This window comes from Lysobacter sp. ESA13C (assembly GCF_019970005.1).
GTDB lineage: Bacteria > Pseudomonadota > Gammaproteobacteria > Xanthomonadales > Xanthomonadaceae > Lysobacter > Lysobacter antibioticus_B.
On sequence record NZ_JAHXYK010000003.1, the window covers coordinates 172729 to 228867 of the forward strand.

Sequence of the window (56139 nt, forward strand, 5' to 3'; positions counted from 1 at the left end):
TGATGCGCTACGCCAGCAACGACGTGCTGCTGCCGGCCAGCGAGGACCGCTACGACCCGTCCCTGCCCGAGATGATGTCGACCACGCAGTTGCTCGGCGATCCGCGCCGCGAGGCCGCGGCCCAGCTGCATTACCGGATCGCACCGCCGTTGCTGGCCCTGGCTTTCGCCCTGCTGGCGGTGCCGCTGGCGCGCAGCACTCCGCGCCAGGCCCGTTACGGCAGCGTGTTGATGGGCTTTTTGGCCTACCTGATCGGCAACAACTTCATGATGATGGGCAAGGGCTGGATCGAGGACGGCAAGATCCCGACCTTCCTCGGCCTGTGGTGGCTGACTTTGCCGCTGTTGGCGGTCGCCGGCTGGCTGTATTTCCGCGACGGCCGCGTCGCGCGCAGGCGGGTGGCCCGATGAAGCCGTTCCCGAAGATCCACGACGTTTACGTCGGCAAGACCGTGCTCGGCACGGTGCTGCTGACCTGGGCGGTGCTGCTCGGCCTGGATTTCATGCTCAGCCTGGTCGGCGAGTTCGGCGACGTCGGCAAGGGCCGCTACGGCCTGATGCAGGCCCTGGCCTATATGGCCATGACCGTGCCGCGCCGCGCTTACGCCCTGTTCCCGTACGCGGCGGTGATCGGCGCCCTGATGGCGCTGGGCCAGTTGGCCTCGACCTCGGAGCTGACCGTGCTGCGCGCGGTTGGCCTGTCGCGGCGGCGCCTGAGCCTGGCCGTGGCCGGCGCGCTCGCGCTGCTGACCCTGCTGATGGTGGTCAACGGCGAGACCCTGGCGCCGGAAGGCCAGCGTCGCGCCGATGCGCTCAAGACCGCGGCCAAGTCCAACAATCAGGTGGTGGCTCAATATTCCGGGGTCTGGGCGCGCGAGGGCGATGTCATCCTCAGCGCCAGCCAGGGCCAGGAGCGCAGCGAGGGCCAGGACCGCTGGCTGGAATTGCGCGACGTCAGCCTGTACCAGTTCGGCCAGGACGGGCGCCTGGTGTCGCTGGCGCTGGCCAAGATCGCCGAACACCGCCCGGGCGGCTGGCTGTTGCGCGACGTCACCCGCACCACCTTCCTGGCCAAGTCGGCCGAGCAGGTCCATGTCGCCGAAGAGCGTTGGGAGTCCAAACTCGACAGCGCCGCGTTGATGAGCGGCAGCAACCGCCCGCGTTACCTCAGCGCCAAGGCCTTGCACAAGGCGATCGAAGACCGCGAGCGCAACCGCCTCGATGCGGCCGAATTCGAGGCCTATTACTGGGGTCGCTGGTTCTACCCGCTCAACGTGCTGACCTTGTGCCTGGCGGCGATTCCGTTCGCCTTCGGCAGCCTGCGCAGCGGCGGTATGGGCAAACGCTTGTTCATCGGCATCGTCTTCGCGCTGTTGTTCTGGCAGTTGCAGACCCAGTTCGTCGAACTGGCCAAGGTGTTCCGCTTCGACTTCCGCCTGGCCTATGCCGCGCCGACCGTGGTGATGCTGGCCGTCTCGGCCTATCTGTTCAAACGTCGGTCGGGGTGAATCGAAAGCGCTCGCGAGCCATTGGCTCGCGCTTTCGATGAACGCCCGGCGCGCTGCGCCGGGCCGGGGCCGCAACTACCAGTCCATGCGTTCTCGCAACGGAGCTTCGCCATTGGCTCGCGCTTTCGATGAACGCCCGGCGCGCTGCGCCGGGCCGGGGCACGTCGGGTCAGATCGCGATTACCCCAACGAAGCGGCGGGGGTACTGACTCCATGGCTGTAGCCCTTGCGTGAACTCGGCCGGCGCCGGCACCTCCAGTTACGCGGTCGCGGCTCGCGCCGCTCCTACCCCGCGATAGTTCGAGGCTTCGATCATCGACGCGGGCGGTGCTGCCTCTACATGTCCCTTGGTCGCGGCTTGCGCCGCTCCTACAGTGCTGACGATATCGGTACCCGCAGCTTCGCAGGACTCTGCGATTTAAAACCTGCCGAGAGCCTTTGGAAGCTTAGGTAACCACCGTTCTTATGTAGCGCGGCGATCTTGGGTCGCGGCTCGCGCCGCTCCTACAGCGATAGTCCGATCAGGTCTCGTGGCCGCGCTGGACTCTGTGGCCGCCAGCACTCACTTCGGCCGCTTAGGCACCCGCAACATCCGCGTCCCACTGGCGCGGTCGTGCCAGGTCAGGCGCTCGCGATCGAACCAGGCCCACCAGAAGCCCAGGCCGAGCGCGGCCAGCGACAGGGTGCCGACCGCATAGCGGATCGACAGCGCCCGCCATGCCGGCGCAGCGCCGTCGGCACCGGCCACGCGCAGCCGCCACGGACGCATGCCGAGGGTTTGCCCGCCGCGCCGCCAGCTCAGCATCGCGTAGCCGCCGGCGATCAGCCAGCAGACGAACCACAACGTCCATTGCAGCGCACTGAAAGGCGGAATGTTTTCGCGCTGCCCATGCCCGGACAAGGTGTAGGCGACGGTGAACGCCGCGCTTGCGACCAGCCACAGCGCCGCGACCGGCCAAAAGTCGTAGAACAACGCGAACAGGCGCCAGCCCACCAGGGCGGCGGGCTTGGCGGATGCGGGATCGGCGGCGGAGGTGTCGTTCGAGCTCATCGCATCAGGATATAGGCAGCCGGACCGCCTGCTAAGCTGCTGCGATGAGTGCCAGTACACCCGCCGAACGCCGCAGCCAGGCGATGGCCTTGCCGCCCTTGGGCGAAGCCGACGATGCGGCGATCAAGTCCTTCCTCGACACGATCTGGGCCGAGAACGGACTGGCCCAGCAGACCCTCGACAGCTACCGCCGCGACCTCGAAGGCCTGGCGCGCTGGCGCGACGGCAGCGGCATCGCCAATGCCGACCGCGCAGCCTTGTTCGATTACCTGGCCTGGCGCACCCGCGAAGGCTATTCGCCGCGCAGCAACGCCCGCCTGCTGTCGGCCTTGCGCGCGTTCTATGCCTTCCGCCTGCGCCGCAGCGAGCGCAGCGACGACCCGACCGCATTGCTGGCGCCGCCGAAGCTGCCGCGCTCCTTGCCCAAGGCTTTGGCCGAAAGCCAGATCGAAGCCTTGCTGGCGGCGCCGGTGGTGGACGAGCCACTCGGGCTGCGCGACCGCGCGATGCTCGAGTTGATGTACGCCTCCGGCCTGCGGGTGAGTGAGCTGGTCAATCTGCCGTCGACCGCGGTCAATCTGCGCCAGGGCGTGTTGCGGGTCACCGGCAAGGGCAGCAAGGAGCGGCTGGTGCCGCTGGGCGAAGAGGCCCAGCATTGGCTCGAACGCTATCTGGCGCAGTCGCGCCCGCAACTGGCCGGCAAACGCGCGCTGGCGCCGCTGTTCCTGGCGGCGAGCGGCGAGGCCCCGAGCCGGCAGGAGTTCTGGCACCTGGTCAAACGCTACGCCGCCGTTGCCGGCATCGACCCGGCCAAGATCAGCCCCCACGGGCTGCGCCACAGCTTCGCCACCCACCTGCTCAACCACGGCGCCGACCTGCGCGCCCTGCAGATGCTGCTGGGCCACAGCTCCCTGTCGACCACCCAGATCTACACCCTGGTGGCGCGCGAGCAGCTCAAACGCCTCCACGCGAAGCACCATCCGAGGGGGTGAAGAGCAGCGCTAGGCGGCACTGCCGCCTGCTGCTCTGAACGCCCGGCGCCCCTGCGCCGGGCCGGGCACGTCCTAACCGATCGCGAGTACCCCATCGAAGCGGCCGGCGGCACTGCCGCCTGGGCTTGGCGAACGCCCGGCGCGCTGCGCCGGGCCGGGGCACGTCCTGGCCGATCGCGAGTACCCCATCGAAGCGGCCGGCGGCACTGCCGCGATAGTTGGTACCGCCTGCTTGAACCCGGCCGGCGCCGCAGGCCTCAGTTACGCGGTCGCGGCTCGCGCCGCTCCTACCCGGCGACAATCCGAAGCTTCGATCAGCGACTGCGGCGGTGCGGCCGCAGCCTGTCCCGTGGTCGCGGCTTACGCCGCTCCTACAGGGGGGCGCAGTGACTGGTGAACCCACGTCGCCGTCCGCAACTACGCGGTCGCTGCTCGCGCCGCTCCTACCCCGCGACAATCCGAAGCTTCGATCGGTGACGGCGGCGGTGCGGCCGCAGCCTGTCCCGCGGTCGCGGCTTACGCCGCTCCTACCCGGGAGGCAGCCCCGAGCCCGTTTCGCGGGCATCCGCAGCCCAAACCGCGACCCCCATCGCCACTTCGCCGTGTGACTGCGGTTGCGGAACGGCGTTCGCGTGGCCGGCCGTGCCACAATCGGCAGAACCTATTCCTCGTCGAGCGGTCCAAGACCCCGACCTCAGAACGCCAAGGATTCGATTGATGAAGCGCATCATTTTCGCCGTGCTCGGCGCGATCAGCCTGTCCGCCTGTGCCCAGGCGCCGCAGGGCGCCGCCGCCAAGAGCGATCCGGCCGCCCCCGCCAAGACCGCAGCGGCCGCCAAGGGTTCGGCGCCGGAGGTCAAGGCCGGCAGCGCCGATGCGCTGGCCGTCGAGGCCATCCGCCAGCTCAACCCCAACGTCAGCATCGACAAGGTCGGCCCGTCGCCGGTGCCGGGCTTCCGCGAGGCGCTGGCCCAGGGCCAGGTCGTGTACGTCAGCGACGACGGCCGTTACCTGTTCCTGCCGGGCTCGGGCGGCGCGCTGTTCGATACCCAGGCCAAGAAGAATCTCAGCGAAAGCAGCCTCGCCGGTATGCGCAAGGACCTGCTGAAGACCATCCCGGCCAGCGAGCGCATCGTCTTCGCTCCGGCCAATCCGAAGCACACGGTGACGATCTTCACCGACGTCGAGTGCGGTTACTGCCGCAAGCTGCACAGCGAGATCGCCGAGTACAACCGGCAGGGCATCGCGGTCGAGTACCTGGCCTTCCCGCGCATGGGCATCGGCAGCGAGGACTACAAGAAGATGGTTTCGGTGTGGTGTGCGGCCGACCGCCGCAAGGCCCTGACCGACGCCAAGAGCGAGCAGAGCATTCCGAACAAGGACTGCAAGAACACCGTGACCATGCAGTACAACGTCGGCCAGCGCGCCGGCCTGACCGGCACGCCGATGATCCTGACCTCCGAGGGCATCCAGCTCGGTGGCTACGTGCCGCCGGCGCAGTTGCGCGAGGCGCTGGACAAGATCGCCGCCGACGCCAAGCCGGCCCCTTCCGGCGCCAAGCCGACCGCGGCCGTCGCCGTGCCGACCGGCGGGCGCTGAGTAACGACCCCGCGCCCGGAGGCTCCGGGCCAGGCTCGACCGCATCGCCGCCCACTGGGCGGCGATGTCGTTTCCGGGGCTGCGTTTCGCGGGTGGCCGGGTCCTGCTCAAGGGCGGGAAGGGGCCGCAGCCGGGGTGTAAGCGGGCGCTTCGGCCGCGCTGGCCAAGGGGCCGTGGACCGCCGCGCGGCCCGGTCGGATGCCGGGCCGAAGCTGGAGGGCGGTTTTGGATACAATACCGGGCCCTGCGTTGCACGGTTCCCCGGACATGATCGTCCTCGAGGGCCATTCGGCCCTGTCTTCGTTCCGCCGCGAGCGTCTCCAAGCTCGACTGTCCGCCCTTCATCCGAGTATCCGCCTGCTCGATGCCTGGCCCGTCTACTGGGTCGAGCCCGACACCGGCGCTACGCCCGACGACGCGACCCTGCGCCGCATCCTCCAGGCCGAACCGCATGAAGCCGCCCGCAGCGATGCGGCGGTCTCGCGCTACGTGACGCCGCGCCTGGGCACCTTGTCGCCGTGGGCGAGCAAGGCCACCGAATTGCTGCGCGGCGCCGGCCAGCCGGTCAAGCGCGTCGAGCGCGGCACCCGCTACGACCTCGAAGGCTGGCCGAGCGATGCCGCCACCCAGGGCGCGCTGGCCAAGGTCCTGCACGACCCGATGACCCAGTCGCTGCTCGAAGCGCGCGACGATGCGGCGGCGCTGTTCGCCGTGCCCGCGCGCGGCGAGCTCGAACGCATCGCCCTGGACGATCTCGAAGCCGCCAACAGCCGTCTCGGCCTGGCCCTGGCCGACGACGAGATCGGCTACCTGCGCGAGCGTTACGCCGCGCTCGGCCGCACCCCGTCCGACGTCGAGCTGATGATGTTCGCGCAGGCCAACTCCGAGCACTGCCGGCACAAGATCTTCAACGCCTCGTGGACACTCGAAGGCCGCGAGCAGCCGCAGTCGCTGTTCAAGATGATCAAGCACACCCACGCGCAGACGCCGGAGAACACGCTGTCGGCGTATAGCGACAACGCGGCGGTGGTCGAAGGCTATCCGGCGCGGCGCTTCCGCCCGCAGCCGGGCAGCCAGGCCTATGCGGCCGAAGCGCAGATTCCCTCGGCGTTCTGCATCAAGGTCGAAACCCATAACCACCCGACCGCGATCGCGCCGTTCCCCGGTGCGAGCACCGGCAACGGCGGCGAGATCCGCGACGAAGGCGCCACCGGTCGCGGCGGCCGTCCCAAGGCGGGCCTGTGCGGTTTCAGCGTGTCGCACCTGCGCATCCCGACCCTGCCGCAGCCGTGGGAAGGCGAACGCGCGCTCAATCCGCGCATGGCGCCGGCCCTGGAAATCATGCTCGACGGCCCGCTCGGCGCGGCCGCGTTCAACAACGAGTTCGGCCGCCCGAACCTGGTCGGTTATTTCCGCAGCTTCGAGCTGGCCGAAGGCCAGGCCGGCAACGCCAGCCTGGCCCGTGCCTACGACAAGCCGATCATGCTGGCCGGCGGCCTCGGCGCGATCGACCGGGTGCAGGTCGCCAAGCTCGGCCTGAAGCCGGGGCATGCGGTGATCGTGCTCGGCGGCCCGGCGATGCTGATCGGTCTCGGCGGCGGTGCCGCCAGCTCGGTCGCTTCCGGCGACAGCGCCGAAGCGCTCGACTTCGCCAGCGTCCAGCGCGACAACCCGGAGATGGAGCGTCGCTGCCAGGAAGTCATCGACCGCTGCGTCGCGCTCGGCGAAGCCAATCCGATCGACAGCGCCCACGACGTCGGCGCCGGCGGTCTGTCGAATGCCATCCCGGAATTGCTGCACGACTCCAGCCTCGGCGGCGTGATCGACCTGGCCAAAGTGCCGAGCGACGATCCTTCGCTGTCGCCGATGCAACTGTGGTGCAACGAATCGCAGGAGCGTTACGTGCTCGGCTTGCCGGCCGACCGCGTCGCCGATTTCGCCGCGATCTGCGAGCGCGAGCGCTGCCCCTTCGCCGTGGTCGGTTATGCGACCGCGGAAGAGCGCTTGGTGGTCGGCTACGGCGCGACGGTCGAATCGGTGTATGGCGAGAACAAGATCGCCGACGCCGATTGGGCTATTGATCTGCCCATGGACCTGCTGTTCGGCAAGCCGCCGAAGATGCATCGCGACACCCGTTATCCCGCCGACGCGCCGTGGCCGGCGCTGCAGTGGGATGGACTGGATCTGCACGCCGCCGGCCTGCGCGTGCTCGCGCACCCGACCGTCGCCGCCAAGAACTTCCTCATCACCATCGGCGATCGCACCGTCGGCGGCCTGGTCGCCCGCGACCAGATGATCGGCCCCTGGCAGTTGCCGCTGGCCGATTGCGCGATCACCTTGTCGGACTTCGACGGCCACGTCGGCGAAGCGATGGCGATCGGCGAACGCACGCCGCTGGCCTTGCTCGATGCCGCCGCTGCCGCGCGCATGGCGGTCGGCGAGGCGATCACCAACCTGTGCGCCGCGCCGGTCGAATCGCTCAACCGTATCAAGCTGTCGGCGAACTGGATGGCGGCTGCCTCGCATCCGGGCGAAGACGCGCTGCTGTTCGATGCGGTGAAGGCAGTCGGCCTGGAGCTGTGTCCGGAACTCGAACTGAGCATCCCGGTCGGCAAGGACTCCTTGTCGATGCAGGCCCAGTGGGGCTCGGGCGAGAACGCCTCGAAGTCGGTGTCGCCGGTGTCGTTGATCGTCAGCGCGTTCGCGCCGGTGGTCGACGTGCGCCAGCAACTGACTCCGCTGTTGTCGCGCGACACCGACAGCGAGTTGTGGCTGATCGGCCTCGGCGCCGGCAAACAGCGCCTCGGCGGCTCGGTGCTGGCCCAGTGCCATCCCGAAGCCGGCAGCGACGGCGGCTTGCCCGCCTTCGCCGGCCTGCCGGGCGAGGGTGCGCGGCATGAAACCGGCGTGCCCGACCTCGACAGCCCGCAGCGCCTGCGCGATTTCTTCGAGCTGATCCGCGATGCGCGCGAAGCCGGCCTGTTGCTTGCGTATCACGACCGCAGCGACGGCGGCGCCTTCGCCGCGCTGTCGGAAATGGCGTTCTGCTCGCGCCTGGGCCTCGACATCAGCCTCGACGGCTGGGGCGAGGATCCGTTCCGCACCTTGTTCAACGAAGAGCTCGGCGCGATCGTGCAGATCGCCGCCGAGGACCGCGCCGAATTCGCCGACCTCGTCGCCCGCCACGGCCTGATCGATTGCGCTCAGCGCATCGCCAAGCCGACCACCGCCGCCGCGGTCCGCGTTAAAGAAGACGGCAAGGTCCTGGTCGAATGGCGTTGGGACGAGTTGTTCGATGCCTGGTGGTCGACCAGCCATGCGTTGCAGAAGCTGCGCGACAACCCCGAGTGCGCCGACGAAGAGCGGGCGATCGCGCGCGACTTCAGCGCGCCGGGCCTCAAAACCAGGCTCAGCTTCGACACCGCCGAGGACGTCGCCGCGCCGTTCATCAACACCGGCGTGCGCCCGAAGGTAGCGATCCTGCGCGAGCAGGGCGTCAACGGCCAGATCGAAATGGCCGCGGCCTTCGACCGCGCCGGCTTCGAAGCCTTCGACGTGCACATGAGCGACCTGATCAGCGGCCGCTTCCAGCTCGAAGACTTCAAGGGCTTCGCCGCTTGCGGTGGCTTCAGCTACGGCGACGTGCTCGGTGCCGGCCGCGGTTGGGCGACTAGCATCCTCGAACGCAGCGCCCTGCGCGACGCCTTCGCCGCGTTCTTCGCCCGCGAAGACAGCTTCTCGCTCGGCGTCTGCAACGGCTGCCAGATGCTGGCCCAGCTCAAGCCGATCGTTCCCGGCGCCGAGCATTGGCCGGTGTTCCTGCGCAACCGCAGCGAACAGTTCGAGGCGCGTCTGGGCCTGCTGGAAGTGGCCGAATCGCCGTCGCTGTTCTTCCGCGGCATGGCCGGCTCGCGCATCCCGGTCGCGGTCGCCCACGGCGAAGGCCAGGCCAGCTTCGCCAGCAACCTCGACCAGACCGCGGCCAACGTCTCGCTGCGCTACATCGACGGCGACGGCCGCATCGCCGACCGCTATCCGCTGAACCCGAACGGCTCGCCCGACGGCATCGCCGGCCTGACCAGCAACGACGGTCGCGCCACGATCCTGATGCCGCACCCCGAGCGCACCCTGCGCAACGCCAACTTCAGCTGGTCGCCGCGCGACTGGAGCGGCGACTCGCCGTGGCTGCGCATGTTCCGCAATGCGCGGGTGTGGGTGGGGTAAGCCACGCGGCGAGGTCGTTCGATCGTTGTCTATAGAACGGACGCCCATTCGGGCGTCCGTTTGTTTTTGTGCTCGGGCCGACTCGCCGGTATCGTCTGGATCGACCGACAGCAGCGGTGTCACACATTACGGTGCGGTTGCGAGCGCGCGTCGCCAGTTAGCACAGCTCCGCTGCACCGGCATCGCCGGCCGATGGCGCCCGCGCGAACAAAATGTGACTGATCCTTCAGTCCGTAACTGCCCCTGTTCATGAATCCGAAGCCCTGCGACTCGCGCCGGGCATCCTCGATCTCGCTTCGACGACTGTGCTTATCTCACCGACGCTCACCGGCGCTGTTCAGGGCTGGTCGAGACGGCGAATGAAACTGCTAAAGTCCGGGGATCACGCGCAGGAGGGTGACGTGAACGCAGTAGCCACATCCAACGAACCGAGCGCCAGCGCCTTACCGGCGGGGGACGCCCAAGCGGCGGTCGACATCCGCATCGTCGACGCCTTGCTGGCGAAGGGGCGCCTCAAGGAGCCCGACCTGGCGCGTGCGCGCCGGCTCCAGGAGGAGACCGGCGGCAGCCTGCTCGCGCTGTTGGCGCGGCTCGGGCTGGTGTCCGAGCGCGATCACGCCGAAACCGTGGCCGCGGCGCTGGAGCTGCCTTTGGTCAGCATCAAGGACGCGCCCGAGCTGCCGCCCGAGGGGGTGGCGCTGACGCCCAAGTTCATGAAGCAGTTCGCGGTCTGCCCGGTCGGCGAGGGCGAGCACCACGTCGACGTGCTGATGGCCGACCCGCAGGACATCTACCAGCTCGACGCCCTGCGTCTGGCGACCCAGCGCGAGGTCCGTCCCTACGTGGCGCTGCGCTCGGAGGTCGGCGACCTGGTCGAGCGCTGGTACGGCCAGGGCCGCAGCGCGATGGGCGCGATCGTCGAAACCGCCGAGGGCGAGGGCGCGGGCGATCTCGACGACGTCGAGCATCTGCGCGACCTGGCTTCGGAAGCGCCGGTGATCCGGCTGGTCAACCTGGTGATCCAGCGCGCGGTCGAACTGCGCGCCTCGGACATCCACATCGAGCCGTTCGAGAACCGCCTGAAGGTGCGCTACCGCGTCGACGGCGTGCTGGCCGAGGGCGAGAGCCCGCCGGCCAACCTCACCGCCGCGGTGATCAGCCGCATCAAGATCATGGCCAAGCTCAACATCGCCGAGCGCCGCCTGCCGCAGGACGGCCGCATCATGCTGCGGGTGCAGGGCAAGGAGCTCGACCTGCGCGTCAGCACCGTGCCGACCGCGCACGGCGAGTCGGTGGTGATGCGATTGCTCGACCGCGAGACGGTCGTGTTCGATTTCTACAAGCTCGGCTTCACCGACGAATTCCTGCCGCAGTTCCAGAAGGTGCTCGACCAGCCGCACGGCATCATGCTGGTGACCGGCCCGACCGGTTCGGGCAAGACCACCACCTTGTATACGGCGCTGAGCAAGCTCAACACCAGCGACGTCAAGATCATCACCGTCGAAGACCCGGTCGAGTACCAGATCGAGGGCATCAACCAGATCCAGGCCAAGCCGCAGATCGGTCTCGACTTCTCGCATGCGCTGCGTTCGATCGTCCGCCAAGACCCGGACATCATCATGATCGGCGAAATGCGCGACCTGGAGACCTGCCGCATCGCGATCCAGTCGGCGCTGACCGGCCACTTGGTGCTCAGCACGCTGCACACCAACAACGCCGCCGGCGGCATCACCCGCTTGCTCGACATGGGCGTCGAAGACTATCTGCTGACCTCGACCATCAACGGCATCCTGGCCCAGCGCCTGGTGCGCCGGCTCGAGCCGACCCATGCCGAGAAATACCTCGCCTCGCCCGAGGAAATCGACAAGTTCAACCTGCGCCGCTACCAACCCGAGGGCGACATCTACCTGTTCCGACCGCGCGGTTCGGCGCTGGCGCCGAGCGGTTACCACGGCCGCACCACGATCATGGAATTCCTGGTCATGAACGACGAACTGCGGCGTGCGGTGATGCGTCACGCCGGCATGGGCGAGATCGAACAGATCGCGCGCGACAGCGCCGGCATGCGCACCATGTACGAGGACGGCATCGTCAAGGCGCTCGCCGGCCAGACCACCATCGAGGAAGTGCTGCGGGTGACCGAGGATGCTTGAGAGCCGGGAATCGGGAATGGGGAGTCGGGAATCGTGGTCGTCCCGGCTGGTTCATTCCCCTGGCTTCGAAGTTCCGATGCTTTGGCCTTAACCGATTTTCGATTTTCCATTCCCGATTCCCGGCCTTTATGCCCCTCTACCACTACAAAGCCCTGAACGCGCGCGGTGAGCTGCTCGATGGCCAGATGGAGGCCGCGAGCGGCACCGAAGTCGTGCAGCGCCTGCAGGAGCAGGGGCATCTGCCGGTCGAGGCCAAGTTGGCCTCGGAAGCGGGGGCGTCTTCGTCGTGGAAGGCCTTGTTCAAGCCCAAGCCCTTCACCGGGGCGCGGCTGGTGCAGTTCACCCAACAGTTGTCGACCTTGCTCGGCGCCGGTCAGCCGCTGGACCGCGCGCTGACCATCCTGCTCGACCTGCCCGAGGACGACACCGCCAAGAGCACGGTCGCCGACATTCGCGACGCGGTGCGCGGCGGCACCTCGCTGTCGGTCGCGCTGGAGCGTCAGCACGGCACCTTCTCGCGCCTGTACATCAACATGGTCCGGGCCGGCGAGGCCGGCGGCAATCTGCACGAAACCCTGTCGCGGCTCGACGACTACCTCGAACGCAGCCGCGTGCTGCAGGGCCGCGTCATCAATGCGCTGATCTATCCGGCGATCCTGATGGTCATGGTCGGCCTCAGTTTGATGTTCCTGCTCGGTTACGTGGTGCCGCAGTTCGGCGCGATGTACGAAAGCCTCGACGCCGAGCTGCCGATGTTCACCCAGGTGGTGTTGTGGCTCGGCCTGTTCGTGCGCGACTGGTGGATCGTATTGATCGCGATTCCCGCGCTCGGCTTCCTCTGGTTCGATCGCAAGCGCCGCGACCCGGCGTTCCGCGAGGCGCTCGATGCCTGGCTGCTCAAGCGTAAGTTCGTCGGCCCGCTGATCGCCAAGATCGAGACCGCGCGCCTGGCGCGCACGCTCGGCACCCTGGTACGCAACGGCGTGCCGTTGATGACGGCGATCGGCATCGGCCGCAACGTGCTCAACAACCGCGTCCTCGCCGCCGACGTCGATGCCGCCGGCGAAGACGTCAAGAACGGCGTCGCCCTGTCGACCGCGCTCGGCAAGGGCAAGCGTTTCCCGCGCCTGGCTCTGCAGATGATCCAGGTCGGCGAGGAGTCCGGCGCGCTCGACGCGATGCTGATGAAGACCGCCGAGACCTTCGAGCAGGACACCGGCATGGCCCTGGACCGCATGCTCGCCGCCTTGGTTCCGGTGGTGACCGTGGTCCTGGCCGGCGTCGTCGCCACGGTCGTGATGGCGGTGCTGCTGCCGCTGTACGACCTGACCAATGCGATCGGTTGAGCATGGCGATGTCCGCGCTTGCCTGTCCTCGCCCCGGGGCGCCCGTTCACGCCGTGCGCTTGAACGCCGGCTGTACCGGGGCCGGATTCGCGCGAACTTCGCCGATCGGCGCGGAACAGAATCCTATGCAGTCTGCGGATGCGAGCGGCCGGCTTCGACCCCGTTGCCCCGCCTCGTCCGTTGAAGCACAACGTCTGTCCAGAACCCACCACTATGGATGATCACTGAGATGCGCAATCCCCGTTCGATTACCCGTTCCCCGTCTCCGGCCGGCCAGCGCGGTATGAGCCTGATCGAGATCATCATCGTGATCGTGCTGATCGGCGCAGTTCTCGCCTTCGTCGGCAACCGCGTGCTGGGCGGCAAGGACCGCGGCGACTACAACCTCGCCAAGGGCCAGGTGCAGACCCTCGCCGGCAAGATCGACTCGTTCCAGATGGACACCGGCCGCCTGCCGGGTTCGCTCGAGGAACTGGTCAAGCAGCCGGCCGACGCCAACGGTTGGTTGGGGCCGTACGCTAAGGAAACCGAGTTGAAGGACCCGTGGGGTCATGCCATCGAGTACCGCCAGCCCGGCGAAAGCGGTCCCTACGACCTGGTCAGCTTCGGCAAGGACGGCAAGGCCGGCGGCAGCAGCGTCGACGGCGACATCAAGAACAACTGAGTAAGCGCCTGCGATGAAACGCCTGCGGCACAGGCCCTCCGCCGGAGGGCGGGGGGACCGGGCCGGGGCGAACGCCGTCCGGTGCGTTCCTGCGTGCGTCGTGCGCGCGAGCCGCGCAGGCGGCGCGCCGCGGCCGGCCGCGGTGCGCGGCATGTCGCTGCTGGAAATGCTGTTGGTGATCGCCCTGATCGCGGCGATCGGCGTGTTGACCGTCGGCATGATGAGCGGTGGCATGAGCGGCATGCAGCTGCGCTCGGCGTCCAAGGAAATCGCCTCGCAACTGCGCTATACGCGCAGCCAGGCGATCTCGACCGGACGTTCGCAGAAGTTCACCATCGATCCGGCCGCGCGCACCTGGACCGCGCCGAACGGGCGCAATGGGGATATTCCCAAGGCGGTTGGAGTGACCTTCACCGGCGCGCGCGAAGTGCAGCCGCGACGCGGCGAGGGCGCAATCGTGTTCTTCGCCGACGGCGCGTCCACCGGCGGGCGGATCAAGCTCAACGTCAAGCAGGCGGCGTGGAACGTCGATGTCGCCTGGCTGACCGGCGAGGTCAAGCTCAAGCGCGGCGAGGCGCCGCGATGAGCGCGCGCGCGCGGTCCGCCGCCTCGGCCGGCGCTTTGCGCCGTCTCGGCGCGCTGCGTCGCGCGCCGTCGTCGCGTCAACGCGGCTATACCTTGCTGGAAGTGATCGTCGCCTTCGCCCTGTTGGCGATGGCGCTGACTCTGTTGCTCGGCACCTTGTCCGGCGCGACGCGGCAAGTGCGCTGGTCCAGCGACGCCGGCCGCGCCGCCTTGTATGCGCAATCGCTGATGGACCAGGTCGGGGTCGGGCAGCCGCTCAAGCCCGGCCAACGCAGCGGCGAGTTCGAGAACGGCCGCTATCGCTGGACCCTCGGCGTGGCGCAGTGGCGCGATCCCATGCCGGCGTCCTCGCAGCCGATCGATCCGAATGCGATGCGCTTGTTCGAGGTCCAACTCGCGGTGGAGTGGGGCGAGGGCGGCGGCGGTCGGCGCCTGCTGCTGCGCACCCTGCGCAGCGCGGCCGCATCGAACGAGGTGCAGTTCTGATGGCGCGCGCGGCGAGCCCGGTGCGGAACCTGCCGGCGCGCCGCGGTGCGCGCGGTTTCACCCTGATCGAAGTGCTGTTGGCGATGGTCTTGCTGGTCGCCGGCCTGACCCTGGCCTTCGCGACCTTGTCGGCGGCGACCAAGACCGCCGCGCGCGGCGAGGCCCTTGCCCACCGCAGCGAACGCGAACGCGCGGTCGAGGGTTTCCTGCGCAAGCGCATCGCCGCCACCCGGCCGATTCCGTTCGCGTTCGATCAGAGCACCGCGGTGCCGCAGCGCTTCGTCGGCGAACCCGACCGTCTGCGTTTCGTCGCCGACCTGCCCGATTACCTGGGCCAGGGCGGGCCGTACCTGCACGACTTCGTGATCGAAGGTGATGGCGATCAGGCCCGCATCCTGTTGTCCTTGTCGATGGTGCTGGCCGGCGAAACCATCAAGGAGGCACGCGAGCGTCCGCCCGAGCTATTGGTCGAAGGCTTGAAGTCGGCGCGCTTCCGTTACCGTTCAATGGACCCGCAACGCGGCGAACTCGGGGAGTGGCAGGAGCGCTGGCAGACGCCGGAGCAACTGCCCTTGTTCGTCGAAGTCACACTCACCGACCGCGACGGCCGTGCCTGGCCGCCGCTGGTGGTGGCCCTGCCGCTGGCCAGTGCGACGGCCGGCGGCTTCGTGCCGGAGCTGTGATGAGGACGGTGCGAGCAACGATGACGACGGCAGACGGCATCGCGCGGCGCGCGGCGCAGCGGCCGGTCTGCGTTGGAAAACGTCGCGATGCGACAACCGCGTCCCGGCGATCGCGTGGTGCGGCGCTGCTTTTGGTGCTGTGGGTGATCGCTCTGCTGACTGCGCTGATTGGCGCATTCGCGTTGTCGGCACGCACCGAGAACCTGCAAGGGCGGGTGCTGGTGCGCGGCCTGGTCGCGCAGAACGCCGCCCGGGCCGGGCTCGAGTACGCGATGACGCGAGTCGCGATGACCGACCCCAAGCTGCAGTGGCAGCCCGATGGGCGCCCGAACCCGTGGCGCTTCGGCGAGGCCAAGCTCGAGATCAAGATCGTCGACGAGAACGGCAAGGTCGACCTCAATCAGGGCGATTTCGCCTTGTTGACCGCGTTGATCCAGGGCGTCGGCGGGATGGAGCAGGGCGAGGCCGCGCGCCTGGCCGCGGCCATCCTCGACTGGCGCGATGCCGACACCTTGACCCAACCCGCAGGCGGCGCCGAAGACGCCGACTATGCGTCCGCCGGCCGCCCTTACGGCGCCAAGGATGCCGAATTCGAAAGCGTTGCGGAGTTGGAACAAGTGCTGGGCATGACGCCGGCCTTGTATGCCAAGATCGAGCCGCTGGTCACGGTTTACAGCGGTCGCACGCGCCCGGAGCCGGCGTTCGCAGCGAAGGAAGTATTGGATGCTATGGGAATGAACGGCGCCCAGCTCGTAGAGCAACGGCGCAGAACGCCGCCCGGGTCACAGTTGACGGGTGCGCAAGTCGGCGGCGAACTCGCTGGTCTCGTCGGCGAACGCAGCGGCACCTATAGTATCGACAGCCATGCACGGCTAGCGGATGGCCGTGAATCGGTATTGCGAGTGGTTGTGCGTGCAGGGGGGAGTTCCGTTCCCGGAATGGCCTATACACCGCTGCGTTGGGAGGAGGGAGCTTCGTCACGATGAACTCGCAGGTTGCCGAAAGCCGGTTGGAGGAAAACCGGTTCAGACGTTTAAGCGCGCGCTTCGCACCCGGAGCGGGCGGCTTCTTCTCGTGGTGGGGACGCACCCTGGCCTCGTGGTTGCCGTTGCGCATGCGCCAGGCCTTGGGCGTGGATCGCGGCCGTTTACTGTTGCAGGTCGACGGCGACAGCGTGCACCTGCGTCTGCAGCAGGCCAACGAGGTGCGCGACCTGGCCGTGCTGCCGAGCCTGGCCGATTTGAATGCGCCGGCCGGGGCCATCGCCGCCGATCCGCTGGCGCCGTTGCTGCCGCCGCGTGTCGGCGAATTGCCGCGCTGGCTGCTGTTGCCGCCGGCCGCGAGCCTGCGTCGGCGCCTGACCTTGCCGGCCGCCGCGGCCGACCGCCTGCGCGACGTGGTCGGTTTCGAGATCGACCGCCAGACCCCTTTCACCGCCGACGCCGTCGCCTACGACGCGCGCGTGCTGGCCCGCCGCGACGGCGACGGCCAGCTCGACGCCGAATTGGTGGCGGTGCCGCGCCAGTCGCTGGACCCGCAGCTCGTCGCGATCGGGCCGCTGGCCTCGACCCTGTCCGGGATCGAGGTCGCCGGCGCCGACGGCGTGCCGCTCGGGGTCAACCTGCTGGCGCCGTCGCAGCGCCGTACCCGCAGCGACCCCTTCCGTTACTGGAACCTGGCCCTGGCCGCGGTCGCGCTGTTCGCGCTTGCCGCCGCGATGTGGCAGGTGCTCGAAAACCGCCGCGAGGCCACCCAGACCTTGCAGCAGACCATCGCCAAGAACGCCAACGCCGCGCGTCAGGCAGCGACCCAGCGCCAGTTGCTGGTCGACTTGATCGACGGCCAGGCCTTCCTCGACCGCACCCGCGCCGCGCGCCCGAGCACGGTCGAGGTGATCGACGAGCTCAGTCGCCGTCTGCCCGATTCGACCTATCTGGAGAAGCTCGCGATCGAGGACGAAAGCCTGCTGATGATCGGCCTGAGCCGCGAGGCCTCGTCGCTGATCGGCAAGTTGCAGGGCACCAAGCTGTGGCGCTCGCCGGCCCTGACCGGCGCGGTCCAGCCCGACCCCGCGACCAGCCGCGACCGTTTCACCCTGACCGCCGAGATCGGCCCGCCCAAGCAGCAGACCCCGGAGGCCGCGCGTGAGCAGTAACTGGCGTACCTGGGCCGCCGACCGCGAGCGCTGGCTCGCACTGGGCCTGCTGTTGGCCGCGCTCGCGATCGCCTATGCGGTGTTGGTCCACCCGTGGTGGACGGTGCCGATGATGGAAGCCGGCGAACAGATCGATAATCTGCAAGAGCGCGAACTGCGCCAGCGCATGGAGCTCAAGCAGGCCCCGCAGATCCGCCTGCGCCTGGAGGAAGTGCGCAAGCAGCAGGCCAGCCGTCCCGGCTTCCTGCCCGAGGCCACCGCCGAACTCGCCACCGCCGGCCTGGTCCAGCGTCTGGAGACCGTGGTGCTGGAGGCCAGCCCCGGCAACCGCAGCTGCGGCATCGTCAATCGCTCGCCCTTGGCCGAACCGCGGCGCGACCGCTACGCGCGCGTGGTGGTGCAGGTGCGCTTGCGCTGCGGCGCGCCCGAAACCGCGGCGGTGCTGCATTCGCTCGAAAGCGGCTCGCCGCGCTTGTTCGTCGGCAACCTCAACCTGCTGTCGACGCGCGGCTACTTCGTGCCTGGAACGGCCGGTCCGGCCAACGACGGCGGTCTCGACGTCAGCTTCGATCTGTACGGTTACCTGCGCCCGAGCCCGGCGCCGGCCGCCGCATCCAATGCCAACGCACCGGCGGTGACTTCCAATGCGCCTTGACGACGCCAGCCCGCGCACCTGGCTACTGGCCACCGCCGCCGGGTGGGCGCTGTTGACCTGGGTGCTGGCGCTCGCCGGCATGGGCCGCAGCGTCGATCCGCTCGATGAAGACCCGAGCCTGGTCAAGGCCCTGCCGCAGGTGCGCAAGAGCGCGACCGACGCACTCGGCCCTCTGAGCAAGTACGGCGAAATCGCCGCGCGCCCCTTGTTCGTCGACGACCGCCGGCCCAAGCCCTTCTTCATGCAGGGCAAGGGCGAGGGCGAGAACCAGGCGGCCGCGTTCGACTACCTGCTGACCAGCGTGCTGATCACCCCGCAGTTGTCGATGGCCTTCCTGCAGCCGGCCGACGGCAGCGAGTCGGTGCGGGTCAAGCTGGGCGAGGTGCCCGAGTCGCACCCGGCCTGGCGCCTGACTTCGCTGGAGCCGCGCCGGGCCGTGTTCGAAGGGCCGGAAGGCCGCCGCGAACTCGACCTGCGCGTATTCAACGGCCAGGGCGGCGAACCGCCGACCGCGATCGCCCCGCCGCAGCCCGGCAGCGCGCCGCAACCGGGCGTGCGTCCGGTGCCGCCTCCGCCGATGCCGGTGCCTTCGCCGCAACCGCAATCGCAGACGAACCGGGCTTCCACGGTTTCGCAGGTGCCGCCTGCGCCGCCGCCGCCGGTGCAGAACAAGCCCAACGAAGCCGGACAGACCGACAACAACGCATCCGCGCCGCTCACCGAGCAGGCGCAGATGGAAGCCATCCGCAAGCGGATCGAAGCGCGTCGCGCGCAACTGCGGCAGCAACAAGCCGCTCAACCACCGGCCAACACGCCGTAGAGTGAACGCATGAAGCTACGTCCCCAGCAATACGCCTCTCACGCACTGGTTGCGGCGATCATCGCCTCGCAGCTGGCCTCGTGCGCCAGTGTGATGTCGCCGCGGCTGCATCGCGATGGCGATCCGGCCTCTCTCAAGGGACCTCAGGGCGAGGATGCCCGCGCCCGGTTGGTCCGCGACGGCGTCGTCCAGCAGCCGCTGGAGGGGCAGGCCGACGAGGAAGGTCCGAAGGCGCAGATCCGCCGCGGCACCGGCCAAGTCATCAACCGCAGCGCCGCCGCGGCGCCGCCGCCGGGCCTGGGCGCGACCAACGGCACCGCCACCTTCAACTTCGAAGGCGAGTCGGTGCATGCGGTGGCCAAGGCTATCCTCGGCGACATGCTCGGCCAGAACTATGTGATCGCGCCGGGCGTGCAGGGCACCGTGACCCTGGGCACGCCCAAGCCGGTCAGCGCCGCGGAGGCGCTGAACCTGCTCGAGATGGTGCTGAGCTGGAACAACGCGCGCCTGGTCTACACCGGCGGCCGCTACAACATCGTCCCGTCCGACCAGGCCCTGCCCGGCAACGTCGCGCCGCGCACCGGCTCGGCCACGGCCGCGCGCGGCTTCGAAGTGCGCACGGTGCCGCTGAAGTTCATCTCGGCCACCGAGATGGAAAAGATCCTCAAGCCGTATGCGCGCCCGAACGCGATCGTCACCGTCGACAACTCGCGCAACGTGATCAGCGTCGGCGGCACCCGCGCCGAGCTCGAAAACTACCTGCGCACGATCGAAGTGTTCGACGTCGACTGGCTGTCGGGCATGTCGGTCGGCGTGTTCCCGCTGCAGTCGGGCAAGGCCACCAAGGTCGTCGCCGACCTGGAAAAAGTGTTCGGCGAACAGAGCAAGTCGCCGGTCTCGGGCATGTTCCGCTTCATGCCGCTGGAGGGCGCGAACGCGGTCATGGTGATCACCCCGCAGGCCGATTACCTCGACGACATCAAGGACTGGCTCGACCGCATCGACAGCGCCGGCGACAACGTCCAGTTGTTCACCCTGGAACTGAAATACATCAAAGCCAAGGACCTCGCCGACCGCCTTGCCGAAGTGTACGGCTCCAACCGCAGCGGCAACGGCGGCGGCGACAACGGCCCGCCTTCGCTGATGCCCGGCCTGGAATCGGTCGAGCTGCGCGACAGCGACAACGGCTCCAGCGCCGACATCGGCAAGAGCGGCAGTGACTCGGGCTCCAGCGGCGGCGGCCTCGGCAGCGGCGCATCGCTGGGCTCGCGCCAGTCCGGCAACGGCTCGGTCACCCTCGAGGTCGACGGCGCCAAGGTCGGCGTATCGGCGGTCGAGGAAACCAATTCGATCCTGGTGCGCAGCAGCCCGCAGGCCTGGAAATCGATCCGCGACGTCATCCAGAAGCTCGACGTGATGCCGATGCAGGTGCACATCGAGGCCCAGGTGGCCGAGGTCGAACTCGGCGGCGCGCTCGAATACGGTGTGCAGTGGTTCCTCGACCGCGCCACCATCGACAACGGCTTCGGCGACCTCAACCGCAGCACCAATCCGGCGGTGCCGCCGAAGTGGAGCACGGTTGCGGCGAGCATCGGCGGCGTCAGCGGCAACGGCCTGTCGTGGTCGCTGATCAAGAACAACGCCGCGGCCATCCTCAAGGCCCTGGACTCGGTCACCGACGTGCATATGCTGCAGACGCCGTCGCTGTTGGTGCGCAACAACGCCGAGGGTTCGCTCAACGTCGGCACCAAGATCCCGATCGAATCGGTCTCGGTCAATGCCGGCACCGGCAACAACAACACCGTCAGCCAGGTGCAGTACCTGGACACCGGCGTGATCCTCAAGGTGCGCCCGCGGGTGAGCCGCGACGGCATGGTGTTCATGGACATCGTCCAGGAAGTCAGCTCGGTCGGCCCACGGCTTAACAACAACAGCCCCAACGTCACCGTCAACACCCGCAAGCTCAAGACCGAGGCAGCGGTGCAGAGCGGCGAGACGGTCATGCTGGCCGGCTTGATCAACGACGAAACCCGGCGCAGCTCGGGCGGGCTGCCGGGTCTGAGCCGCATTCCGATAATCGGCGCGGTGTTCGGCTCGCAGAAGTCGGCGACCACGCGTCGCGAAACCATCATCCTGTTGACCCCGACCCTGGTGCGCAACCCGCAGGAGTCGCGCAACCTGACCGACGAGTACAGCCGCCGTTTCCGCGCCATGGAACCTTTGCAGCCCAAGAAGAAGTAAGCCTCGCGCCGCGCAGTGTTTGCATGGGGCCGGCTCGCCGGCCCCATTGCTTTGCGGGCCGTCGCCGGCTCGCCGGCCCCATTGCTTCGCGGGCCATCGCCGGCTTACCGGTCCTATTGCTTCGCGGGCCGTCGCCGGCTTACCGGTCCTATCGCTTTGCGGGCCGTCGCCGGCTTACCGGCCCCATTGCTTTGCGGGCCGTCGCCGGCTTACCGGCCCCCATTGCTTTGCGGGCCCGTCGCCGGCTGGCGGCTCCGTTGTTCTGCAGGCGGGCGCCGCGACCACGCCGTCGTGACCCGGCTTCGGGTCGAATGCATCACACTATGTCCGCCGTCCACGGCCGCCCCGACCAACGCTCTCCCTGGCCTTGCCGGCTATGGGACCATGCGGCTTCGTGATAGAACCCCGCCATGACTGAATTGCCCATCGTCGTAGTGCCGGTCGGTGCCGACGACGACGCACTCGATGCCTGCCTCGCCGCACTGGAGCTGTGCACGCCGCCGGGTGCGCGGGTGTGGCTGGCCGACGACGCCCGCGCCGGGCCCCGCGGCTACGCGATCGTCGAGCGCTGGCTTAAGCGCACCGCGCTCAAGGCCGACTACAGCCGCCGTCAGCGCAGCCTGGGCGAGGTCGCGCACCTGGACGAAGTGCTGAGCGTTTGCGGCGACGCCGACGTCGCGGTGCTCGCGCCCGACGCGGTGCCGGCGCCGGGCTGGCTGTCGCGCCTGAGCGCCTGCCTGGCCGCCGACGGCGCCATCGCCTCGGCCACGCCCTGGTGCAACGCCGGCGAAGCCGCGGCCTGGCCGCGGATCGGCGAAATCGCCCCCTTGCCCGACGCCGAAGACGCAGAACGGCTGTCGCGGGCCTTGCAGCAGATGCCGGCCCTGCATCCGGAACTGCCGGCCGCGATCGGCCACGCCGTGCTGTTGCGCGGCAGCGCCCGCCGCCGCGCCGGCGGCCTCGACGCGGCGAGCTACGGCTCCTGGTATGCGGCCCTGACCGATCTGTCCCTGCGCCTGTCCGGACTGGGCTGGCGCAACGTGTTGTGCGATACCGCCTATGTCGCGCGCGGCGGTGAAGGCCGGCCCAGCGACGGCGACATGGACGCGCTGGCCGCGCGCTGGCCGGACTGGCATGCGCGCCTGGCGAATTTCCTCATGGACGATCCTCTGCGCGAGCTGCGCCAACAACTCGCCGAACGCCTCGAGCGCGTCGGCCCACCGGAACCGCAACGTGATCTCTTCCTCTGACCCCGGCCAGGCGCGCATCGGCGCCGGCCGGCGCGCGCCGGCTGTCGCTCTCAACGAGCCTGCTCTCAAGGCGATCGTGGTCACCTACCGCAGCGCGGCGACGATCGACGAGTGCCTGAGCCGGTTGCGCAACAGTCTCGGCGTCCAGGCGATCCGTGTCGTCGACAACCAGTCCGATGACGGCACCCTCGACATCGTCCAGCGCCACGCCTCCGCCGACCCGCGCCTGCGCTTCATCGCCAACCCGGACAACCCCGGCTTCTCGGTCGGTTGCAATCAGGGCGCGGCCGACCTGGAGCCGTCGGCGGACCAGGACGACTGGCTGGTATTCGTCAACCCCGACTGCATGGTCGAGCGCGACACCCTGCTGCAACTGCACGCCCTGGCGGCGCCGGTCGGCGAGGCCCTGGTCAGCGCCGACCTGATCAACGAACAGGGCGAGCGCGATGTCGCCGTGCGCCGCCGCGACCCCGATTTCGGCGCGATGCTGGCCGGCCTGCTGCGTCCGTCGGCGGCGCCGAAAATGGCGGTCGCGCCCGACGATGCGCAGCCGTTGCAGCAGGTCGAGGCGACCTCGGGCGCGCTGATGCTGATGCCCAGGCGCCTGTTCGCGCGCATCGGCGGCTTCGACGAAGGCTATCGCCTGCACGCCGAAGACCTCGATCTGTGCCGGCGCGTGCGCGAAGCCGGTGCGATCGTGGCGGTGGCCAATCGCGTTCGCGTCGTGCACGTGCGCGGCGTGTCGAGCCGTTCGCGGCCGTTCTTCGTCGAGTGGCACAAGCATCGCGGCCTGTGGCGCTATTTCAGCAAGTTTGAGGCCTCGCGCCGCAGCGCGCTGGTGCGCGCCGGCGTGTTCGCGGCGATCTGGGGGCGTTTTCCGATTGCGGCTTTGCGGGCGTGGTGGCGTTGAGCTGCGGCGCTGTACCTCGCCGTCGTCCACGTTCGGCTTAGCTCCTCTTCAGCACACGCGCGAGGGATGGCGCGACGGCTCTTGAGGCTGCATGTGCCAGGCGAATTCCGTCGCGCGCGCCCTCATCCGCGCTCCGCGCACCTTCTCCCGCAGGTGGGAGGAGGGAGGGCTGTACCCTCACAACTCCATCAAATCGCGTCCGATGACCAAGCGCCCGGCGAAATACGGCGCGACCGCTGCGCGCCAGACTTCGTCGGTGAGCGATGCATCGCCGCCCGGCACGAAGTGGCTCAACACAAGGGTCTTCACACCGGCTTCGGTTGCGAGGCGGCCGACCTGTTCGGTGGTGGTGTGGCTGTCGAGCAGATGCAGGCGCAGGCGCCCGGCCTGGGCTTCGCTGGCGATCAGCCGTTCCAGCGCGGGCAGGTACATGACCTCGTGCACCAGCACGTCGGCGCCGCGCGCCAGCTCGACCAGGGCCGGCGACGGCCGGGTGTCGCCGGAGAAGACGATCGAGCGGTCCGGGCAGTCGAAGCGGTAGGCGAAGGCCGGCGCCATCGGCGGGTGATCGACCAGGGCCGCGGTCACTTTGACCCGCTCGTCGCGCATCACCACGCCGCCGCGGCGCAGTTCGTGCGGACGGATCAGCGGCGCCAGCGGCGGGCGGCCTTCGTCGGCGATGCGGGTGCGGATGTCCTCGGCGTTGAGCTGCAGGAAGCGCCGGGTCATGCGCGCGAGCGGCGGCGGGCCCCAGGTGCCGACCGGCCGGCGCAGGTCGGCGGCCCAGGCCAGCAACAACAGATTGCCGTAGTCGGCGTTGTGGTCGGAATGGTGATGGGTGAGGAAGACCTCGCGGATCGCGCCGAGCGCCAACCCGGCCAGGGCCATCTGGCGGGCGATGCCGTTGCCGCAGTCGACGATGTAGACCGCGTCGTCGACGACCACCGCCTGTGCTGGCGCCGCGCGCAGCGCCTTCGGGGTTGGGCCGCCGGCGGTGCCGAGCAGGATCAGGCGCGAGCGTGCCGGCGTGTCCACGGGCGCGGTCAATGCGGCGCGCAGGTTCGGCGCGGCGAGCGCGGGGCGCCAGTTCGGCGCGACAAGCGCGCCGAGACCCAAGGCGCCGGTGGCGGCAAGAAAGCGTCTGCGGGAGAGAGTGTCGATGGCGGCCATGGCGACAGCCTAATGCCTGCGGCCCGGGTCCGATCACATCGGCCGGGACGTATCTGGAGCGGCGCTCGCTAGCGGCCTGTGCCGCCAGTCGGAAAATGCAGCGCCGCGCCGCTGCGGGCTCGAACCCGGCCGTATAGTCGGTCGGGCGACCACAGGGGGTCGGTCAGTCGACAGGGAGTCGGTGATGTCTATCTTCAGCAGGTGGTTCGGCACTAAGCCAGACGGTTCGGAAAATGCGGCACCGATGGACCTGGTGACCTTCGCCGAGCGCTACGCCGCGGCGGTGCGCGCGGCCTGGCCCGAGGCCCGGGTCGAGATCGGGCACGGCGCGGCGACCGCCGATACCCGGGTCGACTGGAGCCTGCCGGACGGCTTCAAGGCCACCCATTTCCTCGGCAACAGTTATCTGCGTTATCTCGGCGCGCCGCAGGAGCTCGAAGCGATCTTCGCCGAGCAACTGGCCGGCGCGCGCGCGATCCAACGCGATTTCGTCAGCGGCCCCGAGGCCGCGAATGCGGTGATCCTGCCGGTGCTGAAGACGCGCGGCTGGCACGAGACCGCGCTGCAGCAGGCGCGGTCGTTCGGCAGCGAATCGATGCTGCCCTTCATCGTCGAGCCCTTGGCCGGCGATCTGGTCCTGACCTATGTCGAGGACACGCCGGATTCGATGAGTTTCCTGTCGCCGTCCGAGGCCGAGCGCCGCGGTTTCGACCGCGAGACCTTGTACACCCAGGCGCTCGACAACCTGACCCGTTTCCTGCCCGAACTCGACGTGCAGGGCGGCGGCGGGCGTTATGTCGCCCGGCTCGACCGCAACTACGACGCCAGCATGGTGCTGCTGTTCGACCGCTGGCGCGACCGCATCGAGATCAAGGGCGATCCGGTGTTCGCGATCGCCGCACGCGACGAGCTGATGCTGTGCGGCAGCGAGGACGACGACAGCGTCGCTTCGTTGCGCGACATCGCCGACGAGATCGCGCTGTCGTCGAGCTACAACCTGTCGCGCGCCTTGTTCATCCACCGCGACGGCGGCCTGCAAGTGTTCGCCAGCTAAGCTCGGTGGCGTAGACGCAGGTTCGGCGGCGGCTCAGCGGTAGCGGTTGATTTCGTCGCGCAGGGATTTCGCCGCCGCAGCCGAGGCGGCGGCATAGTCGTCGCCGTTGGAGGCGTAGAGGATCGCGCGCGAGCTGCTGACCATCAGGCCGGTGCCGTCTGCGGTCTTGGCATTGCTCACCACCGCCTCGACGTCGCCGCCTTGCGCGCCGACGCCGGGTACCAGGAACGGCACCTCGCCGACGATCGCGCGTACTTCGCGCAGCTGCGACGGCCAGGTCGCGCCGACCACGAGCGCGCAATTGCCGTGGCCGTTCCATTCGCGTGCGACCTTCTCGGCGACGTGCTGGTAGAGCGGGCGGCCGGCGACTTCGAGGTCCTGCAGGTCGCCGGCGCCGGGATTGGAGGTGCGGCACAGCACGACCACGCCGCGGTCGGCGCGCTCGAGGAAGGGCTGGACCGAATCGCGGCCGAGATAGGGGTTGGCGGTGACCGCATCGGCGCCGTAGCGGTCGAAGGCTTCGGTGACGTAGTGCTGGGCGGTGCTGCCGATGTCGCCGCGCTTGCTGTCGAGGATCACCGGGATGCCGGGATGGTTCGCGTGCGCGTAGGCGATCAGGCGGGCGAGCGCGTCTTCGGCGCGCAGTGCGGCGAAATGCGCGATCTGCGGCTTGAATGCGCAGGCGTATTCGGCGGTGGCGTCGATGATGTCGCGGTTGAAGGCGAACACCGCATCGGCGTCGCCGGCGAAACGCGCCGGAAACTTCGCCGGCTCGGGGTCGAGACCGACGCAGACGAGAGTGCCGGCCTGTTGCCAGCGTTGACGCAATGCCTGCATGAAGCTCATCGATACCCTTCCTCGTGGTGATGCCGTGCTTGCTGCAAACGCGGCTGTTTCGTTTCTATGTCGGCGCCGGGATTAGCGTCCCGACGCCGCTGTACGCTTATCGATTCCCGATTCCCGATTCCCGATTCCCGGCCCTCAAGTCACGATGATCGGCGCGCCGTGGGTGACCACGACGGTGTGTTCGAACTGCGCGGCATAACCGCGGCGGCAACGCATCGCCCAGCCGTCGTCGCTTTCGTCGACCTGGGTGCAGTGGGTGGCCAGGAAGGGTTCGATCGTGATCACCATGCCGTCGTGCAGCCGGCGGGTATCGCGCGGGTCGTAGTAGCCGGGAATGCTGCCGGGCGCCTCGTGCAGCGAACGGCCTACGCCGTGGCTGCCGAGGTTGCGGATTACCCGGAAACCGCGCCGTGCGGCGATGCCTTCGACGGTGCGGCCGATGCTGTTGATCAGGTTGCCGGCGCGCAACTGCGCGATCGCCGCGTCGCGGGCCTCGCGCGTGGCATCGAGCAGGCGCTGTTGCGCTTCGCTGGCGGTACCGACCACGAAGCTGCCGCCGGTGTCGGCGAAGTAGCCGTCGAGCTCGGCCGAAACGTCGATGTTGACCAGGTCGCCGTCGCGCAGCACGGTGTCGTCGGGAATGCCGTGGGCGGCGACCGCGTTGATGCTGATGCAGGTCGCGCCGGGGAAATCGTAGGTCAGCGCAGGCGCCGAGCGCGCGCCGGCCGCGCGCATCATCTGCGCGCCGATCGCATCGAGGTCGCGCGAGACCGCGCCGGCCACCGCGGCTTCGCGCATGGTCGCCAGAATGCCCGACACCAGCGCGCCCGCGCGGCGCAGCCCTTCGAGTTCGTAAGCTTGTTCGACGGTCATGATGCGCTCCTCGGTCGGTGGGGGAGGCAGGGCGGCGGCGATCGGTCGGTGCGCATCGTTCGTATCGGGCCTCGGCCTCAGGCCAGCGCGCGGACCAGCATCGCCATCGCCGCGCTGGCGACGGTGGTGATCGAGGCGATGATCGCACTGTCCTTGAGGCTGGTGTGCAAAGCCAGCATGAAGGCGGCGACGAACGAGCCCGACAACATGACGAGGATCGCGATCGCAGCGAGACCTTCGAACTGGGTGATGCCGGTGGACAGGCCGAAACTGAGCAGGCCGAAGATCGCCAGCAGCGGCAGCGCTGCGGCCCAGATCACCGCCTTGGCCGCCTCGCCCCAACCTGTTTCCAGGTCGACGGCCTTGTCGGCCGCGACCCGCACCACCGCGGTGGTGACCAGGAACCAGGCCGCGAATTTCATCGCCGCCTCGGGCGCGAAGGCGAGAAAGGCGATGAAGCACAGCAGTGGAAGCAGGACGGCAGGCATGTGCGGACCGGTGGGCGTAGTGGCGATTGCGGGTCTGGCCCGGGTTCGCATCGAGCGATAGGTGGGCAAGGCCCGGTCGTCGCGGCGAGAGCGCGAACCCGCGTCCCGTCGTTCCGGCGAACGCCGGCGCCGATCTCGATCTGTGCTGCGCGGGTTTTGTCGCGCAGGCCCGGGACGGGCGAAAACGACGGACGCCCCGTCGTCGGGATCGATGCGGCCACGCCGCCCGCGCGCTGAGCGCGGGCGGCCCGGAGCCTTACTTCAGCGCCTTGAAGCGCAGGCGGTGCGGACGTGCGCCTTCTTCGCCGAGGCGACGCTTCTTGTCGTCCTCGTATTCGCGGTAGTTGCCCTGGAAGAACTCCACGTGCGAATCGCCTTCGAAGGCGAGGATGTGGGTGGCGATGCGGTCGAGGAACCAGCGGTCGTGCGAGATGACCACCGCGCAACCCGGGAACTCCAGCAAGGCGTCTTCGAGCGCGCGCAGGGTTTCCACGTCGAGGTCGTTGGACGGTTCGTCGAGCAGCAGCACGTTGCCGCCCTGCAGCAGGGTCTTGGCCAGGTGCAGACGGCCGCGTTCGCCGCCCGACAGCGAGCCGACCATCTTCTGCTGGTCCTGGCCCTTGAAGTTGAAGCGGCCGATGTAGGCGCGCGACTGGATCTCGACGCCGTTGATGTTGAGGATGTCGGCGCCGCCGGAGACTTCCTGGAAGACGTTGTGGTTGCCTTCGAGCTTGTCGCGGCTCTGGTCGACGTAGGCGATCTTGGTGCTCGGGCCCTTGACGATCTCGCCGGTGTCCGGGGTTTCCTGGCCGGTGATCATCTTGAACAGGGTCGACTTGCCGGCGCCGTTGGGGCCGATGATGCCGACGATCGCGCCCGGCGGAATGATGAAGCTCAAGTCGTCGATGAGCAGGCGGTCGCCGAACGACTTGGAGACGTTCTTGAACTCGATCACCGAATTGCCCAGGCGCTCGCCCGGCGGGATGAAGATTTCGTTGGTCTCGTTGCGGCGCTGGTACTCGACCGAGTTGAGTTCTTCGAAGCGGGCCAGACGGGCCTTGCCCTTGCTGCGGCCGCCCTTGGCGTTGCTGCGCACCCACTCGAGTTCCTTGGCCAGCGCCTTCTGGCGCGCCTTCTCGGTGTTTTCTTCCTGCTTCAGACGCTCGGACTTCTGCTCCAGCCACGCGGTGTAGTTGCCCTTCCACGGAATGCCGCGGCCGCGGTCGAGTTCGAGAATCCACTCGGCGGCGTTTTCGAGGAAGTAGCGATCGTGGGTCACCGCCACCACGGTGCCGGTGTAGCGCGCCAGGAACTGCTCCAGCCATTCGACCGATTCGGCGTCGAGGTGGTTGGTCGGTTCGTCGAGCAGCAGCATGTCGGGCTTCTGCAGCAGCAGCTGGCACAGCGCGACGCGGCGCTTCTCGCCGCCCGACAGCTTGCCGATGATCGCGTCCCACGGCGGCAGGCGCAGCGCGTCGGCGGCGACTTCCAGCTGGTGCTCAAGCGTGTGCGCATCGCCGGAGGCGAGGATCGCTTCCAGGCGCTGCTGTTCGGCGGCGAGCTTGTCGAAGTCGGCGCCTTCTTCGGCGTAGGCCTCGTAGATCTTGTCGAGCGCGGCCTGCGCGCTGAGCACGTCGCCGACGCCCACTTCGACCGCTTCGCGCACGGTCTGGGTCGGATCGAGCTGCGGCTCCTGGGCCAGGTAACCGACCTTGATGCCGGTGGCCGGGCGCGCTTCGCCGCTGAAATCGGTATCGACGCCGGCCATGATCTTCAGCACCGTCGACTTGCCCGCGCCGTTGAGGCCGAGCAGACCGATCTTGGCGCCGGGGAAGAACGACAGCGAGATGTCCTTGATGATCTGACGCTTCGGCGGCACGGTCTTGCTGACGCCGTTCATGGTGTAGATGTATTGCATGCGGGCTCCGAAGCATGGACGCGCCGAGCCGGGCCGAGGGATGGCCTGGGGCGGGGCGGGAAACCGCGATTATCCCGCAGGCGCTGGCTGCGTTCCAGCGCGAGGGCCGGCGGGATAGGGCGGGTGTAGCGGGACGGGGAGCCGCCGAGAGCCCGCAGACGAGGCCCGGAAAGGGCCGCTGGGGCTGTACGGCGGCCGGATCGGCGCCTCAGGCGGCCGGCGCCTCGTTGCGGACAGGGCTGGAGAGATCGAAAGCCTTGCCGTGCCTGGGTTCAGCTTCGCCGACGGGGTTACAGCCAGACGATCAGCGCGATGACGCCGGCGACCAGGGCGTACTTGAGCGCGTAATACGTGCCCTTGCTGCGCGCCCGCAAGGCCTTGGTCTTCAGGCGCAGGGCATAGAAATACTTGAACAGGCGGTTGATGCCGCCGGTCTTGTCGCCTTCCATGTTCGGCGATGCGCCCGCGGCGATCAGGTTCTTGGCGATGAACCGGTTCAGGGCGCGCGCCCAGCCCCAGCGCATCGGCCGTTCGATGTCGCAGAACAGGATGATGCGGTTCTGCTCGGAACCGTTCTGGGCCCAGTGGATATAGGTCTCGTCGAACATGGTCCATTCGCCGTCGCGCCAGCTGTAGCGGGTGCCGTCGACGTCGATGAAGCAGGCGTCGTCGTTGGGCGTGTCCAGGCCCAGGTGCAGGCGCAGCGAGCCGGCATAGGGGTCGCGGTGCGGGCGCAGCTCGCCGCCGGGCGGCAGCTCGGTGAACATCGCCGCCTTGACCCCGGGGATCTGCCGCAGCAGCTCGGTGGTGACCGGGCACAGCTCGGCCGCCGAGGGGTGGGCGTCGTCGTACCACTTCAGGTAGAAGCGCTTCCAGCCGCGGCGGAAGAACGAGTTGAAGCCGACGTCGTTGTAGCCGTCGGCGGCCTTGATCTGCTGGATCGCGCGCAGATGCAGGGCTTCGGCGCGGATGTCGCGCCAGCGCGCGCGCAGCGGTTCGAGCTCGGGGAAATGCTGGTCCGGGCTCAGGAAAGCGGTGGTCGGCACGCGCGAACAGGCGTACATCAGCACGTTGACCGGCGCCATGAAGGTCGAGTGGTCGAGCAATTGGCGGCCAAGACGGTGGCGTACGCGGCCGCGCAGGTGCACGTACACCGCGCTGGCGAGGAACAGGAAAACGAAGACCCATTTCACGATCGGGACATCCAGAAGCAAGGCAGGGGAGGCGACGGAGCGCGCAGGCTGTATTGTCCGTCGGCGCCGGGGCCGGCGGCAGCCCCGCTTTGGCGGTTGGCCGCCATACGCCCCTAGGCTAACATTTCAAGTCTTACGTCAAGCCCGCCCGCGGATCCACACGGCCCGGCCTGATGCGAGGTTTCCCCCTCCCTCCCGTCCGTACTCTCCCCTCCCGAGGCCGCGTAATGTTCCCGAGCCACACCCGTATTGCCGGATTTGACGATGAACTCGCCCAGGCCATCGCCGCCGAGGTCCGTCGCCAGGAAGACCACGTCGAGCTGATCGCCTCGGAAAACTACGCCAGCCCGCGCGTCCTCGAAGCCCAGGGCAGCGTCCTGACCAACAAGTACGCCGAGGGCTATCCGGGCAAGCGCTATTACGGCGGTTGCGAATTCGTCGACATCGCCGAGCAGTTGGCGATCGACCGCGTCAAGCAACTGTTCGGCGCCGACTACGCCAACGTCCAGCCGCATTCGGGCTCGCAGGCCAATCAGGCGGTGTATTTCGCCCTGCTCAACCCGGGCGACACCATCCTCGGCATGAGCCTGGCCCACGGCGGCCACCTCACCCACGGCGCCAAGGTCAATGCCAGCGGCAAGCTGTTCAACGCCGTGCAGTACGGCGTCAACGACCAGGGCCTGATCGATTACGACGAAGTCGAGCGCCTGGCGGTCGAGCACAAGCCGAAGATGGTCGTGGCCGGCTTCAGCGCCTATTCGCAGGTCGTCGACTGGGCGCGCTTCCGCGCCATCGCCGACAAGATCGGCGCCATCCTGTTCGTCGACATGGCCCACGTCGCCGGCCTGATCGCCGCGGGCGTCTACCCGAGCCCGGTGCCGCACGCCCACGTCGTCACCTCGACCACCCACAAGACCCTGCGCGGCCCGCGCGGCGGCATCATCGTCGCCAAGGACCCGTCCGAGGACCTGGTCAAGAAGCTGCAGAGCATCGTCTTCCCGGGCATCCAGGGCGGTCCGCTGATGCACGTGATCGCGGCCAAGGCGGTCGCGTTCAAGGAAGCGCTGGAGCCGGAATTCAAGGAATACCAAGCGCAGGTGGTCAAGAACGCCCAGGCGATGGCCAAGACCATCACCGCGCGCGGTTACAAGATCGTCTCCGGCGGCACCCAGAACCACCTGATGCTGGTCGACATGATCGGCAAGGGCATCACCGGCAAGGACGCGGAAGCCGCGCTGGGCCTGGCCCACATCACGGTCAACAAGAACGCCGTGCCGAACGACCCGCAGAAGCCTTTCGTGACCTCGGGCCTGCGCATCGGCACCCCGGCGGTCACCACCCGCGGCTACAAGGAAGCCGATTGCGTCGCCCTGGCCGAATGGATCTGCGACGTGCTCGACAACCCGAAGGACGAAAAGGTCATTGCCGGGGTACGCGAGAACGTGACCAAGCAGTGCGCCCAGTTCCCGGTGTACGGCTGAAGGCGAGTAACGAGTGATGAAGAGTGAGGAACGAGTAAGAACAACTGCCTCGTGGCTTGTTCTTATCGCAGGTTCAGAGGACAGTGGTCAAACCTTCGGCTTTTCCACTCGTTTCTCACTCCTTTCAACTCATTCCTAGCCCATGCATTGCCCCTTCTGCCAGCACCAGGACACCCGCGTCATCGATTCGCGGGTGTCCGACGACGGCGCGACGATCCGCCGCCGTCGCGTCTGCGAGGCTTGCGGGGAGCGTTTCAGCACGATCGAGACGATCGAACTCAAGCTGCCGGTCATCATCAAGGGCGACGGCCGCCGCGAGGCCTTCGACGCGCGCAAGCTGCGCGCCGGTTTCGACCGCGCCCTGCAGAAGCGGCCGGTCTCGGAAGAACAGATCGAATCGGCGGTACGAGCGGTAGTCCACCAACTGCGCATGACCGCCGAGCGCGAACTCGCTTCGCGCCGGGTCGGCGAGTTCGTCATGGCCGAGCTGCGCAAGCTCGATCACGTCGGCTACGTGCGTTTCGCCTCGGTGTATCGCTCGTTCGAGGACGTCGCCGATTTCCGCGAAGAGCTCGACCGGCTCGAACGCGACATACCGGGCGAGGGGCAACTGCCCTTGCTCGGCGAGGACGAGCCGCGTCCGGACAAGAAGAGGCGCTGAGCGCATCGGCCGACGCGGGCCATTTTTACGCGGCGAAGGGAGTTCGCGCATGTTGAAGGCATACCGATCCGCACTGCCGATGCTCGCCTTGTCGATGCTGGCCTTGCTGCCATGCTGGGCTTTGGCGACCGATCCGATCGAGGAGCGGCAGCGCGCGGCGCTGGCCGGCCACTATTACCTGGAAGGCGCCGACGACGCCGGTTCGGAGCTGGTGCTCGAGCCCGACGGACGTTTCCAATGGAGCCTCAGCTACGGCTTGATGGTCGAGTCGGCCAGCGGCCAGTGGAACGTCGGCGGCAACGGCATCGTGCTGAGCGTGCAAGCGCCCGTGCGCGAGCAGACGGTGTTCTCGCTCGACCAGGTCGTGGCCTGGACGCCGGACGCGCAAAAGCGCCTGGAGGAGTTCGCGGTAGAACGGCAAGACGCTTTGATCGAGGAAGCCTGCGGTTACTTGAAGACCTACCGGTCCGGTTCGGAATATGCCGAGTTGCTTGCGGCCAGCTTGCCCGAGGCCGATCCGGCCGATCGCGCGGGCCGCAGCGCCGCCGAAGCCTCGCTGGCGCCGGCGCTGGCGGCGCTCGAACAATCGCGGCTGGCGCTGGAAGCGACGGCTGCGCAGACGAAGCCGAAAGCCTGGCAAGCGCCGCCGCCGAGCAATGCGGCCTCGGCTGCAGCGGCTGCGGCGGGCGCTGAAGAAGACGGCGCAGAACAAGACGGTGCGCTTGAAGACGGCACGCTCGAAGACGGTCAGGTCGCGGCGGATATCGCGGTGCGCACCTATCTGCAGCGGCTCGAGCAAGTCGGCGCACTGCACGCGGCCGCGGGCCGCGCCATGCCGAAGCAGCCCGCTCCGCGATTCGACCGCGAACGCTGCCTCGACCCGGCGGCCAAGGCCGATGGGCGCGGCGGCTATGCGCTCGTGATCGGCGACCCGCAGCGCGGCTACCGGGCCCAGGGGATCGGCGTCGAGTTCGTGTATTCCGACGGCCGCAGCGAGCGCACCGAAACCAGCCCGGGCGGTTGGGCCCTGGCGGTGCAGCGTCCCGGCGTGCGACTCGTCCAGGCGATCTTGCAACCGGCCGATCGTCCGCGCGAAACCCTGGCGCTGGACGAAAGCAAAGGCCGCATTTTCGCGATACGCCTGGACACCGCCGCGGCGATGCCCGCCTCGTTCGAACAACTCATCCTGACCCAGGACGGCGGCGATCTGATCGCACCCCGAATACCCGGCCGTTATGTGCGGCATTGAGTGTCTGCAGGAGGATGCGATGAACGATGGGACCGCCACGCGAGATGGCATCAGGGCCGCGGTCGTGCAGACCGGCGCCGATCGATCCACGCGACGCCGAAGCCCTGCGGGTTACGCCAATGCGCTCGCCGTGATCGCGTGCTTCGCGCTTCCGGCGAGCTCCGCCGTCGCCGCTTGCGAACCGGCCGACGCGGCGCTGGCGGGGGCTTATGCCGGTATCGAAGCGAAGACGGCGCCGCGCCTGCAGTTGAACCGGGACGGCAGCTTCCGCATGCGCGAGGTGCCGATGCCCGGCATGGACGTGGCCGGCTGCTGGCAACGCAGCGAGCAAACCGTCGTGCTGGTGGAGCGCGCGCCCGACAGCGAGAACGGACTCCGGCGCAAGCTGCCGCCGCCGTTGACCGAAGCCGATCTGAACGAGGTGCGAGGCGACGGCATCGGCACCCTGCAGCAGGCCGTCGACGCGGGTCTGCTGCCGCCGGGGGCTTGGTGGGCGCATCGGCCGCGTAGGCCCGGCGAAACGCTGCGGCTGAAGGTTTACGAGCCGCGCTATGGTCTGGCGGTGGGCGATGCCAAGGCCATGCTGCGATTGGCCGACGGCCGGGTGGTCGAGCAAAGCGCAGTGCAGGGCGCCGATGGCGAGTTCGAGTTCGACGCCTTGCCCGCCGACGCCGCGGTGAAGGCGATCGGCGTACGCTTCCCCGAGCAGCCCGATACGCCACGCTGGCTGACGGTGGACGACCCGACCAAGCTGCTGTACCTGATCGAGTTCGACGCGCAGGCCACCGGCGCGGCCGAAGGCGGCGTGATGACGCTGACCGTGCAGGCCGACCGCAGTCTGATCTCCGATTTCCCCGACGCCACCCACTTCAAGCGCGCACCATGACCCTAGCATTCACCGCCATCGATCACCTCCACATGGCCCGCGCGTTGCGCCTGGCCGAGAAAGGCGCCTACACCACCAAGCCCAATCCCATGGTCGGTTGCGTGATCGCGCATGGCGATGAGGTGGTCGGCGAAGGCTGGCACGAGCGCGCCGGCGAGCCGCATGCGGAAGTGCATGCGCTGCGCGCGGCCGGCGAGCGCGCACGCGGCGCGACCGCCTACGTGACCTTGGAACCCTGCGCCCACACCGGACGCACCGGGCCGTGCAGCGAGGCCTTGATCGGCGCCGGTGTCGCCCGCGTGGTCGCGGCGATGCGCGACCCGTTCCCGCAGGTGGACGGCGCCGGTTTCGCGAAACTGCAGGCGGCCGGCATCGAAGTCGCAAGCGGTTTGATGGAAGCGCAGGCGCGTGCGCTCAATCGCGGCTTCCTGTCGCGCATCGAGCGCGGCCGGCCGTGGTTGCGGGTCAAGCTGGCGACCAGCCTGGATGGGCGCAGCGCGCTCGCCAGCGGCGAATCCAAGTGGATCAGCGGCGAGGCCTCGCGCCTGGACGTGCAGCATTGGCGTGCGCGCGCCGGTGCGATCGTGACCGGCGCCGGCACCGTGCTCGCCGACGATCCCTCGCTGACCGTGCGCCTCGGCGACGACACCGCCTTCGTCGCGCCCTTGCGGGTGGTGCTCGATCCGGGCCTGGCCACGGTCGCGCGCGGCCGTGTGCGCGAAGGCGATGCGCCGACCCTGTACCTGCATGCGCCCGACGCCAAGCCGCCGCGCGGCTTCGCCGCCCAGCATGCGGCGGTGCCGATGCGCGAGGGGCGGATCGACCTGGAAGCGGTGCTCAAGCTGCTCGCCGAGCGCGGCGTCAACGAGATCCAGCTCGAAGCCGGCGCGACCCTGGCCGGCGCCTTCCTCGCCGGCGGTTGGGTCGACGAGGTCCTGCTGTACGTCGCACCGGTCTTGCTCGGCGAGAGCGCACGGCCCTTGTTCGACGGGCTCGGCATCGAAGCGATGAAGGACAAACTGCGCCTCGACCTGGTCGATGTGCGCCGCATCGGCGAGGACACTCGCGTGCTGTTGCAGCCGCGGCGGGGGGAGCTAGGAACCAGGAGTGAGTAGTGAGGAGTGAGCGCAAGCCCGGGGGCGTCCGTTTTACTCACTTCTGACTTTTCCCTCCTCACTTCCTGCTTCTCTTGGGTGATGCAAGCTCGACGGCGGAAGCCGGGACCGGGCGAAAAGCTCGCCGCGTTTCGGCTCTGCTCACTCCTTACTCCTCACTCCTCACCTCCCATGAATCAAAACGCCTTCAAGGATCATTTCTCCGCGCTCGCCGGCGCCTATGCGGCGGCGCGGCCCGAGTATCCCGAGGCCTTGTTCGACCTGATCGCGGCCCAAGTGCCGGCGACGGCGCGGGTCTGGGAAGCCGGTTGCGGCAGCGGCCAGGCTACGCGCGGCCTGGCCGCGCGCTTCGCCCAGGTCCACGCGACCGAGCCGAGCGCGCAACAGATCGAACAACACTGGGCGCACGACGCGTCCCTGCGCGGCAGCGGCAACGTCAGCCTGGCGATCGAACCGGCCGAGCGCACCGACCAGGCCGACGCCAGCGTGCAGCTGATCGCGGTCGCGCAGGCGCTGCACTGGTTCGAGCGCGAGCGTTTTTTCGCCGAGTGCGAGCGGGTGTTGGCGCCCGGCGGCGTGCTCGCGGCCTGGGGCTACTGCGATTTCCTGGCTCCGGAAGGCATGGTCGGTGCGGTCGCCGACTTCCGCGAGCAGATCGAGGAGTACTGGCCGCCCGAGCGGGTCCAGATCGAACAGCGTTATGCCGGCTACGAATGGCCGTTCCCGGCCTTGCCGGCGCCGGCGCTGTGGCTGGAGGCGGAGTGGGGGCTGCGGCGCTTTCTCGGTTATTTGAACAGCATGTCGGCGACGGCGCGCTGCCGCGCGGCCACCGGCGAGGACCCGGTCGCGCGTCACGGGCCGGCGCTGTCGGCGGCCTGGGGCGCTTCGGGCGATATACGGACCCTGCAATGGCCGCTGTTCCTGCATTTGCGCCGCAAGCCGGGCTGAACGCCGGGGCGGGAGCGAGGCGGGGAGGCGTGGCGGGCTGCCGAGGCCGGCGCGGTCTGGCGGATGCCGCGGGCAGGGCCGGAAATCCGAGCGTTTCTTACGAGTATGCCTGAAGCCCATGTCGTCCAGGTCCGGCCAGGTCGGGCATGGCCGCAGCGCCATGGGCGGAACACTGCATCCGCAGCCGACCGCGGCGGACAACCGGCCCGGCGCGACCCGGGTGCTAAACTGCGCCCGCCGGTTCGCCGGCGCTTCATTACGTAACGTCTTCAGGGCGGGGCGAAACTCCCCACCGGCGGTAGGCGCGGTTACGCGCGAGCCCGCGAGCGCCTTCGGGCCGCGGTTCCGATTCGGGACCCGGCGCGGAGGGTCAGCAGATCCGGTCCGATGCCGGAGCCGACGGTCACAGTCCGGATGAAAGAAGACGGCTACGCGCGACTCCTCTCGCAAGAGCAGGGAGACCGAACCCGCGGCGACGCCGCGGGTCGTGCGTTGGCCATGCCTTGAGGCGTTTTTCGCTCACCATCATGCGGGAAACGTTTCATGACCCACTTCCATCGCGACACCGCAGCGGCGCTCCGCCAGGAGATCCGCTGATGTTCACCGGCATCATCGAAGGCGTCGGCTCGCTCGCCGCCAGCCAAGACCTCGGCGGCGACGTGCGTCTGCGTATCGCCACCGGCACCCTCGATTTCAGCGCGCCCAAGCTCGGCGAGAGCATCGCCGTCAACGGCGTCTGCCTGACCGTGATTTCGTTCGACGAACGCTCGTTCGAGGCCGACGCCTCCACCGAGACCTTGTCGCTGACCACGCTCGGCGCGCTCAAGCACGGCGCCATCGTCAACCTCGAGCGGGCGATGCGCCCGACCGATCGCCTCGGCGGGCACATGGTCAGCGGCCACGTCGACGGCGTCGGCGCGGTGCTGAGCGTGCACGAAGACGCACGCGCCCAGCGCTGGCGCTTCCGCGCGCCGGCATCGCTGCTGCGCTACATCGCCAAGAAGGGTTCGATCTGCGTCGACGGCGTCAGCCTGACCGTCAACGAAGTCGACGACGAAGGCTTCGAGGTCGCCTTGATCCCGCACACCGTCGAGCACACCGCGTTCGCGCAGACCGCGGTCGGCGATGCGGTCAACCTGGAAATCGACCTGGTCGCGCGTTACGTCGAGCGCCTGCTCGGCGCCCGCGTCGACACCTCTGCCGCAGGAGCCGCTGCATGAATTTCGCGACCGTCCCCGAATTGCTCGAGGAAATCCGCGCCGGCCGCATGGTCGTGATCGTCGACGACGAAGACCGCGAGAACGAAGGCGACCTGATCATGGCCGCCGAACTGGTGCGCCCGGCCGACATCAACTTCATGGTCACGCATGCGCGCGGCCTGGTCTGTCTGTCGCTGATGCGCGAGCGCTGTCTGCAACTCGGCCTGGGGCCGATGGTGCGCGACAACACTTCCTCGCACCACACCAATTTCACCGTCAGCATCGAGGCCGCCGAGGGCGTGACCACCGGCATCTCGGCCTACGACCGCGCCCACACCGTGCGCACCGCGGTGCGCCCCGATGCCAAGCCCTCCGACCTGGCCCAGCCCGGTCACATCTTTCCGCTGATGTCGCAGCCCGGCGGTGTGCTCAGCCGCGCCGGCCACACCGAGGCGGCGAGCGATCTGGCCCTGCTCGCGGGCCTGGAGCCGGCCGGCGTGCTGGTCGAGGTGCTCAACGCCGACGGCAGCATGGCGCGTCGCCCGCAGTTGGAGGCGTTCGCCGCCGAGCACGGGCTCAAGATCGGTTCGATCGAAGAGTTGATTCGCTATCGCCTCGCCACCGAGCACACGGTCGAGCGCGTCGATGCGCGCACCATAGACACCGAGCACGGGCCGTTCCGCCTGCTGAGCTATCGCGACCGCCTGACCCATGCCTTGCACTTCGCCCTGCAGCGCGGCGAGCCCGATGCCGACGTGCCGACTCTGGTGCGCGTGCACATCCAGAACCCGCTCGCCGATGCGCTGCATTGGCGCCGGCCGGACTTCGGTCCGGCGGTCGGCGACGTGCTGGCGGCGATCGCGCGCGAAGGCAGCGGTGCGCTGGTGGTGTTGGCCGATCACGCCGACGCCGACAGCCTGCTGGCGCGGGTGCGCGAGGCCGCACCCGAAGCCGCGCACGATGGCGCCGGCGGCGACGAGGCGGCCCACACCGTCGTGCCGGTGCCGACCCGCGGCCATGCATTAGCCGAGTGGCGCCGCAACGGCGCCGGCGGGCAGATCCTGGCCGACCTCGGCCTGGGCAAGCTGCGTGTGCTCGGCACCCCGCGCCGGCAGATCGGCCTGGCCGGCTTCGGCCTGGAAGTCGTCGAGTACGTCGACATCGCCAAGCTGGGCTGAGGCTTCAGGCCTGGGGCCGGCGGCCGCTCGCGGCGGCCGGCCCATCGCAGGCGTGGATTCCGTGCCGCGCCGGCCCGAGGCAACCGACTTGAGCGTTCCGTCCTCCGGCACCGGCGGCCCCCAGCCGTTAAACTACCCCTTTCGTCCAGCCGATTTCCCCTCATGCCCCATTACGAAGGCGACCTGCGCAGCCCCGAGGGCGCGCGCTACGCCATCATCGCCAGCCGCTGGAACCCGCGCATCACCGACACCCTGGTCGCCGGCGCCCGCAAGACCTTCGCCGAGCACGGCGTCGCCGAGGACGCCATCGACGTGGTCCGCGTCCCCGGCGCCTGGGAATTGCCGGTGGTCGCCGCCCGCTTGGCCGTCGCCGGCCGGCACGCCGCCGTGGTCGCGCTCGGCTGCGTCGTGCGCGGCGATACCCGTCACTACGAACAAGTCGCCGACGGTTGTTCCGACGGCCTGATGCGCGTGTCGCTCGACTATGGCCTGCCGATCGCCAATGGCGTGCTGGCGGTCGAACGTCACGAGGATGCCGAGGCCCGCGCCGGCGGCAATCACGGCAACAAGGGCGAGGAAGCGGCGCTGGCCGCCCTCGAAATGAGCCATCTGCTGGGGCAATTGCCATGAACCGCCGTCGTCAGGATGGAATAGATCCGGTCGCGCGTTCGCGCGCCCGCCGCCGCGCCTTGCAGGCCGTGTACGCCTGGCAGCTGTCGGGTTCCCGGGTCAACGACGTGATCGGCCAGTTCGCCCACGAGCAGGCCCACGAAGTCGCCGACCTCGATTACTTCGAGGACCTGGTGCGCGGCGTCGACAAGCACCAGGAGGAGTTGGACGTCGCCCTGGCGCCGTTCCTCGACCGCGATGTCGAACAGGTCGACCCGATCGAGCGCGCCGCGCTGCGCATCGCTGCTTACGAGCTGCGCCATCGTCTCGATGTGCCGTACCGCGTGGTGATCAACGAGGCGATCGAAACGGTCAAGCGCTTCGGCGCCGAGCACGGCCACACCTACGTCAACGGCGTGCTCGATCATGCCGCCGCCGATTGGCGCGCGACCGAATTCGGGGCGTCGAAGAAGCGCTGATTCCGCACCCATCCGGGCGTCGCCCAGGCGACGCCCGCGCCCGGACGAGAGCGCGATGAGACCGCGATGAGCGCAGCCGAGTTCGACCTGATCGCCCGCATTCGCGCCCGCATCGGCGCCGGCCAGGCGCCGCGCGACGATGTGGTGCTGGGCATCGGCGACGATGCCGCCTTGTTGCAGCCGCCTGCCGGTCAACAATTGGTCGTCGCTACCGATACCCTCAACCGCGGCGTGCATTTCGCCGACGATGCGGCGCCGGCCGGCATCGGCTGGAAGTCGCTGGCGGTGAATCTGTCCGACCTCGCCGCGATGGGCGCGAGCCCGGCCTGGTGCACCTTGTCGCTGTCCTTGCCGGCCGAGCCCGGCTTCGCGACGGAGGCCTTCGTCGATGGTTTTCTCGATGGCTTCGTCGAACTCGCCGCCCGACACCGGGTCGCCCTGGTCGGCGGCGACACTACCCGCGGCCCCTTGTCGGTGTGCGTGACCGTGCTCGGTTTCGTCGAGCCCGGCGCGGCTTTGCGCCGCGATGGCGCGCAGGCCGGCGACGAGGTCTGGGTCACCGGCACGCTCGGCGATGCCGCCGCGGCGCTGGCCTTGGCCGGCATCGCGCCGTACTGCGAATACGAAGTGCGCCGCAACGACGGCGACGCGCACACCGATGCCGAGCGATTGTTCGAACGCCTGCACAGGCCCACACCGCGGGTGAGCGCAGGCCGTGCCTTGTGCGGCCTGGCCCATGCCGGTATCGATGTTTCCGACGGTTTGCTCGCCGACCTCGGCCATGTTTGCGCGGCGTCCGGCGTGGACGCTTGCATCGACGCCGATGCGTTGCCGGTGTCGCGCGCTTTGGCCGCGGCCTGCGCCGGCGACGCCCGCAGGGCCTTGCAACTGAGCGGCGGCGACGATTACGAGCTGTGTTTCACCGCGCCGCCGGGTCGACGCGCGGCGATAGAACAGGCCTTGAGCCGGGGCGATTCGACGGCGCGGGTGATCGGCCGGATCGAAGCGCGGCAAGCGGGGGCGGAGTGCGCGGTGCGCGTGCACACGAGCGATGGCTCGGTGTGGACACCGACCCGGAAGGGATACCAACACTTCGCTTGATCGTTCTTCGTTTCTGCGCTGCAGCCGCTGCGCGCCGGGCTGATCATGAGGCGAGTGTGTGACATCGCTCAGATCGCATTACTAAAAAGTTCAGACCCGCTTAATCGCCTGAGTGCGAGGGTGGCGCAACTTCTCAACCGAGCCTTCGCTCATGCGCCACTCCGCTCCGGAACGCGATCTGCTCACCCTGGAATCGGAGCGAACCGGCGGTGTCGCGACCGGCTTCAATATCGCGTTGGCCCTGGCGCTCGGCGCCATGGCGAGCGGCTGCGGCGCGGTACGTTCGATCGCCGGCATCAACACGATCCAGTTGCAGGACGCCCAGGTCAGCGCGATGGAAACCGACATCGGCCCCGGCGTGAGCACGATCTGCCCGCGCCAGCCGGTGCAGATGCACGTGGCCGTCACCGCACGGCTGGCGCGCGAGCCGGCGCCGGCCGGTTACGAAACCTGGCATGGCGGCACCGGTACCCGCCGCAACGGCATGTTGGATTTCCGCAACTTCGATTTCTCGAGCGCGCATGGCCGGTTCGACGAGATGGGGTGGTTCACGCCCAATCCCGACGTGCTGGCGAGCGTGGACAGCGGTTTCGCGATATCCACGCGATTGCTGCATCCGCGGGCGCAATTGGCGCAGTCGCGGCATTACCTCGCCGACTACGGTTGCATCGTCAGCGTCGGCACGCCCGGTGGACCGGGTGAGCGGGGCCGCGACGGCAGCAGCGGTTCCGACGGTCGCGACGGCCGCAGCGGCGTCGATGGAGAGCACGGCGATCATGCTCGCGACGGCGACGATGGCGAACGCGGCGGTCCGGGCTACGAGGGACCGCAACTGCGCATGTACGCCACCTACGTGAGCACGCGCTCGCATCCGAAGTTGATCGCCGTGCGGGTGACCGGCGATTTCGACGACTTCGTGCTGGCGCCTGCCGACCGTCCGCTGACCTTGGTTGCGGCCGGCGGCCTCGGTGGCGCAGGTGGAAACGGCGGCAGTGGCGGTCGCGGCGGCGATGGCGGCCGGGGCGAAGGCGCGCGGCAGCAAAGCGAGAAGCGCCGCTTCGGTAACAACGGCAACGGCGGTTCCGGTGGCGATGGCGGCGACGGTGGCGACGGTGGCGATGGCGCACCCGGCGGCATCGGAGGAAGCGGCGGCCGGATCGAGCTGACCTACGATCGGCGTTATCCCGAGCTGGCGCAGTGGCTGCGGTTCGATGTCGCGGGCGGCCCGGGTGGCGAGGGCGGCCGCAGCGGCAGCGCCGGCAGCCAGGGCAGCGGCGGCAGCAGCGGGGCCGGCGGCAGTAGCGGGAGGACCGGCCGCAATGGGTTCTCCGGCCGTTCCGGCCCGGTCGGTGCGCCCGGCAGGCCAGGACAGGTCGAGGCGAATGCGGGCGAGGTCGGAGGGTATTTCAGCGGTCTACCCGGAGTGCGCAGGCTGTAAGCGTCGATGCGCGAGCCCCGGGCGCGCGGTCGGGGATCGGATTGGGGAATGGGACCGATCGGCATCGCGCGACCGCGCAACTGAGCGGCAACGCTACGCGTCCGGCAGCAGCTTGCCCGGATTGAGGATGCCGTCGGGGTCGAACACGCTTTTCAACTGACGCATCAGTGCCAACGTGGCCGCATCGACGGCCTGCGGCATGAACTCGCGTTTGGCCAGGCCGATGCCGTGCTCGCCGGACAAGGTGCCGCCGAGCGCCAGGGCGAGCGCGAACACCCGCGACATCGCTGCATGGGCACGCTCGTTCTGCGCATCGTCGGCAGGGTCGTAGAGCAGGTTGACGTGCAGGTTGCCGTTGCCGGCATGGCCGAAGCAGACGATCGGCAGATCGAACTCGCGCGCCAGCGCCTGCACACCGTCGACCAGCTCGGGGATGCGCGACACCGGCACCACCACGTCTTCGTTGATCTTGCCCGGCGCCAGCGTGCGCAGCGACGGCGACAGCGCCTTGCGCGCGGCCCAGAGTTTTTCGCGCGCGGCTTCGTCGCTGGCGTCGTCGAGCGAGATCAGGCCCTCGCCCTGCGCCGCGCGTTTCAAGGCGGCGATCGAATGCGGCAGGGTCTGCGCGTCGCCGTCGGCTTCGATCATCAGCAAGGCGCCGGCCTGCGCGGGCAGATCGGCGCCGCCGACGTCGCGTGCCAGTTGCACCGCACGCGCGTCCATGAATTCGAGCATCGACGGAGTGACCGGCTGCGCCATCAGCCGCGCCACCGCTTGCGCCGCCGCCGAGACGTCGCGGTAGATCGCGCGCAAGGCCGCGCGCGCCGGCGCCGCCGGGGTCAGGCGCAAGCTCGCCTCGACGATCAAGGCCAGGGTGCCTTCGCTGCCGACCAGCAGGCGATGCAGGTCGTAGCCGGTGGAGCCCTTGGTGGTCGCAGTGCCGCAGACGATCAGTTCGCCGGCGCCGGTCACCGCGGTCACCGCGAGCACGTTGTCGCGGCTGGCGCCGTACTTCACCGCGCGCGGCCCGCCGGCATTGCAGGCCAGGTTGCCGCCGACCGTACTGAAGGCGGCGCTGGTCGGGTCCGGCGGCCAGAACAGGCCGTGCGACTTCAACGCGATCTGCAGGTCGCCGTTGAGCACGCCGGGCTCGACGATCGCGCAGCGGTCGCCCGGGCGGATCTCGAGGATGCGGTTCATGCGCTCGAACGAGACCACCACGCCGCCGGCGACCGGCACCGAGGCGCCGGTGGTGTTGGTGCCGCGCCCGCGCGCGATCACCGCCACGCGGTGGCGACGGCAGGCGCGCACCAACGCGAGCACCTGTTCGCGCGTGCGCGGCAGCGCCACCGCATCGGGCATGGCGTGGCGGCGCGAGTTGTCGTAGGCGTAAGCGAGGCGTTCGCCGGGATCGGTCAACCAGGCTTCGCCAAGCAGGCCCGACAACTCGCGTTGCAGTTCGTCGGGCAGGGCGGTCATTGCGCGCGTTCCGAACGCGGCAACCACTGCCGCATCGTCGCGCCGAGCAGGCCGACCGCGAGCGCGGGCAGGGCGATCCAGCGCGCTTCCGACCACAGTACTTCGAGGCCGCGCGCGCTGAAGAAGCGTGCGCCGATCGGCGAGACCTCGATCGGCCGCCACGGCGCGAAGATGCGTTGGTCCGACCACGGCCAGTACAGGGCGACGCCGAGGCCGCCGTCGGTCAGCGCATCCAACAACGGATGCGAGACGGTGCAGACGAACAACCACGCGGCCGCGGTCCAGGGCGGCGCACGCAACCAACGCGCGGCGAGCGCACCGAGCGCGGCGATCAGCATGGCGAACGCGAAGGAATGACTGGCGCCGCGATGGCCGAAGTCGTCGGCATAGGCGATGCCGAGCTTGAAGGCGACCACGTCGGCGTCCGGCAACATCGCCGCGAGCGCGCCGGCGACCAGCAGGCGGCGGTCGATCACCCGCGACCCGAGCGCCCAACCCAGGGCGAGCGGTACCACGGCATGGGTCATCACGGTCGGCATCGGGCAGTCGTCTCAGAGATCGTCGGCGCGGAAGGCGTCGCGCAACCAGTTCAGGCGCGGCGCGGCGGGATCGCCGTCGGCCTCGACCACATCGAAGCGGCAGGCGCCGTCGGCGAGGCGGGGATGGGCGGCGAGGAAACTCTGCGCCGCGAGCACCAGCTTGCGGCGCTTGCGTGCGTCGACCGAGGCCGCGCCGCCGCCGTAGCGGTCGTCGCGGCGGTAACGCACTTCGACGAACACCAGCACGGCGCCGTCGAGCATCACCAAGTCGAGTTCGCCGAAACGGTAGTTGGCGTTCGCCGCGACTTCGCGCAGGCCGGCGGCGAGCAGATGCGCACGCGCGGCGGCTTCGACCGCGGCGCCGCGCGCGCGCCGGTCCGACGCCGGCGGCGTCGGGCCTGGGGTGCGATCAGCGGCGCGAGGCATCCGCCAGCGGCACCGCGACGCCGCTGCTGAAGGTCGACCACGCCGGCGTGCGCAGCACGGTGCCGAAGCCGTCGATGCGCAGCACGCCGGTGGCGCCGGAAACGAACGCGTCCGAGCGGGTGGCGAGGCGTTCGAGATAGGCCGACAGCAACCAGGCGTCGTAACCGAAGGCGAACAGGCGCGCGCCGGGACCGCGCGCGGTCGGCAGGGTCGCGGCGGCGCCGACGGCGGGCGGCAAGCCGCGCACGCCGCCGCTGGTCCAGGACTCGGACGGGAAGGCGATGCCGTCGAGGACGCGGTCCTGATCCGGCTTGCCGGTGCCCGACAGCAACTGCGAGGTCGCCACGCGCGGCTTGTCGGCCAGGCCGACCAGGGCGAGCTTCGGAATCAGGGTGCGTGCGGCGCTGCCCTTGGTCGCCAGGAACACGGCGTCGACGCCGCCTTCCTTGGCCACGAACGGCGCCAGGTCGGCAGTGCCTTCGCCGACGGTGTCGGTGACCTGGGCGCCGCGTGCGGCCAGGCGTTCCTTAAGGGCGGCGATCGCACGGCGCTGGCCTTCGTCGCCGCCGCCGATGGCGAGCACGCGCACGACTTTGCGCTCGAGCAGGTAGTCGGCCGCGGCGATGCCTTCGTCCTCGGGCGTCAGCGAGAAGCTGACGTTGCCGCTGGGCGGAGCGACGTTGCCGCGATTGAGCGCGAGCACCGGCACCGGCAGGGCGGTCTTGCCGAACAGGGCGCTGACTTCGTCGCGGCCGAGCGGGCCGATCACGAAGTCGTTGCCCGCGGCCGCGGCCTTGTCGTAGGCGGCCAGAGTGCCGCCGGCGGTGCCGGAGGTGTCGTAGAAGACGATCTCGGGGCGACGACGGCTTTCGCCGTAATAGCCGGCGAGCAGGCCGTCGCGCACCGGCGCCGAAGCGGTCGCGAGCGCACCGGTCAGCGGCAGCAACACCGCGAGCTTGACCGGCGGGCGGTAACCGTCGCTTTCGGCCGGCGGACGCTGCCCGGCGCCGCTGAAGCTCCAGTTCGAGGTCTGGTCGAACGGGCGCGGCAAGGGCAGGCCGCGCTGCATCAGCAGGCGGCCGAGGTAGTTGTAGAGCGGATCGCCGACCGGCACGGCATCGGCTTCGCGCGCCAGGGCGGCGTTGTCGAGTTGCGATAGCAGGCGTTCGATCTGTTGTTCGTTCTCGGTCCGCGCCGCGCCGCTGAGGCTGGCGTTATTGCGGGCGAGGTGGGCCGCCTGGGCGATCAGCGGATTGGCCGCGTTGATCGCCGCGACCGGACGGGTTTCGACCGTGGCGCAGCCGCCGAGCAGGGCGGTTGCGGCCAGAAGGCTGAACATCCATGTCATCGCGGGCCGGTTTTTCTTTTGATTCATCGGCTTGCATCCGCCGTCCAGCGGCGTTCCTGTGGGACCGGTTAGGATTCTACCCGCCCTTACCGTAACCGTACGATGCAGACCTCCGGCACCCTTCATATTGTGGCAACTCCGATCGGCAACCTCGGCGATTTGTCGCCGCGTGCGCTCGACACCTTGCGCACGGTCGCGGCGATCTGCGCCGAGGACACGCGCCACACCCGTCAGTTGTTGGCGCATTTCGGCCTGGAACGGCCGTTATTGGCGCTGCATCAGCACAACGAGGAACAGCAGGCGGCGCAGTTGGTGGCGCGCCTGCAGGCCGGCGATTCGCTGGCCTTGGTGTCCGATGCGGGCACCCCGTTGGTCAGCGACCCGGGCTTCCGCCTGGTGCGCGCGGCGCGCGCGGCCGGCATCCGCGTCTCGCCGGTACCCGGCGCCTGCGCCGCCATCGCCGCGCTCAGCGTCGCCGGCCTGGCCTCGGATCGGTTCAGTTTCGAAGGTTTCCTGCCGGCCAAGGGTGCGGCCCGGCGCGAACGCCTGACCCGGCTCGCCGCCGAACCGCAGACCTTGTTGTTCTACGAATCCTCGCATCGCATCGAGGAAACGCTCGACGACATGGTCAACGTGTTCGGCTTCGAGCGGCAGGCGGTGCTGGCGCGTGAGTTGACCAAGTTGTTCGAGACCGTGCTCGACGGCTCGCTCGGCGAACTGGCCGCGCGGGTCAAGGCCGACCCGAACCAGCGCAAGGGCGAGTTCGTGGTGATGGTCGAGGGCGCCGGCGACGATGCCGACGCCAAGGTGGTCGAAGGTTTGCGCCTGTACGCCAAACTGAAAGAGCACCTGCCGCCGTCGACGGCGGCGAAAGTGGCCGCGGAACTCAGCGGCGCGCCGCGCAAAGCCCTGTACGGCAGCGGCGACTAAGGCGCCGCTGTGTCTGACGACGCCGCGCGCTGACGTTCGAGCGCGGCCACCAGTGCATTCATCAGCTCCGGGCCGGCCCGCACCTGGAAGTTCCAGATGTCTTCCGAGACGAAGATCGGCTGGCCGTTGAGCTGCAGGACGCGTTCGCCGCCGTCGATGCCGAAGCAGCGCTCCAACTCGGCTTCGGTTTCACGAATCGAGCGATAGGCCGGCCAGAAGGCCGAGCGCAGTTCGCTTTCGCTCCATGCGGGCAGACGCTCGGCCAAATCCTCAGCGCCGGTCAGCCCATGGCGGCGCAGCATGCCCAATGGATACAGCGGGTAATGATCTTCGGGGGCGTCGCTTTGCATGAGGGCGGCCGATCCTTGCCGTGGGATGACGTGGTTTCCGCCAATTTAACCGCGCGCCGGCGATTCGGCCCGGCGCGTGCGACAATGCCGGCGCGGAGTCGGCCAGGCAGTCGCGTCATCGGATCGCAAGATCCGGTGCCGAGGAAAGTCCGGGCTCCACAGGGCACGGTGCCAGGTAACGCCTGGGCGGCGCAAGCCGACGGAAAGTGCAACAGAGAGTAGACCGCCGAACGGCCCGCAAGGGTGCGTGGTAAGGGTGAAACGGTGCGGTAAGAGCGCACCGCGAGTCTGGCAACAGACCGGCACGGCAAACCCCACCGGGAGCAAAACCAAATAGGGAGACTATGTCGCGGCCCGCGATGTCTCCGGGTAGGTTGCTTGAGCGTAACGGCGACGTTGCGCCTAGAGGAATGACTGTCCACGACAGAACCCGGCTTATCGGCCGGCTTCGCGCTTCTTGGCTACGCCAAGAAGCCCCAAAATTTGCGTTGCAAATTTCGGGCCCCGCTATGCGCACCCAAATCCCCGCCCCGTTGGGGCGCCCCCTTTACTAAAGGGGGCTCTCGGTAACGAAGGGGCGACGGGCGTTGTTGCGTCGCTTCAATGCTGCGGCTTGGCTTCCTCTTCCGCTGGCGGGAGAGGGCTGGGGTGAGGGCGGGCGTTCTTGGGGCGCCCCTGGCGCTTCCGAGTTCCGGCCCCTTCAGCGTCCGATGCGGGCGGGTGGGGCGCTCGAGCGCGGTCGGGATTTGGTTTGGGCGCCACGCCGATCCGCGGCGCTGGCCGGGTGCCGGATCGCGGCAGTCATCGGCGATCCATTCGCTTGCGCATGTTCCGATAGTTGCCGCTGATCGTGCACGCAAATCCGACCTTCTGCGCTGATCGGCGCAGCTTGCTGCTTCGCAACAGGACTTTAACAACTGTGACGGCCATCGCGTGAGGGTCACTTTGTGACGTGCTGAGTCTCAAAATGTGAGACGAAACAAAGGTTAGTGGATAAGTCTTGAATAAGACTCTGAAGTCCGCCGCAAGCCATTGATGTGCTTGGTGAAATTTGCCCCGGAAAGTTGTTGACAACCTTGTGCACCCTGCTAATGTGGACATCCGAGGGAAAACCTGGGTTTTTGTGGGTTTTCGAGGCCAGCCGTCCAACCGGGCGAATGAACGAGGTGACCCGTCCGGTAGAGACGGGAACCGCAAAGGTGCGCAATGTTCCAGGGCGAAACCGCCATCACGATCGATGACAAGGGACGGCTGGCGGTACCTACCGCCTACCGCGACGTCGTCGCGCGTGAATGCGACAACCGCCTGGTCATCACCTACAACCCGTTCGAGTCGGGCTCTCTCTATCTGTATCCGCTGTCGATCTGGGAACGCGTCCGCGACCAGGTCAACAAGCTGCCCAAGGCCAAGAAGGTCAACCGCAACATGCAGCTCAAGCTGGTCGGCGCGGCCGCGTTCGTCGAACTCGACGGCAACGGCCGTATCACCCTGCCGGGCAGCCATCGCGCCGCGGTCGGCATCGAGAAGAAAGCCGTCTTGCTGGGCATGGGCGACAAATTCGAGTTATGGAGCGAGCAGGCGCATCACGCGCAGATCCGTCAGACGATCACCGACGACGATCTGAGCGACGAGCTGCTCGACCTGCAGCTATGACGGGCGGTGGCATGGAACGCACGCACGCGCGATCCGGCCACCTTCCCGTGATGTACCGGCAGGCGCTGGATGGCCTGCGGGTGCTCGGGAACGGTGCCTATCTCGACGGCACGTTCGGACGCGGCGGGCATGCCCGCGGCGTACTTGAGCTTTTGCAAGCGCGAGGCCGGCTGCTGGTGATGGACAAAGACCCGGAAGCGATCGCCGTGGCCGAACGCGAGTTCGGTGACGACCCGCGCGTGTCGATCTATCGCGGCAGCTTCGCCGACCTGGCCCACTGGGACGAAACCGCCGCCGGCCTCGACGGCGTGCTGCTGGACCTGGGCGTGTCCTCGCCGCAGCTCGACGTCGCCGAGCGCGGCTTCAGCTTCGGCAAGGACGGCCCGCTCGACATGCGCATGGACCCGGACAGCGGCCAGAGCGCGGCGCAGTGGCTGGCCTCGGCGTCGGAGAAAGAGATCGCCGACGTGCTGTGGACCTACGGCGAAGAACGCCAGAGCCGCAAGATCGCCCGCACCATCGTCGCCCGCCGCAGCGAGCAGCCCTTGCTGCGCACCGCCCAACTGGCCGACCTGATCGCTTCGGTGATGCCGCGCGGCGACAACAAGATCCATCCGGCGACCCGCAGCTTCCAGGCGATCCGCATCTTCATCAACCGCGAACTGGCCGATCTCGAAGCCGGCCTCGACGCCGCGCTGGCCCGCCTCAAGCCCGGCGGCCGCCTCGCGGTGATCAGCTTCCACTCGCTCGAAGACCGCATCGTCAAGCAGTTCATCGCCCGCCACTCGAAGGCGCCGCCGGCCAACCGGCGCATGCCGATCGAGCTGGCGTTCACCCCGACCCTGCTGGCGATCGGCGGTGCGCAGAAGGCCTTCGACGAAGAAACCGCGAGCAACCCGCGCGCGCGCAGCGCGGTGCTGCGGGTGGCCGAGAAGCTGGGAGTGGGGATTCGAGATTCGGGATTCGATGAAGCCCAAGCAGGCTCGGACTCGCTCGAACAAATCCCCAATCCCCCATCCCGACTCCCGGCGCCTCCGTCAGGAGGTGCAGCATGATGCGCCTGCTGCTCGCCCTGCTGATCGTCGCCAACGTGGTTTCGGCCCTGTTGGTGGTGTTCGCGCGCCACGAGCACCGCCAGTTGTTCGTGCAACTCAACAAGCTCCAGCGCGAGCGCGACGAACTCAATATCGAGTTCGGCCGCCTGCAACTGGAACAGGCGACCTGGGCGGAGAGCAACCGCATCGACCAGGTCGCGCGCGAGCGCATCGGGATGAAGTTCCCGGAAGGCGCCGAAACCGTGGTGATCCGGCCATGAACGGTCGCAAGCCGCAGCGCCCCACCCGCAGCGGGCCGCTCGATCGCGTGCTCGGCGACCGCGGCCGCGGCGGCGGCTTCGACCGTCTCGTCGAAGGCATCGGCGAACGCTTCGCACGCGCCCGCGAAGACCGCGGCTCGCGCGGCAACAAGCCGCGCGGTCGCGTCGCCCAGTTCAACCTGCGCAACCGCCTGATCCTGGTCGGCGGCTCGCTCGGCCTGTGCGCGGTCGCCCTGGTCGGGCGCGCGCTGGACCTGCAAGTCATCAGCAACGATTTCTATCGCCAGCAGGGCGATGCGCGTTCGCTGCGCGAGATCCCGATCCCGACCTCGCGCGGCATGATCACCGACCGCAACGGCGAGCCGCTGGCGGTGTCGACGCCGGTCGAGTCGATCTGGGGCAACCCCAAGGAACTGGCCAAGAACCCCGAGCGCCTGCCGGAACTGGCCAAGGCGCTGGGCGTGTCGCGCGACGAGCTGACCCGCAAGCTGGCCCAGCGCGCCGGCAAGGAATTCATGTACCTCAAGCGCCGGATCAATCCGGACGAGGCGCGCAAGATCCTCGCGCACAAGGTGCCGGGCGTGTTCTCGCAGCGCGAGTTCCGCCGCTTCTACCCGCAGGGCGAAGCGATGGCGCACGTGTTGGGCTTCACCAACATCGACGACCGCGGCCAGGAAGGCCTGGAGCTGGCGTTCGACCACGAGCTGCGCGGCAAGCCCGGCACCAAGCGGGTGATCCGCGACGGCGCCGGCCGCATCGTCGAGAACGTCGACCTGGTGCAGTCGGCCGAGCCGGGCAAGGACCTGACCCTGACCCTCGACCGCCGCATCCAGTACCTGACCTACCGCGAGCTGCGCCGAGCCCTGATCGATACCGGCGCCAGCAGCGCCTCGGCGGTGGTGCTCGACATCGAGACCGGCGAAGTGCTGGCGATGGCGAATCTGCCGACCTACAACCCGAACCTGCTCAGCGCCGGCAACCGCGACACCCATCGCAACCGCGCGGTCACCGACGTGGTCGAGCCGGGTTCGACGATGAAGCCGATCACCGTCGCCGCGGCGCTCAACGCCGGCGCGGTCAAGCCGACGACCCTGGTCAACACCACGCCGGGCTGGATGCCCAACGGCCGTTATCGCATTACCGACACCCACAACAACGGCGTGTTGACCGTTACCGGCGTGATCACCAAGAGCTCCAACGTCGGCGCGGCCAAGCTCGCCCTGCCGTTGCCGAACGACTATTACTACAACTTCATTCGCGGTTTCGGTTACGGGCAGAAGCCCAACAGCGGCTTCCCGGGCGAGTCCTCGGGTCTGCTCGCGCCGCCGTCGCGCTGGAGCGGCACCACCAAGGCGACCATGTCCTACGGCTACGGCCTGTCGGCCACGCCGGTGCAGATCGCCATGGCCTATGCGGCGATGGCCAACGGCGGGCGCCTGATCCAGCCGACCTTCGTCAAGGGCCAACGCAACGAAGCGCGGCAAGTGCTGGAGCCGGCGGTGGCCGGCGAGATCATGCGCATGATGCAGACCGTGACCGAGCCGGGCGGCACCGCCAAGCAGGCGGCGATCCTCGGTTATCACGTCGCCGGCAAGACCGGCACCACCCGTAAATTCAGCGCCACCGGCGGCTATTCGCGCAAGTACGTGTCCTTGTTCGCCGGCGTGGTGCCGGTGGAGAAGCCGCGCTTCTCGATGGTGGTGGTGGTCAGCGAGCCCGACCCGACCAAGCGCGGCTACTACGGCGGTTCGGTGTCGGGCCCGGTGTTCCGCAACGTCATGGACGGCGCCCTGCGCCTGATGGACGTGGCGCCCGACGACATCGAAACCTGGCTGGCGGTGCAGGCCGCGGCCGAAGCCAAGCGCCTCAAGCAGAACGGCGGCAAGCCGAGCGGCCCGGTGGTTCCGGTGGCGACGCAGACCGTCGCTTCGCCACCGCCGATCGCCGCGAGTGCGTTGGTCCAGGGAGGCGCGCGATGAGCCGCTTGATGCCCTTGGCCGAACTGTTGCCCGACATCGCCGGCATCCCCGGCGATCTGCGTATCACCGGCCTGGTGATGGACAGCCGCGCGGTGCGCCCCGGCAATGCCTTCGTCGCGATCGCCGGCTTCGGCGCGCACGGCCTGGGTTTCGTCGAGCAGGCGCGCGCCAACGGCGCCAGCGCGATCCTGTTCGAGCCGCCCGCGCCGGACGAGCTGCCGGCCCCGGCCGATGCGATCGCCGTGCCCGGACTGCGTGCGCGCCTGGGGGAGATGGGCGACCGCTTCCACGGCCGCGCCACCGAAGCGATGACCGTGGTCGGCGTGACCGGCACCAACGGCAAGACCTCGACCGTGCAATTGATCGCGCAGGCCTGGGCCTTGCGCGGTATCCGCTGCGGCACCGTCGGCACCCTCGGTGCCGGTCTGTACGGCGAGATCGTGCCGACCGGTTTCACCACCCCGCTGGTGCTGCAGTTGCACGAACTGCTCGCCGACATGCACGAGGCCGGCGCCAGCGCGATCGCGATGGAAGTCAGTTCGCACGCGCTCGACCAGGGCCGCGTCGCCGGCGTGCATTTCGACGTCGGCGTGTTCACCAATCTGACCCGCGATCATCTCGACTATCACGGCGACATGGCGAGCTACGGCGCAGCCAAGGCGCGTCTGTTCGCCTGGCCCGGACTCAAGGCCGCGGCGATCAATCTCGACGACGAGTTCGGCCGCGAACTGATCGCCAAGCTGCCCAAGTCGGTGCGCGCGGTGGGCCTGAGCTCGCGCGATCGCGACAACGCCGTCGTCCGTGCCGAGACCTTGAGCTTCGACAACCGCGGCATCGGCTTCGACCTGGTCGTCGACGGCCAGACCCACGCGGTGGTGTCGCCCTTGCTGGGCCGCTTCAACGTCGACAACCTGCTGGCGGTGGCCGGCACCTTGTACGCGCTCGGCGACAAGCCGGTGCAGATCGCCGAAACCCTGTCGCAGTTGCAGCCCATCCACGGACGCATGAACCGCCTCGGCGGCGACGGCGTCGCGCCGTTGGTGGTGATCGACTACGCGCATACGCCCGACGCGCTGGAACAGGCGCTGGCCTCGCTGCGCTCGCATGCCGGCGCGCGCCTGATCTGTGTGTTCGGCTGCGGCGGCGAGCGCGATCGCGGCAAGCGCCCGCAGATGGCGGCGATCGCCGAGTACGGCGCCGACCTGGTCATCGTCACCGACGACAATCCGCGCGGCGAAGACGGCGACGTCATCGTCGCGGACATCATGGCCGGCTTGCGCGATCCGCAGCGGGCGCTGGTCCTGCGCGACCGCCGCGCGGCGATCGACTACGCCATCGCCCAGGCCGACGCCGACGACATCGTGCTGATCGCCGGCAAGGGGCACGAGCCTTATCAGGAGATCCAGGGCGTGCGCCATGCCTTCGACGACACCGACGTAGCCCGAGCGGCGCTGGAGGCCCGCGCGCCGCACATGGATGCGCAAGTGTCGCGGGCCCAGGATGGGCAGGAGCGGCCATGAAGAGTCTGCGGCTGTCCGAGATCGCGCGCATGACCGGCGGCCGCCTGCACGGCGCCGATGCGGCCATCGAACTGGTCGTCACCGACACCCGTGCGCTGCCCGAGGCGGGCGCAGCGCTGTTCGTCGCGCTCAAGGGCGAGCGTTTCGACGGCCACGACCATGTCGCCAAGCTCGCCGGCAGCGCCGTCGTCGGTGCTCTGGTCGCGCGCGAGATCGATGCCCCGATCGCCCAGGTGGTGGTCGCCGACAGCGAGCGCGCGCTCGCCGACCTCGCCGCCGCGGTGCAGGCGCAGCGCAGCGGCAACACCGTCGTCGCCATCACCGGCAGCAACGGCAAGACCAGCGTCAAGACCCTGACCGCGGCGATCCTCGAACGCGCCGGCCGCACCTATGCGACGCCGGGCAACCGCAATAACGAGATCGGCCTGCCGTTGGCGGTGCTCGACGCACCGGAAGACGCTCAGTTCGCGATCTACGAAATGGGCGCCGGCAAGCCCGGCGACATCGCCTATCTGGTGCGGGTGGCGCGCCCGCAGGTGGCCCTGGTCAACAACATCGCGCCGGCGCATCTGGAGCGCATGGGCAGCCTGCTCGGCATCGCCGACACCAAGGCGGCGATCTACGACGCCTTGCCGGCGGACGGCGTGGCGGTGATCAACGCCGACGACGCTTTCGCCCCGTACTTCGGCGAGCGTGCGGCCGGGCGCCGGATGATCCGCTTCGGCCTGGACGCCAGCGCCGAGGTCACCGCGCACGACGTCCGCCTAGGCACCGAAGGCTCGACCTTCGTGCTCGTCGCGCCGCAGGGGCGGGCCGAGATCGCGCTGCAATTGGTCGGCCGGCACAACGTGCGCAACGCGCTCGCCGCGGCCTCGCTGGCGCTCGCCGCCGGCGCTGGCTTCGACGCGGTCGTCGCCGGCCTGAACGCTGCGCGCCCGGTCGAAGGACGCCTGATCACCCACCGCCTCGACAACGGCGCGGTGCTGATCGACGACAGTTACAACGCCAACCCTGGCTCGACCGCGGCGGCGATCGACGCGCTGGCCGAGATCGGCGGCGAGAACTGGCTGGTGCTCGGCGACATGCGCGAGATCGGTCACGACGAGATCGCGATGCACGTCGAGATCGGCCGCCGTGCCAAGGCTTCCGGTATCCGCCGCCTGTACGCGCTCGGCGCGCTCAGCAGCGCAGCGGCGAAGGCCTTCGGCGAAGGCGGCAGCGTGCACGAGAGCCACGCCGCGCTCGCTCAGACGCTGGCCGCGGACTTGCGCGACGGCGTACGGGTGTTGGTCAAAGGTTCGCACAGCAGTGCGATGGATCGGATCGTGACGGCGTTGCTGTCCGCGCAGAAGCCCGAACAGGGGAAGGGGACGTCGCATGTTGCTTGAATTGA

General features: G+C 68.9%; 51 protein-coding genes, 1 other RNA gene and 1 riboswitch (2 of these 53 cut by a window edge). Of the genes, 40 read left to right on the forward strand and 12 right to left on the reverse strand.

Going from position 1 to position 56139, the window contains the following annotated elements; genetic code table 11:
* Together lptF and lptG are read left to right on the forward strand one after the other, a co-directional pair.
* On the forward strand, positions 1-410 hold the end of the coding sequence (gene lptF, locus LC490_RS06890; protein ID WP_031371547.1) for an LPS export ABC transporter permease LptF. It extends 673 nt beyond the left edge of the window; 410 of the gene's 1083 nt are visible here — the last part of the coding sequence; its start codon lies off the left edge, out of view; its stop codon occupies positions 408-410.
* Positions 407-1507 (forward strand): LPS export ABC transporter permease LptG, encoded by a 1101-nt coding sequence (lptG, locus tag LC490_RS06895; RefSeq protein WP_031371548.1) that lies wholly within the window; start codon positions 407-409, stop codon positions 1505-1507. The genes lptF and lptG overlap by 4 nt, the downstream gene beginning before the upstream one ends.
* A gap of 562 nt (positions 1508-2069) precedes the next feature.
* On the opposite strand, the gene LC490_RS06900 is transcribed toward lptG, so the two are convergent.
* Positions 2070-2558: an RDD family protein gene (locus tag LC490_RS06900; RefSeq protein ID WP_031371549.1), complete on the reverse strand. Its 489-nt coding sequence runs from the start codon at positions 2556-2558 to the stop codon at positions 2070-2072.
* Positions 2559-2602: 44 nt separating this feature from the next.
* On the opposite strand from LC490_RS06900, the gene xerD reads away from it, so the two are divergent.
* The 16 genes from xerD (at position 2603) to LC490_RS06980 (ending at position 23321) form a co-directional block, all read left to right on the forward strand.
* A complete protein-coding gene (gene xerD, locus LC490_RS06905; RefSeq protein ID WP_031371550.1) occupies positions 2603-3550 on the forward strand; it encodes a site-specific tyrosine recombinase XerD in 948 nt (315 codons plus the stop codon).
* 714 nt (positions 3551-4264) lie between these two features.
* Complete coding sequence (locus LC490_RS06910) at positions 4265-5149, forward strand: DsbC family protein (protein ID WP_051884747.1); 885 nt, start codon at positions 4265-4267, stop codon at positions 5147-5149.
* 267 nt (positions 5150-5416) lie between these two features.
* A complete protein-coding gene (gene purL, locus LC490_RS06915; protein ID WP_223619706.1) occupies positions 5417-9373 on the forward strand; it encodes a phosphoribosylformylglycinamidine synthase in 3957 nt (1318 codons plus the stop codon).
* Positions 9374-9849: 476 nt separating this feature from the next.
* Positions 9850-11526 carry a type II secretion system ATPase GspE gene (gspE, locus tag LC490_RS06920; RefSeq protein WP_031371553.1) on the forward strand — a complete coding sequence of 559 codons (1677 nt, stop codon included), beginning with the start codon at positions 9850-9852 and terminating at the stop codon, positions 11524-11526.
* Between the two features lie 128 nt (positions 11527-11654).
* The gene (locus tag LC490_RS06925; protein WP_223619707.1) at positions 11655-12872 is read left to right on the forward strand and encodes a type II secretion system F family protein; all 1218 of its coding nucleotides are present in this window, start codon (positions 11655-11657) and stop codon (positions 12870-12872) included.
* A 229-nt stretch (positions 12873-13101) separates the two neighbouring features.
* Positions 13102-13536: a type II secretion system major pseudopilin GspG gene (gene gspG, locus LC490_RS06930; RefSeq protein ID WP_081930747.1), complete on the forward strand. Its 435-nt coding sequence runs from the start codon at positions 13102-13104 to the stop codon at positions 13534-13536.
* Between the two features lie 151 nt (positions 13537-13687).
* Complete coding sequence (locus LC490_RS06935) at positions 13688-14122, forward strand: GspH/FimT family pseudopilin (RefSeq protein ID WP_051884774.1); 435 nt, start codon at positions 13688-13690, stop codon at positions 14120-14122.
* Positions 14119-14607, forward strand: a complete 489-nt coding sequence (locus LC490_RS06940; protein WP_223619708.1) for a prepilin-type N-terminal cleavage/methylation domain-containing protein — start codon at positions 14119-14121, stop codon at positions 14605-14607. Before LC490_RS06935 ends, LC490_RS06940 begins: the two co-directional genes overlap by 4 nt.
* A complete protein-coding gene (locus LC490_RS06945; RefSeq protein WP_051884749.1) occupies positions 14607-15290 on the forward strand; it encodes a prepilin-type N-terminal cleavage/methylation domain-containing protein in 684 nt (227 codons plus the stop codon). Before LC490_RS06940 ends, LC490_RS06945 begins: the two co-directional genes overlap by 1 nt.
* Positions 15291-15310: 20 nt before the next feature.
* The gene (locus LC490_RS06950; protein WP_223619709.1) at positions 15311-16276 is read left to right on the forward strand and encodes a type II secretion system protein GspK; all 966 of its coding nucleotides are present in this window, start codon (positions 15311-15313) and stop codon (positions 16274-16276) included.
* Entirely contained in the window at positions 16273-17445 is a 1173-nt protein-coding gene (locus tag LC490_RS06955) for a PilN domain-containing protein (protein ID WP_223619710.1), read from the forward strand. The genes LC490_RS06950 and LC490_RS06955 overlap by 4 nt, the downstream gene beginning before the upstream one ends.
* The gene (gspM, locus tag LC490_RS06960; RefSeq protein ID WP_223619711.1) at positions 17435-18100 is read left to right on the forward strand and encodes a type II secretion system protein GspM; all 666 of its coding nucleotides are present in this window, start codon (positions 17435-17437) and stop codon (positions 18098-18100) included. The genes LC490_RS06955 and gspM overlap by 11 nt, the downstream gene beginning before the upstream one ends.
* Positions 18090-18920, forward strand: coding sequence for a hypothetical protein (locus tag LC490_RS06965; RefSeq protein WP_031371562.1), 831 nt, complete (start codon positions 18090-18092; stop codon positions 18918-18920). The genes gspM and LC490_RS06965 overlap by 11 nt, the downstream gene beginning before the upstream one ends.
* A gap of 9 nt (positions 18921-18929) precedes the next feature.
* Positions 18930-21161 carry a type II secretion system secretin GspD gene (gene gspD, locus LC490_RS06970; RefSeq protein ID WP_223619712.1) on the forward strand — a complete coding sequence of 744 codons (2232 nt, stop codon included), beginning with the start codon at positions 18930-18932 and terminating at the stop codon, positions 21159-21161.
* A gap of 410 nt (positions 21162-21571) precedes the next feature.
* Positions 21572-22411, forward strand: coding sequence for a glycosyltransferase (locus LC490_RS06975; RefSeq protein WP_031371564.1), 840 nt, complete (start codon positions 21572-21574; stop codon positions 22409-22411).
* 16 nt (positions 22412-22427) lie between these two features.
* Positions 22428-23321 (forward strand): glycosyltransferase family 2 protein, encoded by an 894-nt coding sequence (locus LC490_RS06980; protein ID WP_223619955.1) that lies wholly within the window; start codon positions 22428-22430, stop codon positions 23319-23321.
* A gap of 177 nt (positions 23322-23498) precedes the next feature.
* Here LC490_RS06980 and LC490_RS06985 read toward each other — a convergent pair whose 3' ends face one another.
* The gene (locus LC490_RS06985) at positions 23499-24491 is read right to left on the reverse strand and encodes an MBL fold metallo-hydrolase (protein WP_223619713.1); all 993 of its coding nucleotides are present in this window, start codon (positions 24489-24491) and stop codon (positions 23499-23501) included.
* A gap of 184 nt (positions 24492-24675) precedes the next feature.
* Between LC490_RS06985 and LC490_RS06990 the strand changes: the two genes are divergently transcribed.
* On the forward strand, positions 24676-25545 hold the full coding sequence (locus LC490_RS06990) for a hypothetical protein (RefSeq protein WP_223619714.1): 870 nt from the start codon (positions 24676-24678) through the stop codon (positions 25543-25545).
* Positions 25546-25578: 33 nt separating this feature from the next.
* On the opposite strand, the gene pyrF is transcribed toward LC490_RS06990, so the two are convergent.
* The 5 genes from pyrF to lpxO form a co-directional block, all read right to left on the reverse strand.
* Entirely contained in the window at positions 25579-26391 is an 813-nt protein-coding gene (gene pyrF / locus LC490_RS06995) for an orotidine-5'-phosphate decarboxylase (protein ID WP_223619715.1), read from the reverse strand.
* A gap of 135 nt (positions 26392-26526) precedes the next feature.
* A complete protein-coding gene (map, locus tag LC490_RS07000) occupies positions 26527-27264 on the reverse strand; it encodes a type I methionyl aminopeptidase (RefSeq protein ID WP_223619716.1) in 738 nt (245 codons plus the stop codon).
* Positions 27265-27341: 77 nt separating this feature from the next.
* A complete protein-coding gene (locus LC490_RS07005; protein ID WP_223619717.1) occupies positions 27342-27752 on the reverse strand; it encodes a hypothetical protein in 411 nt (136 codons plus the stop codon).
* Positions 27753-28008: 256 nt separating this feature from the next.
* Entirely contained in the window at positions 28009-29670 is a 1662-nt protein-coding gene (ettA, locus tag LC490_RS07010; RefSeq protein WP_031371571.1) for an energy-dependent translational throttle protein EttA, read from the reverse strand.
* Positions 29671-29960: 290 nt separating this feature from the next.
* Positions 29961-30866: a lipid A hydroxylase LpxO gene (gene lpxO, locus LC490_RS07015; protein WP_223619956.1), complete on the reverse strand. Its 906-nt coding sequence runs from the start codon at positions 30864-30866 to the stop codon at positions 29961-29963.
* Between the two features lie 224 nt (positions 30867-31090).
* On the opposite strand from lpxO, the gene glyA reads away from it, so the two are divergent.
* The 12 genes from glyA (at position 31091) to LC490_RS07075 (ending at position 43207) form a co-directional block, all read left to right on the forward strand.
* Positions 31091-32344 (forward strand): serine hydroxymethyltransferase, encoded by a 1254-nt coding sequence (gene glyA, locus LC490_RS07020; RefSeq protein ID WP_223619718.1) that lies wholly within the window; start codon positions 31091-31093, stop codon positions 32342-32344.
* Positions 32345-32486: 142 nt separating this feature from the next.
* Positions 32487-33005 (forward strand): transcriptional regulator NrdR, encoded by a 519-nt coding sequence (gene nrdR, locus LC490_RS07025; RefSeq protein ID WP_031371574.1) that lies wholly within the window; start codon positions 32487-32489, stop codon positions 33003-33005.
* 49 nt (positions 33006-33054) lie between these two features.
* Positions 33055-34254: a hypothetical protein gene (locus tag LC490_RS07030; RefSeq protein WP_223619719.1), complete on the forward strand. Its 1200-nt coding sequence runs from the start codon at positions 33055-33057 to the stop codon at positions 34252-34254.
* Positions 34241-35140 carry a hypothetical protein gene (locus LC490_RS07035; RefSeq protein WP_223619720.1) on the forward strand — a complete coding sequence of 300 codons (900 nt, stop codon included), beginning with the start codon at positions 34241-34243 and terminating at the stop codon, positions 35138-35140. The genes LC490_RS07030 and LC490_RS07035 overlap by 14 nt, the downstream gene beginning before the upstream one ends.
* Positions 35137-36255 (forward strand): bifunctional diaminohydroxyphosphoribosylaminopyrimidine deaminase/5-amino-6-(5-phosphoribosylamino)uracil reductase RibD, encoded by a 1119-nt coding sequence (ribD, locus tag LC490_RS07040; protein ID WP_031371577.1) that lies wholly within the window; start codon positions 35137-35139, stop codon positions 36253-36255. Before LC490_RS07035 ends, ribD begins: the two co-directional genes overlap by 4 nt.
* 171 nt (positions 36256-36426) lie before the next feature.
* Positions 36427-37203: a class I SAM-dependent methyltransferase gene (locus LC490_RS07045; RefSeq protein WP_223619721.1), complete on the forward strand. Its 777-nt coding sequence runs from the start codon at positions 36427-36429 to the stop codon at positions 37201-37203.
* A gap of 261 nt (positions 37204-37464) precedes the next feature.
* Positions 37465-37633: riboswitch (FMN riboswitch) on the forward strand.
* 166 nt (positions 37634-37799) lie between these two features.
* Positions 37800-38423: a riboflavin synthase gene (locus LC490_RS07050; RefSeq protein ID WP_223619722.1), complete on the forward strand. Its 624-nt coding sequence runs from the start codon at positions 37800-37802 to the stop codon at positions 38421-38423.
* On the forward strand, positions 38420-39580 hold the full coding sequence (gene ribB, locus LC490_RS07055; protein WP_031371580.1) for a 3,4-dihydroxy-2-butanone-4-phosphate synthase: 1161 nt from the start codon (positions 38420-38422) through the stop codon (positions 39578-39580). The genes LC490_RS07050 and ribB overlap by 4 nt, the downstream gene beginning before the upstream one ends.
* 162 nt (positions 39581-39742) lie before the next feature.
* A complete protein-coding gene (gene ribH, locus LC490_RS07060) occupies positions 39743-40210 on the forward strand; it encodes a 6,7-dimethyl-8-ribityllumazine synthase (protein WP_031371581.1) in 468 nt (155 codons plus the stop codon).
* The gene (gene nusB / locus LC490_RS07065) at positions 40207-40668 is read left to right on the forward strand and encodes a transcription antitermination factor NusB (protein ID WP_031371582.1); all 462 of its coding nucleotides are present in this window, start codon (positions 40207-40209) and stop codon (positions 40666-40668) included. The genes ribH and nusB overlap by 4 nt, the downstream gene beginning before the upstream one ends.
* A gap of 66 nt (positions 40669-40734) precedes the next feature.
* Positions 40735-41769: a thiamine-phosphate kinase gene (gene thiL, locus LC490_RS07070; protein WP_223619723.1), complete on the forward strand. Its 1035-nt coding sequence runs from the start codon at positions 40735-40737 to the stop codon at positions 41767-41769.
* A gap of 151 nt (positions 41770-41920) precedes the next feature.
* Entirely contained in the window at positions 41921-43207 is a 1287-nt protein-coding gene (locus LC490_RS07075) for a collagen-like protein (RefSeq protein ID WP_223619724.1), read from the forward strand.
* Positions 43208-43300: 93 nt separating this feature from the next.
* Here LC490_RS07075 and LC490_RS07080 read toward each other — a convergent pair whose 3' ends face one another.
* Genes LC490_RS07080 through LC490_RS07095 form a run of 4 tightly spaced genes read right to left on the reverse strand, consistent with a single transcriptional unit; the run spans position 43301 to position 46990 of the window.
* Positions 43301-44686, reverse strand: a complete 1386-nt coding sequence (locus LC490_RS07080; RefSeq protein WP_223619725.1) for an FAD-linked oxidase C-terminal domain-containing protein — start codon at positions 44684-44686, stop codon at positions 43301-43303.
* The gene (locus tag LC490_RS07085; protein ID WP_031371586.1) at positions 44683-45225 is read right to left on the reverse strand and encodes a metal-dependent hydrolase; all 543 of its coding nucleotides are present in this window, start codon (positions 45223-45225) and stop codon (positions 44683-44685) included. Before LC490_RS07085 ends, LC490_RS07080 begins: the two co-directional genes overlap by 4 nt.
* Before the next feature lie 12 nt (positions 45226-45237).
* Entirely contained in the window at positions 45238-45651 is a 414-nt protein-coding gene (locus tag LC490_RS07090) for a YraN family protein (protein ID WP_031371587.1), read from the reverse strand.
* Positions 45635-46990 carry a penicillin-binding protein activator gene (locus tag LC490_RS07095; RefSeq protein WP_223619726.1) on the reverse strand — a complete coding sequence of 452 codons (1356 nt, stop codon included), beginning with the start codon at positions 46988-46990 and terminating at the stop codon, positions 45635-45637. Before LC490_RS07095 ends, LC490_RS07090 begins: the two co-directional genes overlap by 17 nt.
* A gap of 111 nt (positions 46991-47101) precedes the next feature.
* Here LC490_RS07095 and rsmI point away from each other — a divergent pair, with 111 nt between their 5' ends.
* Positions 47102-47929, forward strand: a complete 828-nt coding sequence (rsmI, locus tag LC490_RS07100; RefSeq protein WP_223619727.1) for a 16S rRNA (cytidine(1402)-2'-O)-methyltransferase — start codon at positions 47102-47104, stop codon at positions 47927-47929.
* Here rsmI and LC490_RS07105 read toward each other — a convergent pair.
* On the reverse strand, positions 47926-48279 hold the full coding sequence (locus tag LC490_RS07105) for a hypothetical protein (RefSeq protein WP_223619728.1): 354 nt from the start codon (positions 48277-48279) through the stop codon (positions 47926-47928). The two genes, rsmI and LC490_RS07105, sit on opposite strands and share 4 nt — an antisense overlap.
* A 94-nt stretch (positions 48280-48373) precedes the next feature.
* On the opposite strand from LC490_RS07105, the gene rnpB reads away from it, so the two are divergent.
* The 8 genes from rnpB to mraY form a co-directional block, all read left to right on the forward strand.
* Positions 48374-48733: RNase P RNA component class A (gene rnpB, locus LC490_RS07110), an RNA gene on the forward strand.
* Between the two features lie 752 nt (positions 48734-49485).
* Positions 49486-49932 carry a division/cell wall cluster transcriptional repressor MraZ gene (gene mraZ, locus LC490_RS07115; RefSeq protein WP_031371591.1) on the forward strand — a complete coding sequence of 149 codons (447 nt, stop codon included), beginning with the start codon at positions 49486-49488 and terminating at the stop codon, positions 49930-49932.
* Between the two features lie 11 nt (positions 49933-49943).
* A complete protein-coding gene (gene rsmH / locus LC490_RS07120) occupies positions 49944-50987 on the forward strand; it encodes a 16S rRNA (cytosine(1402)-N(4))-methyltransferase RsmH (RefSeq protein WP_223619729.1) in 1044 nt (347 codons plus the stop codon).
* Positions 50984-51247, forward strand: a complete 264-nt coding sequence (gene ftsL / locus LC490_RS07125) for a cell division protein FtsL (RefSeq protein ID WP_031371593.1) — start codon at positions 50984-50986, stop codon at positions 51245-51247. The genes rsmH and ftsL overlap by 4 nt, the downstream gene beginning before the upstream one ends.
* On the forward strand, positions 51244-53226 hold the full coding sequence (locus LC490_RS07130; RefSeq protein ID WP_343223005.1) for a penicillin-binding protein 2: 1983 nt from the start codon (positions 51244-51246) through the stop codon (positions 53224-53226). The genes ftsL and LC490_RS07130 overlap by 4 nt, the downstream gene beginning before the upstream one ends.
* A complete protein-coding gene (locus tag LC490_RS07135; RefSeq protein WP_036148358.1) occupies positions 53223-54746 on the forward strand; it encodes a UDP-N-acetylmuramoyl-L-alanyl-D-glutamate--2,6-diaminopimelate ligase in 1524 nt (507 codons plus the stop codon). The genes LC490_RS07130 and LC490_RS07135 overlap by 4 nt, the downstream gene beginning before the upstream one ends.
* On the forward strand, positions 54743-56134 hold the full coding sequence (murF, locus tag LC490_RS07140) for a UDP-N-acetylmuramoyl-tripeptide--D-alanyl-D-alanine ligase (protein ID WP_223619730.1): 1392 nt from the start codon (positions 54743-54745) through the stop codon (positions 56132-56134). The genes LC490_RS07135 and murF overlap by 4 nt, the downstream gene beginning before the upstream one ends.
* On the forward strand, positions 56124-56139 hold the 5' portion of the coding sequence (gene mraY, locus LC490_RS07145) for a phospho-N-acetylmuramoyl-pentapeptide-transferase (RefSeq protein WP_223619731.1). It continues 1073 nt past the right edge of the window; the window shows 16 of its 1089 coding nt (coding positions 1-16); its start codon is at positions 56124-56126; its stop codon lies beyond the right edge, outside the window. The genes murF and mraY overlap by 11 nt, the downstream gene beginning before the upstream one ends.

Excerpts from the sequence above, each read along its gene's own strand:
- lptG (WP_031371548.1), top strand. The coding sequence starts at position 407 with ATGAAGCCGTTCCCGAAGATCCACGACGTTTACGTCGGCAAGACCGTG.
- LC490_RS06900 (WP_031371549.1), bottom strand. The coding sequence starts at position 2,558 with ATGAGCTCGAACGACACCTCCGCCGCCGATCCCGCATCCGCCAAGCCC.
- xerD (WP_031371550.1), top strand. The coding sequence starts at position 2,603 with ATGAGTGCCAGTACACCCGCCGAACGCCGCAGCCAGGCGATGGCCTTG.
- purL (WP_223619706.1), top strand. The coding sequence starts at position 5,417 with ATGATCGTCCTCGAGGGCCATTCGGCCCTGTCTTCGTTCCGCCGCGAG.
- LC490_RS06925 (WP_223619707.1), top strand. The coding sequence starts at position 11,655 with ATGCCCCTCTACCACTACAAAGCCCTGAACGCGCGCGGTGAGCTGCTC.
- gspG (WP_081930747.1), top strand. The coding sequence starts at position 13,102 with ATGCGCAATCCCCGTTCGATTACCCGTTCCCCGTCTCCGGCCGGCCAG.
- LC490_RS06935 (WP_051884774.1), top strand. The coding sequence starts at position 13,688 with ATGTCGCTGCTGGAAATGCTGTTGGTGATCGCCCTGATCGCGGCGATC.
- LC490_RS06940 (WP_223619708.1), top strand. The coding sequence starts at position 14,119 with ATGAGCGCGCGCGCGCGGTCCGCCGCCTCGGCCGGCGCTTTGCGCCGT.
- LC490_RS06945 (WP_051884749.1), top strand. The coding sequence starts at position 14,607 with ATGGCGCGCGCGGCGAGCCCGGTGCGGAACCTGCCGGCGCGCCGCGGT.
- LC490_RS06950 (WP_223619709.1), top strand. The coding sequence starts at position 15,311 with ATGACGACGGCAGACGGCATCGCGCGGCGCGCGGCGCAGCGGCCGGTC.
- LC490_RS06955 (WP_223619710.1), top strand. The coding sequence starts at position 16,273 with ATGAACTCGCAGGTTGCCGAAAGCCGGTTGGAGGAAAACCGGTTCAGA.
- LC490_RS06965 (WP_031371562.1), top strand. The coding sequence starts at position 18,090 with ATGCGCCTTGACGACGCCAGCCCGCGCACCTGGCTACTGGCCACCGCC.
- gspD (WP_223619712.1), top strand. The coding sequence starts at position 18,930 with ATGAAGCTACGTCCCCAGCAATACGCCTCTCACGCACTGGTTGCGGCG.
- LC490_RS06975 (WP_031371564.1), top strand. The coding sequence starts at position 21,572 with ATGACTGAATTGCCCATCGTCGTAGTGCCGGTCGGTGCCGACGACGAC.
- LC490_RS06985 (WP_223619713.1), bottom strand. The coding sequence starts at position 24,491 with ATGGCCGCCATCGACACTCTCTCCCGCAGACGCTTTCTTGCCGCCACC.
- LC490_RS06990 (WP_223619714.1), top strand. The coding sequence starts at position 24,676 with ATGTCTATCTTCAGCAGGTGGTTCGGCACTAAGCCAGACGGTTCGGAA.
- pyrF (WP_223619715.1), bottom strand. The coding sequence starts at position 26,391 with ATGAGCTTCATGCAGGCATTGCGTCAACGCTGGCAACAGGCCGGCACT.
- map (WP_223619716.1), bottom strand. The coding sequence starts at position 27,264 with ATGACCGTCGAACAAGCTTACGAACTCGAAGGGCTGCGCCGCGCGGGC.
- LC490_RS07005 (WP_223619717.1), bottom strand. The coding sequence starts at position 27,752 with ATGCCTGCCGTCCTGCTTCCACTGCTGTGCTTCATCGCCTTTCTCGCC.
- ettA (WP_031371571.1), bottom strand. The coding sequence starts at position 29,670 with ATGCAATACATCTACACCATGAACGGCGTCAGCAAGACCGTGCCGCCG.
- glyA (WP_223619718.1), top strand. The coding sequence starts at position 31,091 with ATGTTCCCGAGCCACACCCGTATTGCCGGATTTGACGATGAACTCGCC.
- nrdR (WP_031371574.1), top strand. The coding sequence starts at position 32,487 with ATGCATTGCCCCTTCTGCCAGCACCAGGACACCCGCGTCATCGATTCG.
- LC490_RS07030 (WP_223619719.1), top strand. The coding sequence starts at position 33,055 with ATGTTGAAGGCATACCGATCCGCACTGCCGATGCTCGCCTTGTCGATG.
- LC490_RS07035 (WP_223619720.1), top strand. The coding sequence starts at position 34,241 with ATGTGCGGCATTGAGTGTCTGCAGGAGGATGCGATGAACGATGGGACC.
- ribD (WP_031371577.1), top strand. The coding sequence starts at position 35,137 with ATGACCCTAGCATTCACCGCCATCGATCACCTCCACATGGCCCGCGCG.
- LC490_RS07045 (WP_223619721.1), top strand. The coding sequence starts at position 36,427 with ATGAATCAAAACGCCTTCAAGGATCATTTCTCCGCGCTCGCCGGCGCC.
- LC490_RS07050 (WP_223619722.1), top strand. The coding sequence starts at position 37,800 with ATGTTCACCGGCATCATCGAAGGCGTCGGCTCGCTCGCCGCCAGCCAA.
- ribB (WP_031371580.1), top strand. The coding sequence starts at position 38,420 with ATGAATTTCGCGACCGTCCCCGAATTGCTCGAGGAAATCCGCGCCGGC.
- ribH (WP_031371581.1), top strand. The coding sequence starts at position 39,743 with ATGCCCCATTACGAAGGCGACCTGCGCAGCCCCGAGGGCGCGCGCTAC.
- nusB (WP_031371582.1), top strand. The coding sequence starts at position 40,207 with ATGAACCGCCGTCGTCAGGATGGAATAGATCCGGTCGCGCGTTCGCGC.
- thiL (WP_223619723.1), top strand. The coding sequence starts at position 40,735 with ATGAGCGCAGCCGAGTTCGACCTGATCGCCCGCATTCGCGCCCGCATC.
- LC490_RS07075 (WP_223619724.1), top strand. The coding sequence starts at position 41,921 with ATGCGCCACTCCGCTCCGGAACGCGATCTGCTCACCCTGGAATCGGAG.
- LC490_RS07080 (WP_223619725.1), bottom strand. The coding sequence starts at position 44,686 with ATGACCGCCCTGCCCGACGAACTGCAACGCGAGTTGTCGGGCCTGCTT.
- LC490_RS07085 (WP_031371586.1), bottom strand. The coding sequence starts at position 45,225 with ATGCCGACCGTGATGACCCATGCCGTGGTACCGCTCGCCCTGGGTTGG.
- LC490_RS07090 (WP_031371587.1), bottom strand. The coding sequence starts at position 45,651 with ATGCCTCGCGCCGCTGATCGCACCCCAGGCCCGACGCCGCCGGCGTCG.
- LC490_RS07095 (WP_223619726.1), bottom strand. The coding sequence starts at position 46,990 with ATGTTCAGCCTTCTGGCCGCAACCGCCCTGCTCGGCGGCTGCGCCACG.
- rsmI (WP_223619727.1), top strand. The coding sequence starts at position 47,102 with ATGCAGACCTCCGGCACCCTTCATATTGTGGCAACTCCGATCGGCAAC.
- LC490_RS07105 (WP_223619728.1), bottom strand. The coding sequence starts at position 48,279 with ATGCAAAGCGACGCCCCCGAAGATCATTACCCGCTGTATCCATTGGGC.
- mraZ (WP_031371591.1), top strand. The coding sequence starts at position 49,486 with ATGTTCCAGGGCGAAACCGCCATCACGATCGATGACAAGGGACGGCTG.
- rsmH (WP_223619729.1), top strand. The coding sequence starts at position 49,944 with ATGGAACGCACGCACGCGCGATCCGGCCACCTTCCCGTGATGTACCGG.
- ftsL (WP_031371593.1), top strand. The coding sequence starts at position 50,984 with ATGATGCGCCTGCTGCTCGCCCTGCTGATCGTCGCCAACGTGGTTTCG.
- LC490_RS07130 (WP_343223005.1), top strand. The coding sequence starts at position 51,244 with ATGAACGGTCGCAAGCCGCAGCGCCCCACCCGCAGCGGGCCGCTCGAT.
- LC490_RS07135 (WP_036148358.1), top strand. The coding sequence starts at position 53,223 with ATGAGCCGCTTGATGCCCTTGGCCGAACTGTTGCCCGACATCGCCGGC.
- murF (WP_223619730.1), top strand. The coding sequence starts at position 54,743 with ATGAAGAGTCTGCGGCTGTCCGAGATCGCGCGCATGACCGGCGGCCGC.